Genomic DNA, 57270 nt, shown 5'->3' on the forward strand with positions numbered 1-57270 from the left:
AGCGATACCATCGAGACGCCCGAGCAAGTCGCCGGCACGCTCAGAAAAGCGCTCAAGTTTGTCGATGCCGACAAGCTCTATCCTTGCACCAACTGCGGCATGGCACCTCTGTCTCGTAGCGTAGCCAGAGGCAAGCTGCGCGCGCTGGGGGCAGGTGCCAAAATCGTTCGAGAAGAACTCGGCGCGGCCTAGCGCAAGCGAACTTGCCGAAACGTTGGCGACCTGATCACCAACGGGACTGCCAACGGATTCAACATGGTGCCCTCGCGCTTGCCGGACAACCGCGCCGATCTCGTCGGGATCCGCGGGCCGATCTTTCCAGGCGGAGGGTGCCGCAATCTGATGCGAGCAAGGGATGGTGTGCGACCGCTTCGGCTGTGCTCGCCCAGAGCTTTGTTGAGAGGCTGGATATGGGGATGATGGACCACCGCTTCGACATCGTGGACAAAGCCGCATTTCGCAACGGCATGTCTCGCCTCGGCTCGGCGGTCAACGTCGTCACCGCCATGTCTGGCGGTAAGCGCTACGGTTTCACCGCCTCGTCGGTTTGCAGTGTCAGCGACAGCCCGGCAACGCTACTCTTCTGCATCAATCGCGCGAGCTCGTGTTTCCACGCCTTTGAGAACGCGCGCCATTTCTGCGTCAACACGTTGATGCCGGGCCAGGAGGATATCTCCAACGTCTTTGGCGGAAAGAATCCGTGGGAGGACCGATTTGAGCTTGGCGAATGGCGGGACGGCCTCACCGGCGTCCCGGTCCTGGCCAACGCCTCGGTCAGCTTCGAATGCGAGCTCTCCAATGCCGTGGACGAGGCAACCCATCGCGTCCTGTTCGGTCGCGTCATCGACATTCGCGAGCACGACGAACAGGCGACGCTGCTCTACTGCATGCGTCGCTATCTCAACGGCTAACCATCAAGGCGGCTCACGCTCAAGGAAGGCGAAGGGTTGGCCTGCTGCCGGCTCTGTGGACAGGCGGTACCCGCCCTTCACCCTCACCGACCGCGTCAGCCTTGTTCTCGACGGGCGCAATAGCCTCGAGGAGCGGATTGCCAAACACCTTGCAAGCATAGGGGTCCGCGTCATCGGCGGTCCGGCCGAGCGATTTCGATTGGAGGCGAACGGCTTGAGCCTGTGCTGCGCTGCTGGACGGCTTTGCTTCGAAGCGGTCTATCCCGCACTCGGATCACGCATCCATTCTGAGCTTGCGACAGGCTTAGGAGCCGATGTCACCAAAGAAGGCTGCATCAAGGTGGATAGCCGCCACGACGATCCGAAACGACCTTGCTCTGGTCCGTCAGAAACTTCGCTAGGTATGTCGCCGCCACTCGATTTCCTGATCCGACACCCCTGCCAACGCTGATGACGCTATCAGTCAGCATCGAACCAAGGAGCCCCGGTCTTAGGCACTACATTTTGGCGACCGACGCGGGTCAATGCGATACGACGGCGAAAGCGAGTGCCATCGCTGCAATAAGACCGCCATAAGCGAGCCAGATCGGGTATCGGCTCAAAAGCCAGATCCTGTATAAATTCCAGTGTGAGATGACGCTTGTCATTGTGATCTCCGAAGTCCTGTTAGCGGGGAATTTTCAGTATTCCCGAACTGTCGGCTCGAAGTCAGAGTTAGGCGGATTCTCGGCTGACGACGCAGTCCGCAAGGTCCGCCGAGCGGCTCCCGACCATGGTTGCCAGCCGCGATGCGAAGCCGGTTGGTGCAGAACCAGTCTCAAAGGCTTTCGACCATGCGACCGGCAAATGTCAGATGGTCCGCGCCGATCGAAGTGATCCTGATATGGCACCGCCCACCGTCGTCGGTCTCCAGCATCAGATCGCCTTGAAGGTCGGCAAGAGCCAATATGTTGGGGTCGCAGATGAGCTTGCCAGATCTCTCTTTCGACATGTCACAGACCAGCTCCGCACGCTGTCCTGTCTTCGTGATTAGACGAGCCATGGCTCAAAATCCTTCTGCGCGAGGCTGAAAGCCGCATGGGCATCGGAATGATGAGCTGCCAACTCCGGCAGGTCCCTAGACGGCCCGCGCGGGCGTCGAGACTCCAATATGGCTACTGAAACCACGATCGACAGAGCGTGGTAAAATAAAAATCAGCAAGGTGTCTGAAAAAACAAAATAATAATTCACGATATCAGCGCTTTAAAACGATTCTTGATAAGAAAAAATTCTATGAGAACAATTCTCGGCGCGAATTTTAAAATGAATCTTACTTTATGGCTTGTTTCAGGCTGAATTTGTCCCATATCCACATCACGAGCCCACGGCAATGAAATCGCTGATTGCGAGCGACGGGCTGCTGCCTGGAGCGCCTTACCGTGTCGTCAGAAATCTCTGACGCTTCAGGGGCGCACCTTAGGAAGGAAGCCGTCGTGACCAGTCGCACCACGCAGATCTCCGTCCATTTTTCGTCTCCGTTTCTGCTGCCCGGTTTCGAGGCACCTCTGCCCGCCGGGGAGTGCCCGGTCGACTACGACGAGGAATCAATCGAGAGCGCTTTCAGGCTCGCCTGGCGACGTGTCGGCGGCTTTGTCCATTCGCGGGCTATCGGAGCGGCCGGGTCTTTGCATCAGATGGTTCCGGTCGAGCCGGCTCAGCTCGCAGCGGCCCTTGAAAACCACCAGCAGCTGCCTTGACCGCCAGGACTTGAGAGCCGCGGGCAGGAGCCCGGTCGCTCTCGCAGAGGCAAAGCCGCTACCGGCGCTGCCTTTGACGACATCCATACCTTGCCGGCCCCGCCGCAGCACCGTTCGACAATCCGGTCGAACTGTCGAAGCCCGGCGACTTTGGAGTTCGCCATGGCTCTCGAATTGGTTCGCTTGCAGGCCGTTCCGAAACCCTGGGGCTCACGTGATCTCCAGCCCTGGAGCGGGGTCGATCATCATGGCGCCGCCATCGGCGAAATCTGGTTGCAGCGCCTCGATCCTGCTCTTGATCCCGCCTTGCTATTCAAGCTGCTGTTCACGAGCGAAGCTCTCTCGATCCAGGTGCATCCCGATGACGACGCTGCCCACGCCATGGGGCTTGCACGCGGCAAGACCGAAGCCTGGTACGTGCTCGCCGCCGAGCCCGGCGCCACGGTGGCAGTCGGCCTGAAGTCGTCACTCTCACAGGCACAGCTGCGAGCCGCAATCGAGGACGGTTCAATCTGTCAACGCATGTCCTGGCGAACCGCCGCGGCGGGTGATGTGATCTTCGTGCCGGCAGGGACTATACACGCGATCGGCCCGGGCCTCGTGCTCGCCGAGATCCAGCAGCGCAGCGACACGACCTTCCGCCTGTTCGATTACGGTCGCGAACGCGAGCTTCATATCGAGCCCGGTGTTGCTGTCGCCCATGCCGGACCGGCCGCAGGACAGGCGCCGACGCGGCGTTTGAGCGATGCCAGGACGCTGCTCCTGGCGACCGCGTTCTTCAGCTTCGAGCGCTTCGAGCTTGCGCCGGAGTCGCTATGGAAACTCCGCGCGCAGGCCGAGACTTGGCTGCTGGTAATCGCTGGAGAGGGCCGGATCGGGCCGTGGCGCGCGCAAATGGGCGAAGGCTGGTTCGTGCAGGCTGAGACCACGCATCTCGCCGCCGGGCGAACGGGCCTGACTTGCCTCGTCGCCTATGATGCCGCCTTGCCCAGCCATGACCTTCTTCGGCCGATTGCAGTCCGAAATACGACCACCCCAGCCCACAGCACGAGTCACCGGCCGCTGCTGCCCGCCGCCGGGGCGAATACGCAGAGTCCAACCACAGAGGCACGAGCATGACCGCACTTCACCGGATCGCCTTCATCGGCAACTCGCTGCCACGCCGCTGCGGCATCGCGACCTTCACCACCGATCTACAGCAGGCGGTGGCCGCATCGGCCCCCGATCTGGTGACGTCGATCGTAGCGATGAACGATAGCGACGGTTACGACTATCCGAGTTCCGTCGGGTTCCAGATCCGCGATGACCGAATGGAGGACTATGCGCGCGCTGCCGACTTCCTGAACGAGAGCCGGTTCGACGTCGTCTCGCTGCAGCACGAATTCGGCATCTTCGGCGGCGAGGCGGGCGCGCATGTCGCCGGATTGCTGTCACGCCTGACGATGCCGGTCGTCACCACGCTTCATACCGTCCTGTCGAAGCCGAGCCAGGCGCAGCGCGGCGTCATGGAGCGCATCGTCGACGCCTCGTCCCGCGTCGTCGTCATGGCGGAGAAAGGGCGCGACATGCTGCGCACCATCTATCGGCTTCCCGCCGACAAGATCGAGGTGATCGCGCATGGCATCCCGGATTTTGCTTTCGTCGAACCGGACGAGGCCAAGGCCAGGCTCGGCTTCGCCGGCCGCTCGGTGATCCTGACCTTCGGGTTGCTCTCGCCCAACAAGGGCATCGAGGTGATGATCGATGCGATGCCGTCGATCCTGAGACGGCGGCCCGACGCCATCTATGTCGTCCTGGGGGCCACCCACCCCCATCTCGTCCGCGAGCAGGGCGAAGCCTACCGCACCGGCCTGCAGAAGCGCGTCCACGAGCTCGGCATCGAGGATCATGTCGTCTTCCTCGACCAGTTCGTCGATCGCGAGACGCTGCTCGGCTTCATCGCGATGTGCGACGTCTACGTGACGCCTTATCTCAACGAGGCGCAGATGACGTCGGGCACTCTGGCCTACAGCTTCGGGCTCGGAAAAGCGGTCGTCTCGACGCCGTATTGGCATGCCCAGGAACTGCTCGCCGATGGCCGAGGCGTGCTGGTGCCGTTCAGCGACGTCGTCGCGACCGGAAACGAGATCGCAGGATTGCTGACCGACACGACCAGGCGACAGGCCATGCGCCGGCGCGCCTATGCCTGCAGCCGCTCCATGACCTGGGAGCAGACCGCAAAGCGCTATCTCGCCACATTCGAGTCGGCGCGGCGTACCCGTTTGCTGAACGTGATTGCCGGGACAGCGCAGATAAGACCACCCCTTCAGCCATCCGCACCACCGGAGCTGCGGACGGACCATCTCCATTGCATGTGCGACGACACTGGCCTCTTCCAGCACGCCGTCCACTCTGTGCCGGACCGCGCGCATGGCTACTGCGTCGACGACAATGCCCGGGCGCTGCTTCTGTCCTGCCTTCTCGGCAGCGCCGGCGAGCAGCACCTGTCCGAGCCTCTGGCAGCGCGGTTCGCCTCTTTCGTCCAGCATGCCTGGAATCCGCAGGCGCGGCGCTTCCGCAACTTCATGAGCTTCGATCGACGCTGGCTCGAGGAGGTCGGCTCGGAGGACAGCCATGGCCGGACGCTCTGGGCTCTCGGCGAATGCGCCCGCAGCGACACCAGCCCGTCACGGCGGCGCTGGGCCGCCGCGCTGTTCGCCGAGGCCCTGCCCACGGTCGAGAGCTTCAGCTCGCCCCGTGCCTGGGGGTTCGCCTTGCTCGGCCTGGACGCCTACTGCACCGCGGTCGCGGCGCCGTCGTCCACCGTCCAGCTGCGCTCCCTGCTGGCGGACCGTCTGTTCGCCCTGCTGTCGACGGTCGAGACGCCGGACTGGGTCTGGTTCGAGGAAGGTCTCTCCTATGACAATGCCCGATTGCCGCAGGCTTTGATCGCCACCGGGCGTTCGATGCAGGTCCCCGCCTATGTCGAGGCCGGCCTGCGCTCGCTGCGCTGGCTGGTCGGGGTGCAGAGCACGCCTGCAGGGCTTTTCCGGCCGGTGGGCTCGGAGAGCTTCGGCGACAGGCTCAGCCCGCCGAAGGCGTTCGACCAGCAGCCCCTGGAGGCCACGGCGACCATCTCGGCCTGCCTTGCCGCCTGGCGCGCCGATGGCGACACGCAATGGCGGGCGGAGGCGATGCGCGCTTTCGCCTGGTTCATGGGAGACAATGATCTGTCGACCCCGCTGGTCGATCTGGAAACCGGCGCCTGCCGCGACGGCCTGCACCGTGACCGGCCCAATGAGAACCGCGGCGGCGAATCCGTGGTATCCTACCTCCTCAGCCTCGCCGAAATTCGCCAGCTCTCCCGCATGACCGGGGACCGCCCGAAACTGGCGCCGCTTCGGGTCCTGCACGCCTGAGCCTTTGGCGATCCGCCCAAACTGAATTGAGGCCGCTTTGCCGCTAGCCACCTTCCTGAACCGGCAGGCCTTGCATCTGCACCCTGATCCCGCCCGGGTCGTGGTGCGCCGCTTCGGACCTTCGCCCGATCCACGCGACATGAACCCCAGGGACAAACTCCGGGCGAACCACATCGTCGCGCGCGTGATGGGAATTGGCCAAGCAGCGGCGGCCAGCCAACTCGCCGAGGTGTTGGAGAACTTCAACGGCCGGCACCGGAACCTGCTGGAACGCTTCGAGGCACGCGCCGACGAAATGGAGGAGGTATTCACGGCGCACGGCGAATTTACCAAGACGCAACGCCAACTGATCGGATCCTATTTCCTGCACGAGTATTCGTTCGAGGCCGCGGCGCTCTTCAACCCGAGCATCGTCTCGCACCCCGACCAGTCCGGCGCTCCGCCTGGTGGACGTCGCTTCATTCTAAGCGTGCGCGCCGTCGGCGAAGGGCATATCTCATCCCTGACCTTCCGCTCCGGCACAATCGCTGCCGACGGCTGTTTGAGCGTCGATCCGACCTCGCGCCTCGCGACGATTGCTACCTTCCGCAACCGCATGGTCCGTCTCGATGGCGACGACGTCGAAGTGGTCTTCAACTCAGACGGCGACATCAGCGAGCGGGTAATCTTCCCCATCACGGCGTCGCAGTCGAACGGGATCGAGGATGCCCGCTTCGTCGAATTCGACGAGGACGGGCGAACCTTGTTCCGCGCGACCTACACGGCCTATGATGGCAGGGGGATACGCTCCGAGCTGATCGAGACCACCGACTTCCTGTCGTTCCGGATGTCGCCGCTGCGAGGCAGTGCGGCGGTGAACAAGGGTATGGCGCTGTTCCCTCGCAGGATCGACGGCCGCTACGCCATGATTGCGCGGCAGGACAACGAGAACCTCTATCTCGTCTATTCGGACGACTTGATGAACTGGGACGGCGGAGTCGCTATCCTGAAACCGCAATACCCCTGGGAGTTCATTCAGATCGGGACCTGCGGCTCGCCGATCGAGCTCGACGAGGGCTGGCTGCTGTTCACCCATGGCGTAGGACCGGTGCGACGCTATGCGATCGGCGCCGTTCTCCTCGATAAGCGTGACCCGTCGAAAGTGCTTGCGCGATCACGCGAGCCCCTGGTCCGGCCGGAACCGTCCGAGCGCGAGGGCTACGTCCCCAACGTCGTCTACACCTGCGGAGCGATGCGCCATCGGGACCAGATCGTCCTGCCTTACGCGGTCTCCGATACCTACTGCAACTTTGCGACGATCAGGATCGAGGCACTGCTGCAGGCCCTGAGCCCAATCACCGCGGATGAGACGCACGATTTGCGGCAGGACGCCCCTCCCTGAAAGGAACATAAAAATGACCCAGCATGAAGCAGTGACCCAACGCTCGATCGAGCCGGGAGACGTGGTCCGGCTTTCCTTCGGCTTCGCTGATCGATCCGGTGCCGGCGAGTATGAGGTTGTTCGGATCATGCCGACGCGCGCGAACGGCGAGCGCGAGTACCGTGTTCGCGGAGCCGACGGCCATGAACGGGCTATCGGGCATGATCAAATCGTTTCGGACAGCTTCGGGGCCGTGCTCAGCCCCGTCGGGCGACGAGCGCTACAGTATTGATTTCATTCCGCAAGCCGACACCCTCCGGAGAAGGCAGATGGTCAAAAACTCGAAATCCCGCGCGGCTGCAGAGGCCGCGTTCCTGAGGACACAAACCCAATCCTTGTCGCGCAATCGCGTAGTTTCTGAAACGGAGAGCATCAACCATGCGCGCGACGCCAACACGGCCCGCTTGAAAGCGCTGCGACTGCAGAAGGAAGCGGCCGAGCGTGCCGCTGCAGAGTCAGCGTCGCCTATGATCAAGCGCAATCGGATTGTTTGACTGGCGCTACGTCGATTTGGGAGCACGCGACCAAAAGACCATGGACTGGCTAAAGTCTGCACCTTGAGCCTGTGGGATCGCGGCATCGACCGACGGAGTTCGCTTGGACATCGACGTCACACAAAATCCGAATGGAACGGACTGGTTTCTGACCGATCTGCTCGGTCGTGACATGGGCTATGTCGAGGACAGCGGGGCGGGCCAGTTTACGGTCTATCCGGCAGGTCACGCACTACAAACGATGGAGAACATGCGGCGGGGCCCCTTCAACTCCCTCGATGACGCGCTGGCCGAGATCGAACGCTTTACGCGGGGGACCTGCCGGCGACTGTGTGCAGATGAAAGATCTGGTGGGAGTGACTGAGCAAGGCCAATCGGCCCGGCCTCGGCGCGGATCAAACCGACTTCGCGCCAGCCCCCCTGACGCGTCGCTTGAGCGGCGTGCCATCCGGAAGGTCGATCAACGTTGCTTTTCGCGAAGCCTTGACCTGATCGGAGATCGGAAGCCCCGAAAGCGCTTCATCAATATGGCGCCCTGCCACCGATCGCGCCTTCCGCTGTTGCCGCTTCCTGACGATGTTGCTCGGCGCGTCTACGGGGAGCGACAGCTCCATGTCATGGTCTACGTGCGAGCCGTCCGCGGCCTCGGACTGATTGGCAGGCAGTGTCGGTGGAATGGTCCTGGAACTGATCATGACGAGCCAACCATTGCCCGAGTCGTTTTGTTCCGACCTGCGGCAATAGGCCCAGAGTCGGGCTCGTTCCGGGATAAGCGACGGGCCTTTCGAGTTCCTACCGCCGGCTCTCCTGCATCGAGCCGGCATGGGGGGACGCAGCAATGACCGCACCCTGGTGGCCGAGCGGCGTGATCTACCAGATCTATCCGCGCTCGTTCCAGGACAGCAACGGCGATGGGATCGGCGACCTCCCGGGTATCACGCGGCGGCTGGGCTATCTCGCCGAGCTCGGCGTCGATGCGATCTGGGTTTCGCCGATCTATCCCTCGCCGATGGCCGATTTCGGCTACGATGTTTCCGACTATTGCGACGTCGATCTGCGCTTCGGCACCCGCACCGATTTCGACGACTTGCTCGCGCAGGCCCATGCGCGTGGGCTCAAGGTCCTGCTCGATTTCGTGCCGAACCATACTTCCGACCAGCATCCCTGGTTTGTCGAAAGCCGCTCCTCGCGCTGCAATCCGAAACGGGATTGGTATCTCTGGCGCGATCCGGCCCCCGGAGGCGGACCGCCCAACAATTGGATCAGCGATTTCGGCGGATCGGCCTGGGAATGGGACGAGGCCAGCGGCCAGTACTACTACCATGCGTTCCTGAAGCAGCAGCCGGACCTGAACTGGCGCAACCCGGGCGCGCAGGCGGCAATGCACGACATCATGCGCTTCTGGCTCGACCGCGGCGTCGATGGCTTCCGTATCGACGTGCTCTGGCACCTGATCAAGGCGGCCGATTTCCCGGACAATCCGCCGAACCCGGCCTACACATCAGCGCTCGGCGAGATGGATCGCCTGCTCCAGCTGCATTCGACCGACCAGCCCGAGGTCCATGACATCGCAGCCGGCCTGCGTGCCTGTGCGGATGAGTATCAGCGCGTGGGACAGGGCGAACGCCTGCTGATCGGGGAAATCTATCTGCCGGTCGAGCGGTTGATGCGCTATTACGGCGAGGGTCGACCCGGTGTGCATCTGCCCGGCAATTTCCAGTTGATCGCGGCGCCCTGGCAGGCACGGGCGCTGGCCGCGCTCATCGCCGCCTACGAGGCGGCTCTGCCGCCCGGCGGGTGGCCGAACTGGGTGCTCGGCAATCATGACCGCCCGCGCGTCGCGACCAGGCTTGGGGAAAGCCAGGCGCGGGTGGCGGCGATGTTGCTACTGACCCTGCGCGGCACGCCTACCCTCTATTACGGCGACGAACTCGGCCTGAGCGATGTGCCGATCCCGGCCGATCGGGTCCAGGATCCGCGCGAGCTGCGCCAGTACGGCAAGGGCCTGGGGCGCGATCCGGTCCGCACGCCGATGCCTTGGGACGACAGCGCGCATGCCGGCTTCAGCACCGCGCCCCCCTGGCTGCCGCTCAACGCCGACTGGCCAGCCCGGAACGTGGAGCGCCAATCGGCCGAGCCTGGCTCGATGCTGGCGCTGCATCGCCGATTGCTCGCAGCCCGGCGCACCCATCCTGCACTGACCATCGGTGATTTCGCGCTGCTCGATGCCGAGGGCGACATACTCGCCTACGAGCGTCGGCATGGTGCAGAGCGGCTGATCGTGACGCTCAATCTCGGGGCGCGGCCGCAACGCCTGGAGTTGCCGGACTGGGCGCATGGTTGCCGCTCCCTTCTGTCCACGCTTGCTGATCTGACGCCTGTGCGGAACGGCGCTTTGCTCCTGCGGCCGAACGAAGGCGTGATCCTGACGCTCGTCGACTGATCAGAGGTAGGAACGAACGGATGCGTATCGCTATGCTGGCGCCGATCTCCTGGCGCACGCCGCCGCGCCATTATGGCCCCTGGGAGCTGGTGACGAGCCTGCTGACCGAGGCGTTGGTGGCACGCGGCGTCGACGTCACCCTCTTCGCCACACAGGATAGCCGCACGGCCGGCACCTTGGCCGGCATCTGCCCGGCGCCATATTCCGAGGACCCGGCGATCGACGCCAAGGTCTGGGAGCTGCTGCACGTCGCGCATGTTTTCGAGCGCGCCGGCGAGTTCGACCTGATCCACAACCAGGCCGATTTCGTGCCGCTCGCCTTCTCGCGCCTGGTCGAGACACCCGTGGTGACGACGATCCACGGCTTCTCCTCGGAGCGCATCCTGCCGACCTTCAAGGCCTATGAGGACCGGGTCCATTATGTCGCGATCAGCGCCGCCGACCGGCATCGCGATCTACGCTATGCTGCGACGATCCATCACGGCATCCAGATCGAGGAATTCCCGTTCGATCCGGTCGGGAGCGACGACCTGCTCTTCTTCGGCCGCATCCACCCCGACAAGGGCGCGGCCGAAGCGATCGCCGCCGCGCGCGCAGCCGGGCGGCGGCTGGTCATGGCCGGCATCGTCCAGGACCGCGGTTACCACGAAGCGCAGGTCGCCCCCGCGCTCGAAAGCGAGAGCGTGGTCTATCTCGGGCCAGTTGGCGGCGCCGCTCGCACGCATGCGCTCGGCTCGGCCAAGGCGCTGCTGCACCTGATCAACTTTGAGGAACCGTTCGGCTTGTCGGTCATCGAGGCGTTGGCCTGCGGCACGCCCGTTATCGCCTTCCGCCGCGGCTCGATGCCTGAACTGATCGAACACGGCGTGACCGGCTTCCTGGTCGATAGCATTGAGGAAGCAGTGGCTGCGATTGGCCGTCTTCCCGAGATCGAGCGCGCCGCCTGCCGGGCAGCTGTCGCAGCGCGCTTCACCGTAGACCACATGGCCGATCGCTATCTCGAACTGTATCGCTCCATCCTGGGATGAACCACATGCGCTCCCGGCTGACGGAAGCGCACGGGTCCCGAGGGGTGGCCGCGAAGAAACAACGTGCGCTTTCCCCAGCCCTGGCCTAGGCTGCAACCCTGCTTCGACATGACTTGCCTGGGTCCCTCCCCAAGGTAGCCGCAGCAGCAGCTAGCCGGCCGCGCTGCACCGAGCACTTGCTCGCTTCTCCTGAGTGACATCCGCGCCTGCAATCTCGCATGCGTATTTCGATAGGCGACTGCCTGCGAGACGCCCAGCTCCGGCCGGTACGACCCGAGAGATCGCGACCCGCAATCTCCGAACGAGGACGAGAACGGCATGTCAAAAGGCGAACGACGTGGGAACCGCGAGGCCAAGAAGCCAAAGCAGGACAAGCCGAAGCTTGCAGCTCCCGCCCCCAATAGTCTTGCCGCTGCGGTCGTGAAGGCCGCAGTCTCGAAGAGGAATTAGCGCTCTGAGCTCTTGGGCGGCAGTCCCTTGGGACCGAGTTCATGCGAGCGTCAGCCAACCACAGGACAGTGATGATCCGTTTCAGGACGATCGAGCCGAAGCCGGCTGCAAACACTAATAAGCCGACAATCGCCCCGACAGCCGCACCTTCCCCATCCACGCCAGCTGTTGGTGCCGCAAAGGCCACGCCGCAGCGGCCAGAAGACCGCGAGAAGCCTGTCGGCCGGCCGCCAAGGGCGAATCCCAAGTCAGACTAGAAGTCGGAAGCCGTCAAGCGATGGTAGCTCTTGCGCTTGCGGGAATAGGCTGCCCCGGCGGCCTCCCGGATGGTAGCGAGATGCCCATCGTACGCCCGCAGCATCGACGCTTCGCCCGGGCCCGCCGAAGAGTCGATGCTGCGCAACGCTGCGAGCTCGACCTCGAATGCGATCTCCAGGGCAGAATCAGAGCCCCAGAAGCATACGCAGTCCCGCGCGGTGTCATATCGTCGGATTGGATTGGGGAATTGGAGGCTCATCGGATCATCCTCGAGGATTGGCCAGTTCAGGCGTATCGTGGGTCCGCTGGGGCAGTTGTCGCGCGACGCTGAGAAGGTGCGTCGCGCAGCAAGGCGCAGGTTGGGGTGCCCCGCAACGCGCGACCGAAAGATCTCAGCTTCTTGTAATGCCGAGGGCTATCGCACAGGCCTTGGCCACATCGGAATCAGGCGAGGAGCTGCCCGGCATCGTCGCCCCCCCTCCTTTTGCGATGAAATCACCCTGTTGCCAGGAGCTGATTTTCTTGAACTCGGCGAGCTGCTCGGTCGCATTGGCCTGCTGCTGGAACTTCGCCACGCAGATCGGCGAGAGAGCTGCCACAAGGGCCGTGCTCGAACGCGTCCTGGCCTCTCGCTCCGCCGTGCTCTGTGTCACCCAGCCGCCCCAGGTAAAACCGATGATCGCAAGGGCAATAGCGCCGCCGACGGCGCCCCAGGCGGCCGGCTTTAGTTCTGCTGGAATTTTCATGATGTCGGACTTTCCGAACCGGAAGAAAATCTTCTGTAAAATATCATATCACGTTTTGCGTGCGGTAGATCATCATTCAATTCGATTTGCTTTCGTTGCTTTAAGAGATATCTGAGATTCAGAAGGCGCAGATCTCAAAAAGCGTAAATCCTATCTTTTCTTCGTTGTTCGCCGTCGGGCCGGCGCTTGGTATCTTAGGCTCGTCGCGGGGCAGGGGGCCGATCAGATCGAGTTGCCGGGCCGCGCCATGGATGGACAACTCGCCAGCTCCATTCGCATAGGACAGAAGTAAATTGCGCTGGCGAGCGAATGCGTGAGACCGACGGCCCCTACGGTGCTACAGATTGAGTCTCTGTTGCTTTGACCCGCATCGGGCGATGGAGGAGCCGGGGGTGGTGGCGTTGCCATCTTCGGCTCGTCTCTCTGGCTCCATGTCGTTGGTCGGGGCGTTCAGCCGCCGGCCGGTGAAGCATAGTCACAGCGAGTGTGCTCAAGCCGCCCGAATGCCCAGTTCAGTCGGTGCGGCTTTGTCTTCGCCGGCAGGCTTGATGGAACGATCAGCGAATTGGTCCTGCGCTAATCGCGTGACAGTACCGCAGCCGAAGTTGCTATCGCCATCTCATTTGGACTGAATATTCTTGCTTGGTTCAATCGAACCCAAACGAGAAGATATAGCAGCTGCATTGAAAAGCGCCCTAAATAGGCCTCTTGCCAGCCTGAGAGCGGGGCACCTCCATCAAACGCAAAGAGCCGGTGTTCCCGTCGAGCGGTGCTTCACTGAAAATTCGCGGAAGTCGACGTCCGCCACAGCGGCCAACGCCAACTCCGGCTCACTGCCCATCGCCAAAATGAACTGCCCTAAACCGGACGCTCCGAACGTCAGGAAAGGGCCACCTTCGGCTGTCGCGTAGGCGGGCGTGATATTGGCTCACAGCGTCTTCTTCCCGCTTGCGTCGAGCAGCTTGAGGAAGGCCGTCAGGTCCTTGATCTCCTGCTCGTTCTTGATGCCGACGAACACCATCTTGGTTCGACGCCGGAGCAACTTGCGCGGGATCGCGAGAAGGTGCGGTTCCACAATGACAGGATCAAGCGAATCGAGGGAGGGTATGCAAAGCGCGAGTGACTTCGTCCCCACTTAAAGTGGGCGTCCGCGGCGCTCGTCGTGTCCTGTCGCGCGCTCCACCTTGCAGTTGTGTAGCCCAATTAAACGTCGCACGCTTCACAACGCTTAATCGAGCTACACAACGCCCTGCACGACGTTCAATCGGGCTACATCGCGCGCGCAATTGGGAGCCAAATCGACTGGACTCATTGGAAAATTTGGCGTGGCAGCGCCAATAATCGGGCTGCGCCCCAGCCTTGTCGCCGGGCAAGCCGCGCCTATGCAACGGTTTCCCGGTTCAGCCTGGCCGCCTTCCCGGCCGCGGCTACGCCCCGGTGCTTTTCGCCCGTACGAAACGAGGCTCGACCGCGGCAATGTAGGCGTCCCGCGACGGCCCCAGATGCTGGCGGCAGAGCGCGACCAATTGGTCCCGATCTCCGGCCTTGATTGCTTCGATCATGCCGAAATGCTCGTCGCGCGCGCGTGACAGATGCTCCGCGCTCGCGGCGGTGATCGAACGGGCGCCATGGACCTTCTGCGCCATCGTCTGGATCAGCTCGACGAGATGAGGATTGCCGCAGGCGGCGAACAGCGCCTCGTGGAAGGCCATGTTGGCGCGGAAGGCAGCGCGTGCGTCGCCAGACGCTACGGCGGCACTGTGGGCGCCCTGAATCTCCTCGAGCCGCAAAAGCAGCTCGTCCGGTGCGGACAGTGAAATCTGTTCGGCCGCGAGCGTCTCCAGTGCCTCGCGCACCAGGTAGATCTGCCGCACCTCGACCGGATCGAGCAATTTCACGAAGGCGCCGCGGTTCGGAACCCGCTCGACGAGGCCGACGCGCTCCAGCTCGGCCAAAGCCTCGCGCACGACGTGCCGCTTCACCGCGAGCCGTTCGGCAAGCTCCTCCTCGATCAGGCGCTCGCGCGGCATGAGCCAGCCGAGAACGATTTCCTCCTCGAGCATCGCGGCAACGCCACGAACGCGCTCGGCAGTCTGGGCTTTCAGGGCGACTACGGTCATGCCAGTTTATAACTCTTCGGCATAATTGTTGACAATCCTGTTGCCAGATATTCTGCTGGCGCCATGAGCACGTCCGATAGCGATCCCCGATCGAAGCCCGCTCCACGCGGCATGCGCCGCAATCTCGCAACCTATGGCGACCCCGGCTTCTCTCTGTTTCTGCGCAAGGCCTTCATCAAGGCTGCGGGCTTCTCCGATGATGCGCTGGACCGCCCGATTGTCGGAATCACCAACACCTTCAGCGACTTCAATCCCTGCCATGGCAACGTGCCGCGGCTGATCGAGGCGGTGAAGCGCGGCGTCATGCTGGCGGGCGGCTTGCCGATGGAGTTCCCGACGATCTCCATCCACGAATCCTTCGCCAACCCGACCTCGATGTTCCTGCGCAACCTCATGGCCATCGATACCGAGGAAATGATCCGGGCACAGCCCTGCGACTCCGTCGTGCTGATCGGCGGCTGCGACAAGACAGTGCCGGCCCAGCTGATGGGCGCCGTCAGCGCCGACATTCCGGCGATCCAGTTGATCACCGGCCCGATGCTCGTCGGCCACCACAAGGGCGAGGTGCTCGGCGCCTGCACCGATTGCCGCCGCCTCTGGGGCCAGCACCGGGCGGGCCAGATCGACGAGGCCGAGATCGAAGTGCTGAGCGGCCGCCTCGCGCCCACCCAGGGCACGTGCATGGTGATGGGCACAGCGAGCACCATGGGCTGCCTGGTCGAGGCGCTCGGCATTGCCCTGCCCGGCTCGGGCACCATCCCCGCCACCCATGCCGACCGCATCCGCGCCGCCGAAGCGAGCGGGCGCGAGGCGGTCAGGCTCGCCAGCGGTGGCCCGAAGCCTAGCGATATCCTGACCGAAACCGCCTTCAGGAATGCGCTGACCGTGCTTCAGGCGATCGGCGGCTCGACCAACGGGCTCGTTCACCTGGCCGCGATCGCGCGTCGTGCGGGGCTTTCGATCGACCTCGATGAGTTCGACGCGATCGGCCGCAAGGTTCCCGTGCTGATCGACCTCAAGCCTTCCGGCGACCACTACATGGAGCACTTCCATTGGGCCGGCGGCGTACCGAAGCTGATGAAGGAGCTCGGCGACCATCTCGATCGGTCGGCCCCGACGATCGACGGACGCACCATCGGCGAAGTCGCCGACGCAGCGGAGGACGTGCCGAACCAGAGCATCATCCGCACCGCCGCGAGTCCGGTTAAGCCGACCGGTGGCATGGCCGTGCTCCGCGGCAACCTCGCTCCTGGTGGCGCGGTCATCAAGCACTCGGCCGCCTCTCCTGCCCTGCTGAAGCATACCGGGCGCGCTGTCGTCTTCGCTTCGGTCGAGGACATGGTCCGGCGGATGGACGATCCCGACCTCGACGTGAAGGCGGACGACGTGCTCGTTCTGACCAATGCCGGCCCCAAGGGGGCGCCCGGCATGCCGGAAGCGGGCTATATTCCGATCCCCAAGAAGCTGGCGCAGACCGGCGTCAAGGACATGGTCCGGATCTCGGATGCGCGCATGAGCGGCACCGCCTTCGGCACGATCGTCCTGCATATCACGCCGGAATCGGCCGTCGGCGGCCCGCTCGGGCTCGTCCGCGATGGGGACATGATCCGCCTCGACGTCGAGGCGCGCGAGATCGCGCTCCTGGTCGAGGATGCCGAGCTCGAGCGGCGCAAGGCCGAATGGCAGCCGCCGGCGCATCTCTCCGAGGCCACGCGTGGCTATCGCCACCTCTATCTGACGACCGTCCTGCAGGCCGACGAGGGCTGCGATTTCGATTTCTGCTGATCGGCCGCCCCGGCCCAAAAGTTCCCGACGAGGCTGGAGCCAACCAGTCCGCGTGACCCTTCCGGAGGATACCCCATGCTCGACCGTCGCCACCTGATCGGCGCGCTCGCCGGCCTTTCGCTGGCTCTTCCTGCTACGGCTTTCGCGCAGGCCTATCCGCAGAAGCCGATCACACTGATCGTGCCCTATGCGCCTGGAGGCGCCACCGACATCATCGGCCGCGTCGTTGCAGAGGAGCTGTCGAACAGCCTCGGCCAGCGTGTCGTCGTGGAAAACCGGGCCGGTGCCGGCGGCAATGTCGGGGCACAGGCCGCCGCGCGTGCCACGCCCGATGGCTACACCCTGATGCTCGGTGCGCTGACCAGCCACTCGATCAACATGAGTTTTCAGGCCAAGCCGGGTTTTGATCTGAAGAAGGATTTCGTACCCGTCGGGCTCGCCGGCAATGTCGGGCTCGCTTTGGTCGTCCATCCTTCGGTACAGGCCAAGACCGTGCCCGAACTGGTCGCACTCATCAAAGCCAATCCGTCCGACTTCTCCTACGCCTCTTCGGGCCAGGGTTCGCCCCAGCATCTTTCGGGCGAACTCTTCAACTTGAAGGCAGGTACCAAGATGCCGGTCGTGCCTTATCGCGGCTCGGGGCCCGCGATGACCGACATGGTCGGCGGCCAGGTCAAGATCATGTTCGATACCATCCCTGCCGTCCTCCAGCATGTGAAGGCAGGCTCCCTGCGCGCCATTGCGACGACCGGCCGGAAGACCTCGCCCTTCATGCCGGAAACGCCGACCGCGATCTCGCAGGGGCTGGACGGTTTCGAGGTCTCGTCCTGGTTCGGCCTGCTCGCCCCGACAGGCACGCCGCAACCGGTTCTGGACAAGTTGAACGCCGAGTTGAACAAGGCGCTGCAGAGCACGAAGGTGAAGGAAGCGCTCGCGCTGCAGGGCGTCGACCCGAAGCCGAGCACGCCGGGCGAGGCGTCGAAGCTGATCGAAAGCGAGATCACGAAATGGGCCGATCTCATCAAGGCAAGCGGCATCAAGCCCGAGTGACGAGCGCGGGGCGCAACTGATGAGTGATGTAGTCAAACGCCTCGCCATCGTCGGCGCCGGCATGATCGGCGCCAGCTGGGCAGCTCTCGCCAGCGCCCATGGGATCAGCGTCTCCGCCTACGATCCAAATCGCGAGGCCGAGGCGCGCTTCCTGGGCTATGTCGAGCGGGCGCGGGCGCAATTGGCGGAACTCGGATTGACGGGCTCCGGCGCCGTCGGCTTCTCGGACGATCTTGCGACTTCGCTTGAGGGCGCTGGTTTCGTTCAGGAAAACGGTCCGGAGAGCGAGACCGTCAAGCGTAGGCTACTCGCCCAGATCGATGGCCTGCTTCCGTCCGAGGTCGTCATCGCGAGTTCGACCTCGGCTCTGGTCCGCAGCTCCATCGTTGCCGATTGCGCGCAGCCTGAGCGGATCATCGTGGCGCACCCGTTCAATCCGCCGCATCTCGTGCCGCTGGTCGAGATCGTCGGGGCCGATCCCGGGATCGTCGCCCGCGCGGCAGCCTTCTATCGCGGGCTCGGCCGGCGCCCGGTCGTCCTCAATCGCGAAATGCCCGGCCATATCGCCAACCGTCTCGCCTCTGCGCTTTATCGCGAGGCGGTGTATCTGGTCGAGCAGGGCGTCGCCAGCGTCGCCGATATCGATGCCGCCCTCTGCAACGGTCCGGGCCTGCGCTGGGCCCTGATGGGACCGCACATGACCTATCATCTCGGCGGCGGCGAAGGCGGCATCGCCGGCTACCTCGCCCATCTCGGGCCGAGCCAGGTGCGGCGCTGGCAGTCGCTCGGTAGTCCATCGCTCGACGCCGATGTCCAGGCAAAGATCGTCGCAGGCGTGGCGGAGGAAGCGGGTGGCCGCTCTATCGCCGAGCTCGAGGCGCGCCGCGACGAGGGCCTGCTCGCCCTGTTGAAGGCGCGCACGCTGGTCAGCGACTGACGGGCCACTCCATCGTAGGCACTGGTTGCGGAGCGCCACCGAGGCACACCGTCTCTGGCTCGGTGTCTTTCCGGAGAACCTGCGCGCCCGACTCGCCTATGAATCCGCAGGTTTCATCTCCGAAGGCGTGGCGCGCGGCGCGGCCTTCTTCGGCGGTGTCCAGCGCGACGAAATGATCATGGCCATACTGAGAGCCGACGGCGCGAAGGCTTCCGGCCGGTCGAGGCCGATCGCGGCCACGACGCTTTGATCGGAGCTGGCCGACAAGAGGTCCAGCGATGCGCCGCTAAGGCGCGCATAATCCTGCTGCGCGACAAATTCCGCCTGCCAGCCGGTATCTGCCGTCGCCCTGCTCTAAATCTGCAGATGTTGCAGGATCGAAGGCCTCGGCGTAACGGCGGCGCTCTCTTGCCATTCGTCAGCAGTGATGTCCTAATCCTCGCGAACGCCCGGCCGCCATTGCCGGGCGGCAGGCGGGTACGAGGCCGCAAAGAGCCTCTTCCGCATTCCATTGGGGAGGATCAGAATGCTTAAATCCGGTTGGCTCGGCGCGATCGCGCTCGCCGCCATCGTCCAGTTGGTGCCCGCAGCGCCGGTACAGGCACAGGCCTGGCCGCAGAAGCCGGTGACCTTCATCGTGCCCTTCCCTGCCGGGGGCGGCACCGACGCCTTCGCCCGGCCGCTGGCGGCGCAGCTCGAGCAGCAGCTCGGCCAGCGTATCCTGATCGACAATCGCGGCGGTGCCGGCGGCACGGTCGGCGCCTCGGCGGCGTCCAAGGCGGCCGGTGATGGCTACACCTTCTTCATCGGCGCGGCCCATCACGCCATCGCGCCGGCGCTCTATCCCAAGCTCGACTACAACATCCAGACCGACTTCATCCCGATCGGGGTCATCGCGCAGCCGCCGCAGGTCGTGGTCGTCCACCCCGGCAAGGTCGAGGCCAAGACGCTGGCCGAGCTGATCGAATACGGCCGGAAGAATCCGGACAAGCTCAACTACGGCTCGGCCGGCAACGGCACGACCCATCACCTCGCCGGTGAGCTGTTCAAGCTGATGTCCAAGGCCAATTTCACCCATGTGCCCTATCGCGGCGCCGGCCCGTTGATGCAGGACCTGGTCGCCGGCCAGGTCGATCTCGCCTTTGACGGGCTCGGCTCCTCGGCGGCGCAAATCTCCGGCGGCAAGCTCAGGGCGCTGGCCGTCGCCGCGCCGAAGCGCACCGCCGCCTTCCCGGACGTGCCGACCGCCGCTGAAGCCGGCTTGCCCGGCTATGAGGTTTCGACCTGGTACGCGATGTGGGCGCCGAAGAACACGCCGCCGGAGGTCGTCGAGAAGATGACGGCCGAGGTGAAGAAGGCGCTCGCGACGCCAATGGTCAGCGAAGCCTGGAAGAGGAACGGCTCGGACACCCCGGACCTCTACGGCGCGGCGTTCGGTGCCTTCGTCAAGTCCGAGGTCGAGCGCTGGGGCAAGGTCGTCGCCGACGCCAACGTCAAGCCCGACTGAGGCTTTCAATCCAAGGCCAAGCCTATATCTCGCCCGCATCGTCGATCACGGCGCGGGCGATTTTCATGCTGAAGCCGGCGCGCGCGAGTACGGCAAGCTGCTTCTGGCGATCCGGCTCCGAGCCGGGGCGGCTCCAGGGGCCCAGCCGCTTGCGCCTTGCGGCGATCCGCGCCGCCGCAAGCTCGTCCTCCTCGCTATCAGGCAAGGCCGCCGCGACGATCTCGCGCGAGACGCCTTTGGCTGCCAGACCGGCCGAAACGGCGCGGGCCGAACGCCCCTTGCGCCGCAAGCTCGCGGCCCGCGCTTCGGCAAAGCGCTGGTCGTCGACGAGGCCGGCCCTGACGCAGGCTGCAACCGCATCCGCGACCATGCTGGCAAACTCGCTAGGTTCGCCGCCATGATGGCGGCAGCTGCGCTCGACCTTGCGCTCGAGAACCCGCTGAAGCTGGCTCGACGAGGCCGCATAGCGATGGAGATAGTGCATCGCCGCCCGCTGCAGATAGGTCGGGGTGATCAGCCTAGGCACCCGGCCCTGCCCCGCGCTTCGTGCCCGGCTTGCGCCGGTGTCCGTCTCAGTCATCGCCGGGCTTGCCGGCCCGCAGGCTCTTGTCGCGGCTGCGCTTCGCTTTGGAAGCCAGCCGACGCTGTTGCGAACCATAGGTCGCCTTGGTCGGCCGGCGGGTCTTTTGGCGCTCGGCTGCCTCACGCAGAATCGCGAGCAGGCGTTCGAGCGCGTCCTGGCGGTTGCGTTGCTGGTCACGAAAGCGCTGCGCTACGACGATGATTGTGCCGTCCTGCGTCATCCGCTTTCCGGCGACGCGCGGCAGCTTCTCACGCAGATGGTCAGGCAGATTGGCCGCTGCCGCGTTGAAGCGCAGCTGGACCGCCGACGAGACCTTGTTGACGTTCTGCCCGCCCGGCCCCGAGGCGCGCACGAAGCTTTCCTCGATCAGGCTCTCGTCGATCGCAATGGACGGGGTCACTTGAATCATGGGAGGACGGTAGCGCACCCCAAGGAGAATTGCAGCGTTGAAGCCCGATCGCGACATCGCCCGCCTGATCGAGATCATGGCGGCCCTGCGCACGCCTGGAACCGGCTGCCCCTGGGATCTGGAGCAGGATTTCGCCTCCATCGCCCCCTATACGGTCGAGGAGGCCTATGAGGTCGCCGACGCCATCGTCAGGGGCGATCTCGTCGACCTCAAGGACGAACTCGGCGACCTCCTGCTGCAGGTGGTCTTCCATGCACGGATGGCCGAGGAGGTCGGCGCTTTCGCCTTTCCCGACGTGGTCGAGGCAATCACCAGCAAGCTCATTCGCCGCCATCCGCATGTCTTCGGCGATGCGCGCGATCTCTCGCCGGCCGAGGTCAAGGCGCTGTGGGGCCAGATCAAGGCGCAGGAGCGGGCCGACAAGGCGGCGGCGCATCTGGCGGCGGGTCTTCCGACCAAGCCTGACGCGGAGGGTGTACTCGCCGGGGTGCCGACCGCCCTGCCCGCCCTCACGCGCGCCTGGAAGCTCCAGGCCAGGGCCTCGACCGTCGGCTTCGACTGGAAGAATGCCCGGCTGGTGCTCGACAAGATCCGCGAGGAGACCAGGGAGATCGAAGAAGCGCTTGATGGCGGCGACCAGGGGGCCATCGCCGAGGAAATCGGCGACCTGCTCTTCGTGGTCGCCAATCTCGCCCGCCATGTCGATGCCGATCCCGAGGCATGCCTCGCCGCGGCCAGCGCCAAGTTCGAGCGCCGCTTCGCCGGGATCGAGGCGAGGCTCGCCGATGAGGGACGCAAAGCTTCCGAAGCATCACTCGACGAACTCGAGGCGCTCTGGCAGCGGGTCAAGCAGGCCGAGCGCACCGGCCGCAACTGAGCCGTTCCGGCGTTATTCTCGGGACAACGAAAAACGCCGGACCTTTCGGTCCGGCGTCGATGGTCGAAAGCTGGCGACCGATCAGGGCTTCGGCGCAGGAGCCGCGCCAGGCGCGGGCATTGCGCCGATACCCGGAGCCGCAGGCGCGCCGGGCGTACCCGGAGCTGCGCTTGCGCCGCTGCCGCCGAGGCGCTTGCGCAGCTCGTCCTGGCGCTTGGCGAGCTCGTCCTGGAGTTGCTTCTGCTGGTCCTCGAGCACCTTCGGGTCGATCGGCGCACCGTCGAAGCCCTTGGCGAAGTCGGTCAGCGGGATCGAGAACGAAACCTCGCGGGCGCCCTGGTTCTGGACGCTGATGTTCAGGTTCGTGCCCTTCCTCATCTGGTTGATGAAGTCGTCCTTGATCTGCGCCTCGGCGAAGCAGCCGTTCGGGAAGCAGATCGCGAAGCGGCCGGGGGTCGGCTGGGCGGTGTCGACGCCGAAGCGGATGCCGGGCTGCAGCAGCAGGCCGAGCGGCATCAGGAAGCGCACGATCTTGTTCGGGTCGCCCTTGACGTCATAAACGGCGACGGCGAGCACCGGCTGGCCCTGATCCGAGACGAAGTCGCGGGTGGTGTAGCAGATTTCCTTGTTGGCGGCCGGATCCTTGCCGCAGACCTTGGTCCATGTCGTCTGCGAGGGCTCCGGCTTGACCTGAACGACCGTCGGGCCGGTCTGCGCACCTTGGCCCTGCGCCGGAGCCGGCTGCTGAGCCGGAGCCGCGGGCTTGGCGGCAGGACGCTGCGCCTGGGCCATGGCGGAGAAGGGGGCGAGCGCGACGGCCGCGCCCAGGACGAACGCGAGGCCGCGGATCGTGCTCTTCGCGGTGGCGCCCTTGTGCAGGGGCAGGCAAGACGAAGCGGACATCTGAAGTTCCTCGAACATGCAAACTGGCTAAGCGGCACTAGGAAGGCCGCGCGCAATACCGAAAGCTCAACCGGCATGGTGCCGGAGCCGGGGGCGGCATGAGCACATCAGGCGCGATTAAGGCGTTTGAATGACGCCCCGGCTTGCGTTTAGCGAGTTCTTCCACCGGTTTCCAGCCCGAAAGAGCCGACGCAACGTAAGTTTGCACCCCGGTGTTTTGCCTCTCATCTCAGGCTTGGGCCGCATGGTATGGTCCGATAGGGAATCAGGGCCTTTCATGCTTCGGAATCTTGTCGCATCCGCACGTCGGCGTTGCGTTCTCGGGCTCGTGCTCGGAGCGGCGGCGGGGCTTGGCCTGCTCGCGGGCGCGCCGCGCGCGGCCGCGCAGACGAGCGACCACGCCATCGCCATGCATGGCGAGCCGGCCCTGCCGAAGGGATTCACGCATCTGCCCTATGCCGACCCGGCAGCGCCGAAGGGCGGGCGAATCATTTTCGGCCAGCAAGGCACCTTCGACAGCCTGAACCCGCTGGTCGTGCTCGGCGTCGCACCGGATGCCGTGCCGCGTTATGTCCAGCAGAGCCTGCTGTTCCGTTCGGCGGACGAGCCTTTCACCGCCTATGGCCTGCTCGCCAGCCGGGTCGAGCTCAACCCGGAACGGACCCGCGTGATCTTCGAGATCGACCCCCGCGCCCGTTTCTCGGACGGGCAGCCGGTGACCTCCGCGGACGTGATCTTTACCTATGAGATGCTGAAGACCAAGGGCAAGCCGTTCCACCGCTCCAGCCTTGCCCGCGTCACCAAAGCCGAGGCGCCCTCGCCCAATGTGGTGGTGTTCGAACTCGGCGACGGCTCTAACCGCGAACTGCCGCTGGTGATCGGCGCCATGCCGATCTTCGCCAAGCACGCCACCGATGCGGAAAAGTTCGGCGACACCAGCTTCAAGCCGGCGCTCGGCTCGGGCCCCTACCGGGTCGAGGAGGTCAAGCCGGGCGAGATGCTGGTGCTGAAGCGCCGTAGCGACTTCTGGGCGGAGGATCATCCGCTGACCCGCGGGCTCTTCAACGCCGACGAGATCCGATACGATTTCTATCGTGACTCCAACGCCTTGTTCGAAGCTTTCAAAGCAGGGCTTTATGACGTCCGCGTCGAATCCGACCCGACGCGCTGGATGACCGGCTATGACGTGCCGGCGGTGCGCGACGGCCGGATCGTGCGCGATACGCTGCGTTTCCAGACGCCGAAGGGCATGACCGGTTTCGTCTTCAACACGCGCCGGCCGATCTTCGCCGACATCAGGGTGCGCGAGGCATTGGCGATGCTCTTCGACTTCGAATGGGCCAATCGCAACCTGTTCTACGGCGTCTATCGGCGCGCCGGCAGCTTCTTCGCCGATTCCGAGCTTTCGGCGCTCGGCGTGCCTGCAAATGAGCGGGAGAAGGCGCTGCTCGCCGCCTTCCCCGGCGCGGTGCGCGACGACATCCTGGCCGGAACCTGGGCGCCCTCCGCGACCGACGGCTCCGGGCGCGACCGCGACCAGGCCAGGCGTGCGCTCGATCTGCTAGAGGCGGCAGGCTACGAATTGCGCGACGGCCAGTTGCGCAAGCGCGGCGACGGCACGCCCTTCGGTTTCGAGATCACCGTGACCAGTCGGCCGCAGGAGCGGCTTGCGCTGAACTACGCCGCCTCGCTCTCCCGGCTCGGCATCGCCGTCTCGGTCCGCCTGATCGACGATGTCCAGTACTGGCGCCGCCTCTCCGCCTTCGATTTCGACATGATCCAGTGGACCTGGGCGGCCTCGGCCTCGCCCGGCAACGAGCAGGTCGGGCGCTGGCAATCGACCAATGCCGACCGCAAGGGCGCGCTGAACTATGCGGGCGTGCGTTCGCCCGCGGTCGATGCGACTCTGAAGGCGCTTCTGGCAGCCGAATCGCGCGAGGATTTCACCGCCTCGGTCCGCACGCTCGACCGCCTGCTGCTCTCCGGCTTCTATGCCGTGCCGCTCTATTATCTCCCCGAGACCTGGATGGCGCGCTCGCGCGATGTCCTGCTGCCGCAGCGGCGGCCGGCCTATTTCTTCTCCAACGAGGTCCTGGCTCGGGCGCCCTCGGCGCCAGCGCCGGCGAATTGAGACCGGCGCATGCGGCCCGAGCAGGACGAGATTTCCATCGCTGCGCTGGTCGAAGGGCTGGATTTCGACGGCCTGCTCAAGGCCCTCGCCGCCAAGCGCGGCCGTGAACCGGCCTTCCGCGACCCGCCGGGCCGACGCGACTGGAGCGGCGCCGCCCCCGGGGCCTTTGGCTTTGCGGAGCTGGACCGCCGGGTAGACCGGCTGGCGGGACTGCTGACGCTGGCGCGGCCCCAGCCCGGAGCGCGCGTCGCGATCCTGGCCCCCCTCGGGCCGGAAGCGCTGATCTCGATCCTGGCCTGCCTGCGCGCCGGCCTGTCACCGCTGCCGCTGCCGCCCCATGCCGGGGAGAGCGAGCTGCTCGGCATGATCGAGCGCTCCGGCGCGGTGATGGCGATCGGTGTCGCCCGCATCGGCAACCTCCGGCCGCTCCTGCTGCTGCGCGATGTCGCTGCGCGGGCCTTCGGCATGCGCTTCATTGGCGGATTCGGAAGCGATGTGCCCGATGGCGTCGCCGCGCTCGACCAGCTTCTCGGCCACGGTGCCTCGCAACCAGCCGTGCCAACAGTGGCACGCTCGGCGATCAGCGTCGTCGACGGCAGGAGCTTCGCCGGCCCGTTTGCGATCGGCGAGAAGGAGGTTCTCGCCAAGGCGCTGGAAATCTCCCGCGTACTGAAGCCCCTCGCCTCCTCGCGCGTCATTACCACATTGGTGGGTGCCGACCTCCCCGCGCTGGCGACCGGTCCCGGAATCGCCCTGCTGACCGGTGTTGAGTTGCTACCGCTCGGCCTCTTCGTCCTGGACGATCTGCGCGCCTGCCTGGAAGGCGGGCGCATGGTGCATCTCGTGGTGCCCGCCACGATGGAGCCGGCGCTGGCGCGCTCGCGGCTCGGCGAACACAAGGCGCTTTCAAGTCTGGTCGTTGTGCGGCGCGCCGGCGAGGACGAAGGCCTGCCACGCCTCGACCGGCCGGATCTCGCCATCGTCGACGTGATCGCGCACGAGCCGGAGCGCCTCGAAATCAGGCGGCGGGCCAGCGACTGACGGCGAGCGCGGCGGGGGTGAGCCGCGTCGCCTTTCCGGGGCGCCGCGCAGCGGCGAGCCCGGAACCCATGAACACATCGCCATTCTGGAACGCACGGTGACCGCGCGCCCCTCATACAAGGGGTCAGCGGATATGGGTTCCGGGCTCTTCGCTATCGCGAAGCCCCGGAATGACGGAGAGGTTCAAGCCTGACCTACGCCGCCTTCTTTCGCTCGGCGATACGCGCCAAGTCCGTGAGCAGCCGGCGCGTGCCCTTGAGCCGCTGCTCTGCGTCTTCAAAATCGTCGATGAAGACGACGCGCATGTCCGGGCGCACCTTGGCGAGCGTGCCCTGCTTGGCGACGTAGCCGACGAGCCCTTCTGGGTTGGCGAACTCGTTGTCGCGGAAGGCGACGATGATACCCTTCGGCCCGGCCTCGACCTTCTCGACATTGGCGCGCTTGCACAAAGCCTTGATCGCGACGATCTCGAGCAGCTGCTTCACCTCCTCCGGCAGTGGACCGAAGCGGTCGACCAGCTCGGCGCCGAAGGACTGCAATTCGGCATCGTCGTCCATGGTCGAGAGGCGCTTGTAGAGTGTCAGCCTCAGCGTCAGGTCGCTGATATAGTGCTCGGGGATCATCACCGGCGCGCCGATCTGGATCGACGGCGACCAGTGCGCATCGCTCTCGATCTCGACCCCGGCCTTGAGCGCAGCGACAGCCTCCTCCAGCATCTGCTGGTAGAGCTCGTAGCCGACCTCCTTGATATGGCCGGACTGCTCGTCGCCGAGCAGGTTGCCAGCGCCGCGGATGTCGAGGTCGTGGCTGGCGAGCTGGAAGCCGGCGCCCAGCGTATCGAGCGATTGCAGCACCTTCAGACGTCGATCGGCCTGGTCAGTGAGCTTGCGGTTGGCCGGCACGGTGAACAGCGCATAGGCGCGGATCTTCGAGCGGCCGACGCGGCCACGCAGCTGATAGAGCTGGGCGAGGCCGAACATGTCGGCACGGTGCACGATCAGCGTGTTGGCGGTCGGGATATCGAGCCCGGATTCGACGATCGTGGTCGAGAGCAGGATGTCGTACTGGCCCTCGTAGAAGGCCGTCATCACGTCTTCCAGCGTGCCCGCCGCCATCTGGCCATTGGCGATGCCGACCTTGCACTCCGGCACCTGCTTGTCGAGGAAGTCTTTGACCTCGGCGATGTCCTCGATGCGGGGCACGACGTAGAAGGAGCGGCCGCCGCGATAGCGCTCGCGCAGCAGCGCCTCGCGCACGATCAGCGGATCGAAGGGCGTGACGAAGGTGCGCACCGCGAGCCGGTCGACCGGCGGCGTCGCGATGATCGAGAGCTCGCGCACACCGGTCATGGCGAGCTGCAGCGTGCGCGGGATCGGCGTAGCGGTCAGCGTCAGCATGTGGACCTCGGCGCGCATCTCCTTCAGTCGCTCCTTATGGGCGACGCCGAAATGCTGCTCCTCGTCGACGATGACGAGCCCGAGATCCTTGAAGTCGATGCCCTTGCCGAGCAGCGCATGCGTGCCGACGGCTATGTCCATGGTGCCGTCGCTGATGCCCTGTTTCACCGCCTTGAGGTCGGGCGCCGAGACGAAGCGCGAGGCCTGGCCGACCTTGATCGGAAGCCCGGCGAAACGCTCGGCGAAATTGCGATAGTGCTGGCGGGCGAGCAGCGTCGTCGGCACCACCACCGCGACCTGCTTGCCGGCGAGCGCCGCCGTGAAGGCGGCGCGCAACGCGACCTCGGTCTTGCCGAAGCCGACATCGCCGCAGACCAGCCGGTCCATCGGCCGCCCGGCCGCGAGGTCGTCGAGCACCGCGTCGATGGTGTTCTGCTGGTCCTCGGTTTCCTCGTAAGGGAAGCGGGCGCAGAACTCGTCATAGAGCCCGTCCTGCGGGACAAGGCGCGGCGCCTCCTTGAGCGCGCGCGCCGCGGCGATCTGGATCAGCTTGCCCGCCATCTCGCGGATGCGCTGCTTCAGCTTGGCCTTGCGGGCCTGCCAGCCGCCACCGCCCAGCCGGTCGAGCACGACCTCGGTGTCCTCCGAGCCGTAGCGCGAGAGCAGCTCGATGTTCTCCGCCGGCAGGAACAGCTTGGCGTCGCCGGCATAGTGGATTTCGAGGCAGTCATGCGGCGCCCCGGCCGCCGTGATCGTCTGCAGGCCGACGAAGCGGCCGATGCCGTGGTCGACATGGACGACGATGTCGCCAGGTGTGAGCGACGAGAGCTCGTTGATGAAGTCCTGCGGGCGGCGGGCCTTGCGGCGCGGCCGCACCAGCCGGTCGCCGAGAATGTCCTGCTCACCGATGACCGCGAGCTTGCCGGCCTCGAACCCGGTCTCCAAGCCCCAGACCGCCAGCGCCGTCGTGCCGGGCTTGAGATCGAAGGCCGCGCGCAGCGAGCCTGTCATCTGCACGGTCTTGAGGCCGTGGTCGGCGAGGACATGGGCGAGGCGCTCGCGCGAGCCCTCCGACCAGGCGGCCAGGATGACGCGACGGCCTTCGGCCTCCAGCGCCTTCACATGCGCGACGGCCGCGTCGAAGACGCTGCCGGTATTGTCGGCGCGCTCGGCCGCGAAGCTGCGGCCCTGCTTGCCGCCGAGATCGACGATGAGCTTGCCCTCGCTCTCGGGAAGCTGGAATGGCGTCAGCGAGGCGACGCCGGCCTCGCCAAGGATTGCGCGCCAGTCGGATGGCGAGAGATAGAGCGCCTCCGGCAACAGCGGCTTGTACGGGATAGAGCCCGGCGAAGGCTGGTCGAGCGCGCTCTTGCGGGCGTCGTAATAATCCTTGATCAGGCTGATGCGCTCACCGACCGCGTCGTCGGCGTGATGGTCGAGCACGATCGGGACATCGGGCAGATAGGTAAAGAGCGTGTCGAGCTTCTCGGCCAGCAGCGGCAGCCAGTGCTCGAGGCCGGCCGGGCGCCTGCCCTCGCTCACCGCCTCGTAGAGCGTGTCGTCGCGCCCCGGCGTACCGAACGTCGCGATATAGGACTGGCGGAAGCGACGGATCGAGTCGCTCGTCATCTGCGCCTCGGACATCGGCACGAGGTCGAGCCCGCGCAATTGCCCGGTGGTGCGCTGCGTCTCCGGATCGAAGGTGCGGATCGATTCCAGCGTGTCGCCGAAGAAGTCTAGCCGGATCGGCGCCGGCATGCCCGGGGGATAGAGGTCGACGATGCCGCCGCGTACCGCGAACTCGCCGGTCTCGCGCACGGTCGAGGTCCGCAGGTAGCCGTTCACGTCGAGCCAGCGCGCCAGCTCCTCGGTGTCGACCATGTTGCCCGGTGCAGCCGAGAAGCTCTCGGAAGCGACCTTGCCGAAGGCCGGCACGCGCTGGAGCGCCGCGTTGACCGTGGTCAGCAGAAGGCGCGGCCGATCGCCCGACTTGGTCTTGGCGAGCCGCGAAAGCGTCGTCATCCGGTGCGCGACGATGGACGGCGCCGGCGAGACGCGGTCATAAGGCTGGCAGTCCCAGGCCGGGAAGCTCATCACCTCGAGATCGGGCGCGACGAACTGCAGCGCGTTCTCGATCACCTGAAGGCGCTGGCCGTCACGGGCGACGAAGACGAGCATCGCCGGCCCTTCGGCCTTCTTGGCGCGGTTGCGCGTCAGGTCGGCGAGCACGACCGCGTCGAAGCCGTCGGGCACGCCGGCGAGCGTCGGCTTGTCGCCACGGCGCAGCGCATCGAGGATGCGCTCGAGCTGCGGCTTGGCGATCTGGGCGGGCGGGGGGATGCTCATCGGGACATTTATCTCAGGGCGTCATTCTCGGGCTTGCCCCGAGAATCTCATAACCAGTGGGCGCTGGTTTGCCAGATGGTCGGGTCAAGCCCGACCATGGCGACAGCTCACACATGAATCGGCTTGGTGTGGTTGTGGAACTGCTTCAGCCGGCGGAACAGCGCGCTGTCATAGTTCTCCGGCACCTCCGCTTCTCCGGTGATCCAGCTCAGCAGATCACGGTCGAGCACTTCGATCAGGCGCTCGAACTCGTCGAGCTCGGCCTCGCTCAGCCCGCCGATCTCGGCATCGGCGAAGCGGCCCATGATCAAATCGGTCTCGCGCATGCCACGATGCCAGGCACGGAACAGGATCTTGCGCCGGCGCGGGTCGAGATCGGCGCTGCTGCGGGTCGAGCCACTCATCGTTTTCCCTCGGCGAATGCGGAGCGGACCAGCCCGTCGCCGAGCCAGCCTTCGCGGGCTATATAGCGAGGGAACCCGACGAAGTCAGCGGCGCATGCGCCGCGGTCCTCGCACTCCTGACATGCTGTGAGCGGCCCCTTTGCGTCCCTCTATCCTCGATCCGCTGTTCGCGCCCGCCACCACGCTCTCCGGCGTCGGACCGAAACTCGGCAAGCTGCTCGACAAGTTCCTGGGTGACGAGACCCACGACGCCCGCGTCATCGACCTGCTTTTCCATCTGCCGAGCGGCGCCGTCGACCGCCGTCCGAGCGAGAGCATCGCGGAGGCGCCGATCGGCGAGATCGCGACCTTCGCGGCGCGGGTGAGCGAGCACCGCCCGCCGCCGCCGGCCAAGCCGAAGGCGCCCTACCGCATCGTCGTCGAGGACGAGACCGGCGACGTGACCCTGGTCTTCTTCCACGCCGATGTCCGACACCTGCTCCAGACGCTGCCGGTCGGCGCCTACCGACTGATCTCGGGGAAGCTCGAGCTCTGGGACGGCATGCGCCAGATGGTGCATCCGGACCGGGTGCTCGATCCCAAGCTCGCTGCCACCCTGCCCTCGATCGAGCCGGTCTATCGCCTGACCGAGGGCGTCGGCGGGCGCATCATGGCACGGATCGTCGCCGGAGCGGCCGAGCGCTGCCCCGAGCTGCCGGAATGGCAGGATGAGGGCTTTCTGGCCAAGGCCGGCTTTCCCGCCTTCCAAGCTGCGATTCAGGCCTTGCACCACCCGCCTGATATGCGGGCTGTCGAGGGCGACACGATCGCGCGCCGGCGTGTCGGCTATGACGAATTGCTGGCGAGCCAGATCGCGCTCGCCCTCGTCCGGCGCCAGCAGAAGAAGGCGGCCGGCCGCGTCACGGCGGGCGACGGTGCGCTCCGCCGGGCGATTGAGGCCGCCCTGCCCTTCAAGCTCACCGACGGCCAGCAAAAGGCCATCGCCGACATTCATGACGACATGGAGAAGCCCGAGCGCATGCTGCGCCTGCTGCAGGGCGATGTCGGCTCCGGCAAGACCGTGGTCGCGCTGATGGCGATGGCCGCGGCCGCCGAGGCAAAGCGGCAATCGGTGCTGATGGCGCCGACCGAAATCCTCGCCCGCCAGCATGCCGAGCGCCTGGCGCCGCTCGCCGAGAAGGCCGGGCTGAAGCTCGCTCTGCTGACCGGCCGCGAAAAGGGAGCGGGGCGGCGCCAGGTCCTGGCCGGGCTCGCCAGCGGCGAGATCGACATCGTCGTCGGCACTCATGCGCTGTTCCAGGAGGGCGTCGACTTCCATGACCTCGCCCTCGCCGTGGTCGACGAGCAGCACCGTTTCGGCGTGCACCAGCGCCTGCTGCTCGGCGCCAAGGGCGAAGCGGTCGACGTGCTCGTGATGACGGCGACGCCGATCCCGCGCACGCTCGCCCTGACCTGGTTCGGCGACATGGATGTCTCGATCCTGTCGGAGAAGCCGGCCGGCCGGAAGCCGATCGCCACCAAGGCGATCTCCTCGGAGCGCTATGACGAGGTCGTCGGGGCTGTCGGCCGCGCTATCGAGACCGGAGCGCAGGTTTACTGGGTCTGCCCGTTGGTCCAGGAATCCGACACGCTCGACGTAGCCGCGGCACAGCAGCGCTTCGAGGCCCTGCAGGAAGAGTTCGGCGCCAAGGTCGGCCTGCTGCACGGCCAGATGCCGGGCCGCGACAAGGATGCGGCGATGGCGGCCTTCGTCGCGGGCGAAACGCGCCTGCTGGTCTCGACGACCGTGATCGAGGTCGGCGTCGACGTGCCCAACGCCTCGGTCATGGTGATCGAGCATGCCGAGCGCTTCGGCCTCGCCCAGCTCCATCAGCTCCGCGGCCGGATCGGGCGCGGCTCGGCCGCCTCGACCTGCCTCCTGCTCTACAAGGGCCCGCTCGGGCCGGTCGCCGAGGCGAGGCTGACGATCATGCGCGAGACCGAAGACGGTTTCCGCATCGCCGAGGAGGACCTTCGCCTGCGTGGCGAAGGCGAGGTTCTCGGCACCAAGCAGTCCGGCTCGCCGGACTGGCGCATCGCCCGACCGGAGGTCGATGGCGACCTGCTCGCGGCAGCCCGCGACGATGCCCGGCTGCTGATCGAGCGCGACCCCAATCTGGAGACGCCGCGCGGCCAGGCGATCAGGACGCTGCTCTATCTGTTCGAGCGCGACGTCGCGATCAGGCTGCTCCGCGCGGGCTGAGACGGCGCTCAGCCTTATGCGGCCGGCGAGCTTTCGCCAGCTTTGGGCGGCAGGCGGGCGATGACCTTGAGCTCGAAATCGAAGCCGGCGAGCCAGGTCACGCCGACAGCCGTCCAGGCCGGATAAGGTGGCTCGCCGATCTCCTCGGCCCGGACGGCCAGAACCGTGTCGAACTGCGTCTGCGGGTCGGTGTGGAAGGAGGTGACGTCGATCACGTCGTCGAAGCTCGCGCCCGCCGCCGCAAGCACGGCCCGCAGATTGGCGAAGGCGCGCCTGACCTGGTCCTCGAACACAGGCTCGGGGGACCCATCCTCGCGGCTGCCAACTTGTCCCGAGACGAAGAGCAGGTCGCCATGCCGGATGGCGGCCGAATACTGATGGACATCATAGAGGGCGTGGCGGTCGGCGGGGAAAATCGCGTCACGTTTCTGCATGGCATCGCCTCGAGGAAGTTCGAATCAGAGGTTGGATTGAGACCCAGCCGTATTGTGCTTGGTGGGCCGGCTGGATGAACGCTTAGAGCCGCGCGAGCTCGGCCTCGGTGAAGTCGGCCGCGACCGAGATCTCCTTCTGGCTGTCGAGCTCTTCGATCCGGCCGCTGAGCGCCTTCCGGATGCCGGCATAGGCGTCGGCGCCGAGCACGAGCCGCCTGGGGAGCGGTCCTTTCTGGTCGGCGAGCCTGATCATCGCCTCGGTCACCCGTTCGGGATCACCCTTGACTACCCAGGAGCCGCGAACCGCCGCGCGGGTCTGCCCGACGGGCGTCTCCTCGTAGGCTGCAAGCGGTTCGGCGTGGGCGAGATTGCCGCCGAACTCCGTGCGCGTCGGACCGGGCTCGACCAGGGTGAGCTCGATGCCGAAAGATACCACCTCGAGCGCCACGGTCTCGACGAAGCCCTCGATGCCCCATTTGGTCGCGTGATAGAGACCGAGGCCGGGATAAACGATCTGCCCGCCCTCACTCGAGAGCTGCTGAATCCGGCCGCCACCTTGTTTGCGCAGATGCGGCAGAGCCGCCTGGATCAGCGTGATCGAGCCCATGAGATTGGTCGCGACGATGTCGCGGACCTGCTGGTCGTTCACCTCTTCGGCCGCGCCGACGAGACCATAACCGGCATTGCTGACGACGATGTCGATACGGCCGCGCTCTTCGAAGGCGCGGTCAACTGCAGCGCGCACCGAAGCCTGATCCCTGAGGTCGAGCGCGACGATGCTTAGTCGCTGCGGATAGCGTTCGCACAGGTCTCGAAGCGTGTCAGCGCTGCGGCTGGTTCCGACGACGTTATCGCCGCGCGCCAGCGCCTTGCGCGCCAAGAGCCGGCCGAGCCCGGACGAAACGCCGGTTATGAGCCAGGTTTTCTGCATGTCCCACATCTCCTGATTTGACACCGGCATGAGATAGAGGCGAAGCATTGCGCGGATTAGCCGTTGAAATCGGCACAGGTTGATGCAGAATTTCCAGCAATGGCTCGGCCTTCGCTCAACGACCTCACGGCTTTCGTGGCCGTCGCCACCCGGCGCAGCTTCCGCCATGCGGCCGATGAGCTCGGGATGGCGCCGTCCACGCTGAGCCATGCGATGCGTGCCCTTGAGGAGCGCATGGGCGTGCGCCTGCTCAACCGCACGACGCGCAGCGTCTCACCGACCGAGGCGGGCTTCGAACTGCTCGGCCGACTTCAGCCGGCCCTCGCCAGCCTGGACGATGCCCTTGACAGCATCGCGGCGTTCCGCGGCAGCGTGACCGGGAACGTCCGGATCAATGTGCCGCGGCTGGTGGCCACGCTTCTGGTGCGCGAAGTGCTGCCCGTGATGGCCGAGCGCTTTCCGGGCGTGGTCGTCGACATCGTCGTCGAAGGGCGGCTGGTCGACATCGTATCGGCCGGCTTCGATGCCGGCGTGCGCCTCGCCGGATCGATCCACAAGGACATGGTCGCCGTGCCGCTTGGCGCCACGATCAGCTTCATCTGCGTTGCGTCACCGGCCTATCTCGAACGCTTCGGCGAGCCGGGCAGCCCTGAGGAACTGGAGAGCCACCGCTGCATCGGCCACCGGATGCCCAGCGGCAAGCTCTATCGCTGGGAGTTCGAACGGGCCGGACAGGAGCTGACGATCGAAGTTGGCGGACCGGTCATCCTCGACGATGAGGAACTGATGGTGGACGCCGCGATCAACGATCTCGGCATCGCCTATGTTGCCAGCCCGGCCGCCGAGACGGCCTTGGCCGCGGGACGCCTGCGACGGATACTCACCGCCTGGACGCCGGCTCCGGAAGCGGTGGCGGTCTATTTTCCCGGGCATCGCGCCGTGCCGCCGGCGCTGCGGGCCTTTCTCGATGTCGTCAAGACGCTGCAAAAATAGCCGGCAGCAATCCCGATCAAGCACGCATATCGCGGCCTCGTCATGGTGCCGACGCTTCGTGAGAACCCTATGGACCCGATCAAGAAAGCGCTCTGGTGCATCGAAAGCCGCTTCGCCGCGCCGCTCTCGCTCGACGAGATCGCCGAGGTCAGCGGTGTCTCTCGCTTCCATCTGGTGCGCGCCTTCGGCGTGGCGACCGGCCGCCCGGTGATGCGCTATGTGCGCGAACGGCGGTTGACCGAGGCGGCGCGTCAGCTCGCCAATGGCGCGCCCGACATCCTCTCGGTCGCGCTCGACTGGGGCTATGGCTCTCACGAGGCTTTCACCCGCGCTTTCCGCGAGCAGTTCGGCCTCACGCCGGAAGAGCTGCGGGCCCGGCGCGATCTGTCGTCGCTCACCCTCGTGGAGCCGCTTCCCATGAACGCCATGTCTTCCAGCCCGCTGGCCGAGCCGCGCCTCGTCACCGGAAAACCGTTGCTGATCGCCGGATTCGGCGGCCATTTCTCGGTCGAGAATACCGCCGGCATTCCGCTGCTCTGGCAGAAGATGATCCCGCATTTCGGGCATATCCCCGGCCAAATCGGGCATGTCGCCTTTGGCGTGAGCCATAACTGCGACGAGCACGGAGCCTTCGACTACATCGCCGGTGTCGAAGTCTCGAGCTTCAGTGAATTGCCGGAGGAGTTCGCGCGGTTGCGCGTGCCCGAGCAGAACTATGCACTCTTCGAGTACGACGGACACATCACCGGAATCAAAAAAGCGTTCGAATTCATCTGGCGCGACTGGCTGCCGCGATCGGGGCGCGAGCCGGCCCTGGGGCCGACCCTGGAACGGATGGACGAGCGCTTCGACGGGAAGACCGGCAACGGCGTCGTCGAGATCTGGCTCGCCCTCAAGGGCTGATCCGGCCCCCATCGCCGTTGGCGCCGTTGCGTCCCGGGGCATCGCCAGGCTGGATCATCCCGGCGGACATGATCAGCTTGGCGCCCTCCTCGACCGAGATCGCGACCTCGACCACCTCCCTCCTGGGCAGATAGAAGAAGAAGCCGGTGGTCGGGTTCGGCGTGCAGGGCAGGAAGACGCCGATCTGCTCGTCGCCGTCAGGCAGCTTGCCGGCGATCTCGGGCGCCGCCTCCTGCGCGATGAACACGATCGACCACATGCCGGGCTGCGGAAACTGCACCATGCCAACCTTGCGGAACGAGGTACCGGACTGGGAGAAGATCGTCTCGAAGACCTGCTTCACGCCCTTGTAGAGCCCGCGCACCACCGGCATCCGGTTGAGCAGCGCCTCACTGGCGCCGATCAGCGTGCGCCCCACGAGATTGGCGGCGAAGAAGCCGAGCAGCGTCAGCCCGACCAGGGCGAAGACCACGCCGAAGCCGGGCACCGGAAAGCGCAGATAGGTGTCCGGCCAGAACTGCGCCGGAACCAGCGGCTTCACCCAGCCATCGACCAGATTGACGAACCACCATGTCACCGACGCGGTGATGGCGAGAGGCGCCGCCAGCACAAGCCCGGTCAGGAAATAGCGCCGCAGTCGGGTGCCGAAGCTCGGCCGCAACAGGTCGGGATGGACGACGAGATGCGGATCGGGCGGGCGGTCTGCGACCATCGACTATCCTGGGCTTCTGTCGGATCCAAGCTCTGCGGGGGGCTGCAACCCTGCACCGCAATATGCGACGATAGCCGAGCAGCCGCTTCTGGCTAGTCCCTGATTCCTAGGTATCGACAGGCGCGCGTGTCCGAGCCTTCCAGAATGCCGAGCCCCTGGCGCCGCCACCTTTACTTCGCCGCAGGCTGGTTGCTGACCGCCATCGGCGTGATCGGGCTCGTGCTGCCGCTGATGCCGGGCACCATTTTCCTGATCGCCGCGGCCTGGTGCTTCTCGCGCTCGTCGCCGCGCTTCGAGGCTTGGCTGATCGGCCATCCCAAGCTCGGACCGCAGGTCGTGGCCTGGCGGCGGACCGGTTCTATCGCGCGGCGGACCAAGTACATCGCCTGCGGCTCGATGGTCCTGAGCTTCGCGCTGGTCGCGGCGAGCGACGCGCCGCCCGTCGCCTTGTGGGTGACCGGTGCCTGTCTGATCGCGGCGGGCACCTATGTCGCCAGCCGGCCGGAGCCGGCGGGCGATTGATTCAGGCGCGGTTGGAGCATGGGCCCCGAAAAGTGGAGTGCGGCTTTCGAGGGAGCCGATGCAGAATCAAAGGGCTAGACCATCGGACCGAGTATCGTATTCGGTCCGATGGTCTGGCGCTCACTCGACCGTGACCGACTTCGCCAGATTGCGCGGCTGGTCGACGTCCTTACCCATGAAGACGGCCGTCTGATAGGCGATCATCTGGATCGGCACGGCGTAGACGATCGGCGCGAAGAGCGGGTCCATCTCCGGCATGATGATCGTCGCCTCCGGCACGATGCCGCATTCGGCGGCGCCCTTGGCGTCGGTGATCAGAATGATTCGGCCACCGCGCGCCGCGACTTCCTGCATGTTGGAAGCCGTCTTCTCGAAGAGCGCATCGTGCGGCGCGATGACGATGACCGGCATCTCCTCATCGATCAGCGCGATCGGGCCGTGCTTGAGCTCGCCCGCCGGATAGCCTTCGGCGTGGATGTAGCTGATTTCCTTGAGCTTCAGCGCACCTTCCAGCGCCAGAGGGAAGGCTGTGCCGCGGCCGAGATAGAGCACGTCGCGGGCCCGCGACAGCTTGCGGGAGAGCTTCTCGATCTCCGGCTCCAGAGTGAGCGCCTCTGCCATCAGTCCCGGCAGCGCGATCATTTCCTGGACGTATTTCGCTTCCTGCTCGGCAGTGAGCGTGCCGCGCGCCCTTGCCGCCGCGAGGGCGAGGCCGGCGAGCGCCGTCAGCTGGCAAGTGAAGGCCTTGGTCGAGGCGACGCCGATCTCGGGGCCGGCCAGCGTCGGCGCCACGACATCGCTCTCGCGGGCGATGGTCGAGGTCGGCACGTTGACGACGGAGAGCACGTGCTGGCCCTCCTGCCTTGCGTAGCGCAGGCAGGCGAGCGTGTCGGCGGTCTCGCCGGACTGCGAGACGAAGAGCGAGAGCCCGTTCGCCGGCAGCGGCGCCTCGCGGTAGCGGAACTCGGAGGCGACATCGATCTCGACTGGCAGGCGCGCCAGCCGTTCGAACCAGTACTTGGCGGTGAGGCCGGCGTAATAGGCGGTGCCGCAAGCCGAAATCGAGAGGCGCGACAGGCTCTTCCAGTCGAAGGGCGGCTCGAAGGGCAACCGCGCCTGACCGTTGGCCATGTCGATATAGTGGGTCAGCGTGTGGCCGACCACCTCCGGCTGCTCGTAGATCTCCTTGGCCATGAAATGGTGGTGATTGCCCTTCTCGACCAGGAAGGCGCCGGCGGCGACACGCTGGGCGCGGCGCTCCACCTGGGTACCTGAGGCGTCGAAGAAGGTGGCGCCCCTGCGGTTCAGCACCACCCAGTCGCCCTCGTCGAGATAGGCGATCAGATTGGTGAAGGGCGCCAGTGCCAAGGCATCGGAGCCGAGATACATCTCGCCATCGCCGATCCCAACAGCCAGCGGCGAGCCCTTGCGCGCGCCGATCAGCAGATCCTCTTGCCCCTCGAACAGGAACGCGAGCGCGAACGCCCCGCGCAGGCGCGGCAGGCAGGCGCCGACCGCCGCGACCGGGTCCTTGCCGCGGTCGAGTTCGCGGGTGACGAGATGGGCGACGACTTCGGTGTCGGTCTCGGTTTCGAAGACATGGCCACCGGCCTGGAGCTCTGCCTTGAGCTCTCGGAAGTTCTCGATAATGCCGTTGTGAACGACCGCGAGCTTGTCGGTGGCGTGCGGATGGGCGTTGGTCTCGTTCGGCCTGCCATGCGTAGCCCAACGGGTGTGACCGATGCCGATCAACCCGTCGAGCGGCTCGCTCGAGAGCCTGACCTCGAGATTCTTGAGCTTGCCTTCGGCGCGGCGACGGCTGAGCCTGCCACCTTCGAGCGTGGCAACCCCGGCGGAATCATAGCCGCGATATTCGAGCCGCCGCAGCGCCTCGACGACCTGGCCGGCGACTGCCTGCTTGCCGAGAATGCCCACGATCCCGCACATGCGATGCCTCTTAACGTCGTTGTCGGTGCGAACCGCCATAAAGCGCGGCGTCGCGAATGCGAAATCACGTTGGGTGTCCAACTGTGAACGAAAGCGAGGCGACGGCGCCGCGCCACGTCCGGACATCGGCGTCGCCGACCCCCAGCGCCCGGCCCGGACGAGGCCGGTCGCGTCTCGTCAGCCCCTTCTAGCGCCTCACGCGCTAAAGGCCAGCTTTTCGCGCCTTTGCAGCGGCACGGAACGCCGCTGCCCAGCCCTGGCGCTCGATCTGCCTGCCGCGCGCGACTGCGAGAGAATCTGGCGGAACATCGCGGGTGATCACCGAGCCGGAACCGACATAGGCGCCGGCGCCAATCGTCACGGGCGCGACCAGCGCCGAGTTCGAACCGACGAACGCGCCCTCGCCGATCACCGTCTTCGACTTGAAGAAGCCGTCGTAATTGCAGGTGATGGTACCAGCGCCGATATTGGCACCGGCACCGACCTCGGCGTCGCCGATATAGGTGAGATGGTTGACCTTGGCGCCCGCCCCGATCGTCGCGGCCTTGATCTCGACGAAGTTGCCGACCTTCGTCCCCTCGGCGAGATCGGCGCCCGGCCGCAGCCGGGCATAGGGCCCGATCGTCGCGTTCGCGCCAATGCTGGCGCCTTCCAGATGCGAGAAGGCGTGGATCACCGCGCCATCGGCGATGCTGACGCCTGGACCGAAGACGACGTTGGGCTCGATCAGCACATCGCGGCCGATGTGCGTGTCATGGCTGAAGAACACGGTTTCGGGCGCGACCAGGGTTGCGCCGGCCGCCATCGCCTCGAGGCGCCGGCGCTTCTGGAAATCCGCCTCCGCGCCGGCGAGCTGCGCCCGGTCGTTGACGCCCTGCACTTCGGCCTCCGGCGCGATAAGCGCGACCGTCATCAGCCCCTGCCTGCGTCCGACTTCGACGGCATCCGTCAGATAGTATTCGTTCTGGGCGTTGGCGCTGCCGATCGCTTCGAGGATGGCGAGGGCGTGCTTGCCGTCGAGCGCCATCAGGCCGGCATTGCAGAGGCGAATGGCGCGGGTCGCTTCGTCGGCATCCTTGTGCTCGACGATCGCCTCGAGCTGGCCGTCACGGGTGACGAAGCGGCCATAGCCGGCGGGATCGCGTGCCTCGAAGCCGAGCGCCGCGACGCCTGCCCCCTGTCGCAGCGCCTGCCTCAGGCCGGCGTAGGTCTCAGAACGGACCAGGGGCGTATCGGCGAAGGCGACGAGCACATCGTCATGGCCTTCGGCGAGGCTCTCGCGCGCAGCCAGGACGGCATGAGCAGTGCCCTTGCGTTCCACCTGCACTGCGATCCGGGCATGGGGAGCGAGCCTGGCCACCTCGGCGGCGACGTCCGGTCGGTCGGGACCGATCACCACCACGAGCGAATCCGCTCCAGCGGCCGAGACTGCCGCCAGGGCGTGCCCGAGCAGCGACCGCCCCGCCATTTCGTGAAGCACCTTCGGCCGGGCGGATTTCATCCGCGTCCCCTCGCCGGCCGCGAGGATGATGGCGAGGCAGGTTCGGGCGGACTGCATTTCCGTCATGATCTTCGAGTCTCATGCTGTCGGTGCGAAAATCGGTCAGCGCGGCTACATCCGAAGCAAGCCATCGATCCGGCGCAGGCGGGTGCTGCGCCGGGAGTGGATAGCCGATCCCATGCGGATTTGGCAAAGTCGGCTGCGAAGGCGAAAGCGAAGTTGCCGCAAAGCCTTGGCAGGGAGGGGGCGAGCGATCCTGGGGGATGACCTTGCGAAGGCACGCAAGGTGCTTTTTTTCACCTTACAAAGTGGCGTCCGCTTTCCAGCCCGCCGTAAAATGCTCTAGAAGCGCAAAGCGGCCGCTCCGCTGACGGCGCAAGTTGGAACTGATGTCGAAATCCTTGAATCGTCGTCGATTTTTAAGCGCAGCCGCGACCGGCCTCGTCGCCCAGCGCCTGATGTCCGGGGCGCCGGCCCAGGCCCAGTCGAGCTGGGCCGGGCTCGTGCAATCCGTCATCGCTGAAGGCCAGCGCTTCGAAGCCTCGCTCGTCGTCGAAGCGGCTCGGATGCTGTCGCGCCGGCCGATGGTTCCGCTGACCGCGACGGATCTGCCGGAGGGCTACGCCACCTTGCCCTACGACCAGTATGTCGGCATCCGGGCACAACCGGGCGGGCTGATCTGGGCAGGCGAGAATCGCGGCTTCACGATCGAGCCGACACATCGCGGCTATGTCTTTTCGGCGCCGGTCAGCCTGTTCACGATCGAAGACGACATGGTTCGACGCGTCGCCTTCGACCGCGGCAAGTTCGACTATGGCCGCGTCAATCCGCCTCCGGCCGGCGTCGATCTGCAATTCTCTGGGTTTCGGGTCGCAACCGGGCTCGAGCGGCCTTTTGAAGTCGCCATTTTCCAGGGCGCGACCTTCTTCCGCTCGCTGGCGCGCGGCCAGAATTTCGGCGCGCTCGCCCGGGCGCTGATCCTGCGCCCCGGCGAAACGCGCGGCGAGGAGATTCCGTTCTTCCGGGCCTACTGGATCGAGAGGCCAAGTCCAGCTTCGGGCGTGCTGATCATCCATGGCTTGCTCGATTCGGAGAGCGTGACGGGAGCGGTGCGCATGACCTTGCGCCCCGGTGACCTCACCTTCATCGACGTCGAGATGACACTGTTCGCCCGCGCCAATCTCGACCATGTCGGCTTCGGCTGCACGATGGGCACCTTCTTCGCCGGGCCGCAAAGCCGGCGCACCTTCGACGATGTGCGGCCTTCGATCCACGAACTATCCGGCGTCCAGATGCAGTCCGGGACCGGCGAGTGGATCTACCGGCCGCTGAGCAACCCGACCAATCTGCAGGTCTCCTCCTTCCAGGATTCCAACCCGCGTGGTTTCGGCCTGGTGCAGCGCGAGCGCGATCCAAACGCCTTCATCGACGACGACCAGCGGTTCGAGCTGCGGCCGAGCGTCTGGATGGAGCCGCTCGGCGAGTGGGGGCAAGGCTCGGTTCAGCTGATCGAGATCCCAACCGAGTCGGAGCAGAACGACAACATCATCGCCTATTGGCGGCCGCGCCAGCCGATCGCTGCCGGCAGCGAGACGACCGTGGCCTATCGTCAGGCCTGGTGTTGGCAGCCGCCAGATCGGCCGGCGTTGGCGGTCGCCACCCGCAGCCGGCAGGGCCGCGGCTCGCAAGGCCGCCGGCGCCGCTTCATCGTCGATTTCACCGGCGAGCGGCTAAACGATGCGGGCCTCATCGCAGCGACACGCGCCGTCGTGACCGCAACTCCCGGAGCGGTCCATAATCTGCGCGTCTGGCCTTTCCCGGAGCGGCGGACTATGCGCGTCGCCTTCGAGGTCGACCCCGGCAACGAGAATCTTTCGGAACTGCGCCTCGTGCTTGATGCAGGCGGCCAGGCGGTATCCGAGACTTGGCTGAATCGATGGACGTGGTGAGCATGCAGGAGGCCGTTGTGGACGAGATCGTCCGCAAGCCCGAACCCGAGACTGCGACCTGGCCGGCGCCCTTCGAGGCGACGCCGCCGGATAACCGGCTCGACATGCCCGTGCAGTCCTTCCGCCGCTGGAAGGGCTCGGAGCGGCGCGCTCCGGCCGCGCCTTCGGCCTGGCGCACGCCCTGGCTGGCGCGCCTCTTCGTCTTCGGCGGCGCCTGGGCACTCACGGCCTACGGCGCCTGGGAAATGTACAATGTCGTGTCGGTCAGCCGCACGACCTTCCTGCAGTATGTGCTGCTCCTGCTGTTCACGGTGAACTTCTCCTGGATCGCGCTCGCCTTCACCAGCGCCATCCTCGGCTTCGTCACGCTGCTGTTCGGACTGTTGAAGAGCCCGCGTGCGGAGACTCTGAGCCAGAAGACCGTGGTGGTGATGCCGATCTACAACGAATCGACGGCGCGGACCTTCGCGGCACTGGCCGCGATCCGCGAATCCGTCGAGGCGACCGGGCTCGGCGAGCATTTCGACTATTTCATCGTCTCGGACACGACCAATCCCGACATCTGGGTCGCGGAGGAGCGTGCCTTCCTGGCCCTGCGCCAGCGGCTAGGGCCGGAAGCGCGGATCTATTATCGCCACCGGCCGAAGAACCATCACCGCAAGGCCGGCAATATCGCGGACTTCGTCACCCGCTGGGGCGGGCATTACGCCCATATGGTCGTGCTCGACGCCGACAGCCTGATGACCGGCACCTGCATCGTGCGCCTCGCCGCGGCGATGGAGGCCGACCCCGATGCCGGCATCATCCAGTCGCTGCCGCTGATCATCAACCGCAACACCTTCTTCGCGCGACTGCAGCAGTTCGCCGCCCGCGTCTACGGGCCGGTGATCGCGACCGGGCTCGCCGTCTGGTCAGGCCGCGACGGCAACTACTGGGGCCATAACGCGATCATCCGGACGAAGGCCTTCGCCGATCACTGCGGTCTGCCCGATCTCAAGGGCAAGCCGCCCTTCGGCGGCCACGTCCTCAGCCATGACTTCGTCGAGGCGGCACTGATCCGCCGCGCCGGCTGGTCGGTCTACATGCTGCCCGACCTGACGGGCTCCTATGAGGAGAGCCCGCCCTCGCTGATCGACATCGCGACGCGCGACCGGCGCTGGTGCCAGGGCAATCTCCAGCATTCGCGCATCATCGGCGCCAAGGGACTGCTGCTGGCGACACGGCAGCATTTCGCCACCGGCATGATGGCCTATCTCGCCTCGCCCTTCTGGCTTATGCAGCTGGTGGTCGGCATCCTGATCGTGCTCCAGGTCAATTACGCGCGCCCGGAATACTTCACGCACGAGTTCACGCTCTTCCCGGTCTGGCCGCGCTTCGACCCCGAGCGCGCCTTGAACCTGTTCGCCCTGACCATGGCGATCCTGCTGGCACCGAAGCTGTTCGGCCTGCTGCTGACGCTGTTCGACGGCAAGCTGCGGCGCGCCTGCGGCGGCGGCATCCGCCTGACCCTTTCGGCCCTGCTCGAGGTCCTGTTCTCGGCGATCTTCGCGCCGATCATGATGGTGATCCAGTCCGGCTCGGTCTTCCAGATCCTGCTCGGGCGCGACACCGGCTGGAATCCGCAGCGCCGCGACGACGGCTCGATCCCATTCAAGGACATCGTCCGGCGGCACCGCACGCACACCATGCTCGGCCTGATCGCCGGCCTATCGGCCTTCATGATCGCGACCTCGCTTTTCGCCTGGATGTCGCCGACGATCGTCGGTCTCGTGCTGGCCATCCCGCTGTCCTGGGCTTCGGGCCAGCTTGCGCTCGGCCTTTGGCTGAAACGGCACAATCTGTTGGTCACGCCCGAGGAAGGCGCTCCGCCGCCGATCGCGACGCGTGCGAACGCGCTCCAGGCCGAATTCGCCAAGGCCGGCTTTGACGACGCGGACGGCCTGCTGGCACTGCACGCCGACCAGGTCCTCCGTTCGGCCCATGAGAGCATGCTGCCGCAGGTCCAGCCGCGGCGGCGCGGCGAGATCGAGCCCGAGCGCGCCGTGGCCCAGGCCAAGCTGATCGACGCCGAGACCGTCTCCGACGCGATGATCTGGCTGAAGCCGAAGGAGCGTATGGTCGTGCTGCACGACCGGGCGCTGCTCGGCCTGCTAGCCAATCTGCCTGAGGGCCCGGCCCATGCCGGCGCCGAGGCGCCGGCTCGGTAACGAGAGGGTTCGTTCCTCAGCCCTGCTCGAAGACGATCGCGCAGCCGCGCGCGCTGGCAGCCGGAACGATGATCCGGCGCTCTGAGCGGCGGTGCTCGATGCCCTGGCGCGCCAGCCTCTCTTCGACCGCGGCCAGCTCCGGCACCGTAACGGCGAAACCGGCAAAATGCGGCGTTTCCGCCGCGGATTCGACAGTGCCGAATGCCAACTCGGCAGCTCTGGGCGTAAGCACCTCGATGCGGCCGCGCGGCAGATCGAAACGCAGGCCGCCATCTGCCGTCGCAATCGCCGCCGCACCGGAAAAGCCCGAGAGAAAGTCGCGCTGCGCCAGCGGCTCGGCGGCGACCATGAAGGTCGCGGCGAGCCCGCTCGCGCCATTCTCGTGCTGCTGGAAGGCCGGGTTCCAGAAGTTCTGCGGCTCATGCTGTTGGCAGACGAAGAAGCCGCATTGGCGCGCAGCCGGATTCTCGGTGAAGGCCAGGCTGAAGGCGACGCGAACTTCCGTGCCGTCGGGCCTCTTTGCCTGCCGCTCGAAGAAGAAGGGCTCGAAATCGCCGATCTCCGCCTGCCTGAAGGCTTCTGCATCGGCGCGAGAATCGCGGCTTTCGAGCACCAGCATCGACATCCCCTCGCCGCGCGCCAGGGCATCGCGGACGAACGCGCCGAAGGAGAACAGGCGCTGGCCGTGCGGAGGAATCGCCGAGCCGTCGCCGATGGTGATCAATTCGAGGAAGGCGCCCGGAAACTGGACGATGCGGTTCTCGGTTCCCCAGGGATGGCGGTTGCGCGCGCCGACCCGAAAGCCGAGGCGAGCATAGAAGTCGCCGGCAGCGTCGAGATCGGCCACGCCGATGACGAGATGGTCGAGCCCGCGCGAGGGCGATGGCTGGTTCATGGCGGGTAGGCCTCGCAAAGTCAGGATCGGCGATTCGCGCCATGATAGCGCATCGCTCGCACCAGGCGCGTCCGATCCTAGGCCTCGATGAAGTGCGGCACGAAGCGCGAGGTGTTCTTGGTGATCGGCGTTGCATCCTCCCGGATGCCGAGCCCGCAGGGCTGCGAGGCGACCAGCCAGGAGCCGAGCACCGGGTAGTTACCGTCGAAATTCGGCAGCATCGCCGTCGCCTGCAGCACGAAGCCCTCGGCTCCATAAGGACCGTCGTCGCTGTCGCGCACCTTGCCGCCTTCGACCAGCGTCACATTGGCGCCCTCGCGCGAATAGAGCGGCTTGCGGACATGGCTGGCGCCGAGCGCGGCGCTGCGAGGATCGCCCTCGAAGAAGGCCGGCAGCAGATTGGGGTGGCCGGGCGCCATCTCCCAGAGATAGGGTAGCAGCCCCTTGCTGGAGACCAACGCCTTCCAGGGCGGCTCGACGAAACGGCAGCGCGAGCCCGCGAGCGCCCCGGCGTATTGCTCGCGGAACAGCCATTCCCAAGGATAGAGCTTGAACAGCGTCTCGATCGGCAGGCTGGCACCATCGCAGAAGCGCCCATCGGCGAGGAGGCCGATCTCCTCGATGAAGGTGAAGCGCGCGTCGATCCCGGCCTGCGTGGCGCAATCCATCAGGTAGTCGACCGTGCCCTTGTCCTCGGCGCTGCCCTCGACGCAGGTGAAGTGCATGCGTTCGGGCGCCGGCGCGCGTAGCTGGCCGAAGGCCGTGACCAGCCGCTCATGCAGCGAGTTGAACTGGTCGCAGCCGCGCGAGAGCCTCCCCTGCGCCATCGCCTGTTCGAGCCAGTCCCACTGCACCACGGCGGCCTCGAACAGCGAGGTCGGCGTGTCGGCATTGTATTCGAGCAGCTTCGCCGGTCCCTTACCGTCATAGGCGAAGTCGAGCCGGCCATAGAGGTTCCGGTCGCCGCGCTGCCAGCTTTCGCGGATCAGCTGCCATTGCGCTTCCGGCACGGCGAGCCGGCGCATGATCTCCTCGTCGACTATGGCGCGCTCGACGAAGGCGAAGCAGAGCTCCTCGATCGCTGCGCTCGGCGCCTCGATATCGTCCTCGATCTGCCGCAGCGTGAAACCGTAGGCGACGCTCTCGTCCCAATAGATCTCGCCGTCGATCGTGTGGAAGGCGAAGCCGAGGCGTTCGACCTGGGCCTGCCAGTCCGGGCGTGGAGATAGGGAAAGCCGGCGCATCGTCAGGACGAGGAGTGGGAGGAATAGGAGCGCGAGCTCGAGCCGAAGCCGCCGCGCGAGGCGACGCTCGGCGTGCTCGCCATCCCAGTCGACGAGATGTTGCGCGCGACCATCGCCTGCCCCGAGGTGGTGGTGTAGGCGCGCGAACGGCTGCTGCTGCCACCATAGTAGCCGCCGCTGGACGATGAGGATGATGAAGAACTGCGTGCCGGCTGCTCGCATTCCGGGCGTCCGGAACCGGCCTGACGGGTACCGGGTGGGCAGGCAGAACTGGTCGGCGGCAGGAGCGGCTGGGCCGCGCCGCCGCCAGACATGAACTGCCGCGCCAGCATGATGCCGGCGAGCGCGGGAATGGCGACCTGCGCCCCGTTCCAGACCGCGCTCTGGCAGCCACCGCTGCCATATTCCTGCTCGCAGGCCGCCGTGCTCGTGAACTTCTTGGCCTCGCGCAGATGGTTGGCGGAAGCCTCGTTGAAGCGCTGCTCGCACTGGCTCGCGGTCAGCTGGTTGGCGGCACGGCACTCCGCGACGTTGTTGTATACAAGCGAATCGTGGGTTTCGCCGCCGGAGAGCGACCAGTAGCTTGCCACGAGCACGACACCCGCCGCGGCCAGACCGATCTGGGTCGAGCGCTTCATGCCGGCCTCCTCATTCGGTCATGCTGGCGGCAGCCAGGGTCCCGCTGACGATCGCGATCACGGCCAGCATCGCGGCAGAGGGGATCCGGTCCTCCTCGATCTTGCGCGAGAGCTCCGGGATCACGATGCGGGCAAATCCATAGGCGCCGAACTGGATCAGCATGGCGATGACCGCCCAGATCACCAGGTCGGGAATGCTGCTGGCCTGCTCGATCGCCTTTTCCAGCGGCACGGAAAAGCCGACGACGTTGCCGCCAAAGGCGATCGCGGCGGAAAGATTGCCGTTGCGGATCAGCGCGATCTCGTCATGGGCGGTGAGACGCAGATAGGCCACCGCAAACCCGGCGATCAGCGCAAAGCCGACACAGAAATAGAGCAGGAATGCCGGCAAACCGGCCATCGAGATCGTCATGCCGCCCCCCGCGAAGGCCTAAGCCGAGAGGGCTCACTATACGGCAGCGGCAGGGATGCGCCAGACTGTCGCAGGGCAGATGGAAACGGCATTGCGCGCCTCGCCTCCATGAAGAAATGCGAAGCGCGCCTTGTTGCGGTTTGGGCGAAAATCGCGCGTCCAAGGGCCGCTGCGCTCTTGGCCCTTATCCCGAGGAGCAGCCTTCATCAGGCTGCGTCTCAACGGATGGTTCAGGCAGTGCCGGAGCCTCGACTTGCATGCTTCGAGACGCCGCGATGCGGCTCGCCGGTATGAGGACGGAGAAACTCCGAACGGGCCGTCAGAACAGCCGGCTCTGCACCACCGCAGCTTCAATGAAGCTGGCGAAGAGCGGATGCGGCTCGAACGGCCGAGACTTCAGCTCGGGGTGGTACTGCACGCCGATGAACCAGGGATGGTCGGCGTATTCGACCGTCTCCGGCAACAGCCCGTCGGGCGAGACGCCGCTGAAGCGCAGGCCGCGCGCCTCGAGCTGCTGGCGGTAGCTCATATTGACCTCGTAGCGATGGCGATGGCGCTCCGAGATCTCGGTCGAGCCGTAGATCTTGGCGATCTTCGTGTCGGCCGAGAGATGCGAGGCGTAGGCGCCGAGCCGCATCGAACCGCCGAGATCGCCGCCGGCTGCGCGCTGCTCGATCTCGTTCCCACGCATCCATTCGGTCATCAGGCCGACGACGGGCTCGTCGGTCGGGCCGAACTCGGTCGAATTCGCGCCCTCGATGCCGGCCAGCGAACGGGCTGCTTCGATCACCGCCATCTGCATGCCGAAGCAGATGCCGAAATAGGGCACCTTGCGCTGCCTGGCGAAGGTCGCCGCCTTGATCTTGCCCTCGGCGCCGCGATGGCCGAAACCGCCGGGCACGAGGATGCCGTGGACATGCTCGAGGAAGGGGGTCGGGTCCTCCTTCTCGAAGACTTCCGACTCGATCCAGTCGAGATTGACCTTGACCCGGTTGGCGATGCCGCCATGGGTCAGCGCCTCGATCAGCGACTTATAGGCGTCCTTCATCCCCGTATACTTGCCGACGATGGCGATGGTGACCTCGCCTTCGGGGCTCTTCACGCGCTCGGAGATGCGCCGCCAGTTGCCGAGGTCGGGCTCGGCGCCAGCCTCGATACCGAATGCCGCCAGCACCTCATTGTCGAGGCCCTCGGCATGATAGGAGAGCGGCACGTCGTAGATCGAGGACACGTCGCGGGCCTCGATCACTGCCGTCTCGCGGACATTGCAGAACAGAGCGAGCTTGCGGCGCTCCTCGCGCGGAATCTCGCGATCGGTGCGGCAGAGCAGGATGTCGGGTTGGATGCCGATCGAGCGCAGCTCGGCGACCGAATGCTGGGTCGGCTTGGTCTTCAGCTCGCCCGCGGTCGGGATATAGGGCAGCAGCGTCAGATGCAGGAAGATGCACTGGCCGCGCGGCAATTGCTGGTTGGTCTGGCGGATGGCTTCCAGGAACGGCAGGCTCTCTATGTCGCCGACCGTGCCGCCGATCTCGACCAGCACGAAATCGTAGCCCTCGTTGCCGGAGAGCACGAATTCCTTGATGGCGTTGGTGACGTGCGGGATCACCTGGATCGTCGCGCCGAGATAGTCGCCCCGGCGCTCGCGCGTCAGGATGTCCATGTAGATGCGGCCGGTGGTGATGTTGTCGCCCTTGTTGCAGGGCCGGCCGGTGAAGCGCTCGTAATGACCGAGATCGAGATCGGTCTCGGCTCCGTCATCGGTGACGAAGACCTCGCCATGCTGATACGGGCTCATCGTGCCCGGATCGACATTGAGGTAGGGGTCGAGCTTGCGCAGGCGGACCGAATAGCCACGTGCCTGCAGAAGGGCTGCGAGAGCCGCCGACGCCAGGCCTTTGCCGAGCGAGGACACCACGCCGCCGGTGATGAAAACATACCGCGTCATGGGAGGTCACCTTTAACGCCAAGATTGCGATTCGCTAAGCGCGCCGACGAGGGTCGGACCTGCGCTGCGTGCTTGTCCACAAAAGAGAGATGCCGATCTTCCGGCGCTTCCCCCTCAAAAGAGAAGGGCCGGTTTCCCGGCCCCTGCCCTACTCCGATCACTGTCCCGGCGCTGCCGGGGTCGGCGGCTGCGAGCCGCCGGGATTCTGCATCTGCCGCAGCTGGTCGAGGACGCCGCCGGCATTGGGAGCCGAAGGCGCGCTCGGGGCGGCCGGAGCCGTGGCGCCCGGAGCCGGTGCGCCGTCGATGATCGAACGCTGGGTCCGGCCATGGGTCGCGAGCACGGCGAGCGTCAGCGAAGTGATGAAGAACAGGCCGGCCAGGATCGCCGTGGCGCGCGTAAGCGCGTTGGCCTGGCCACGGCCGGTCATGAAGCCGCCGACACCGCCGCCGCCACCAGACCCCATGCCGAGGCCGCCGCCCTCCGAGCGCTGGAGCAGGACGACGCCGACGAGCGCGATCACGATGATCAGGTGGATGACGATGAGAACGTTCTGCATGGCTCACGAAATGGGTATGGCGCGCCTGTTCGCCAAGATGGACGATCCGGCACGGATCCGCGTTTTCGGCGGTGCCCATAGCATGGGCATGCGCATTGCACCACCGGCGATTTCAGCAGATCTGGCTCAGCCGCAGGCGCGGGCGATCGCCAGGAAGTCCCCGGCCTTGAGACTGGCGCCGCCGACGAGCGCGCCGTCGACATCCGCGACGCTCATCAGCTCTGCGGCGTTGGACGGCTTCACCGAGCCGCCATAGAGCAGCCTGACGCCGGCAGCAGCGGCTTTGCCGAGGATGCGGCCGAGATCGGCGCGGATCGCGGCATGCATCTCGGCGACATCGGCGGTCGTCGGCGTCAGACCGGTGCCGATCGCCCAGACCGGCTCGTAGGCGACGACCAGCGTCGCGCCCGTCGAGCCTTCCGGGACAGAACCGCGCAGCTGCTTCTTCACAACGGCGAGTGCCTTGCCGGCCTCGCGTTCGTCCTTCGTCTCGCCTACGCAGACGATCGGCACCAGCAGCGCGGCCTGCGCCGCCTCCGCCTTCGCCTTCACGGTCGCGTCCCGCTCGCCATGCAGGGTGCGGCGCTCGGAATGGCCGACGATGGCAAACTGCGCGCCGGCATCGGCCAGCATCGCGGCCGAGACCTCGCCGGTGAAGGCACCGCTTTCGCGCAGGCTGCAATCCTGGCCTCCGGTGGCGATGCGCGAGCCGATCAGCGCAGCCGACATCGCATAGAGCAGCGTCGCGGGCGGGCAGATGGCGAGGTCGACCTTCGTCCGCAGGGCGCCGTCATGGCCCCGCGCGATCTCTGCGGCGATGCTGAGATCCGCCTTGAGGCCATTCATCTTCCAGTTGCCCGCCACCAGCGGCTTGATGCTTGCCGTCACGCCCATTCTCCAATTTGCCTGCAAGGGCACTAGCAATGCCGGGAACGGTTCGCAATCGGCTGCGAGCTGCGGCGATTGCCGAGCCGGGCCTCTGTTCCTATAAGCGGCGCGCAAGTGCGCGATCGCCGACAGGACAGGAAGATACCAACATGATGATGCAGGGCATCCGCAAGGCGGGGCAAAGCCTGGTCGGCAAGCTCCTGATTGCCTTGATGTTCGGGTTCCTGATCTTTTCTTTCGCGATCTGGGGCATCGGCGACATCTTCCAGGGCTATGGCCGCAACGCCGTGGCGGTGATCGGCAAGAAAGAGATCACCATCGAGCAGATGCGCACGGCCTATCAGAACGAGGTCCAGCTGCTGACTCGCCAGCAGCGCCGTCAGATCACGCCCGAGATGGCTCGCGCGATCGGCCTCGACCAGCGCGTCCTGTCGCGCCTGGTCACCGAGGCGACGCTCGACCAGGTCGGCGACAGGATGGGTCTCGCCGTCTCCGACGACACCGTGCGCGACACGATCTTCAACGACCCGAACATGAAGAACGCCGCGGGCGCCTTCGACCGCAACCGCTTCAACGAGCTGCTGCGGGCGATGGGCCTGACCGAGCAGGCCTTCGTTCGCGAGCAGCGTGCCGCGACGATGCGCCAGGAGCTCGCCGAGATGGTGATCGGTGGCATCTCCGCGCCCGTCGCTCTTCAGGAGCTCGGCCACAGGCTTCGCAACGAGCGGCGTGACGTCGCCTATGCCGTGATTCCCGAGAGGGCGGCCGGCGAGATCGCTGCGCCTGCCGAAGAGGTGCTCAAGCGCTATTTCGATGAGCGCAAGACCGCCTTCCGGGCACCGGAGTTCCGCAGCGCCAATGTTCTGGCCCTGACCGCTGACACCCTCGCCGATCCGACCAAGGTCTCCGAGGCGGATGCCAAGGCCCATTACGAGACGATCAAGACCCAACGCTACGGCTCGCCGGAGCGCCGCACGATCCAGCAGATCGTCTTCCCGACTGTCGAAGAGGCGCAGGCCGCCAAGGCCAAGATCGACGCCGGCGAGACCTTCGAGGCGATCGCCGCGGCCCGCAACATCGCCGAAGCCGACCTCGCTCTCGGCACTTTCGCTCGCGAGGGTCTGTTCGACCCGGCGGTGCGCGATGCCGCCTTCGCCCTCGCCCAGGCCGCGGTCAGCGCGCCTGTCCAGGGCGGCTTTGGCCCGGTGCTGCTGCGTGTCACCGAGATCGAGCCGGCGCGCCTCAAGAGCTTCGAGGAAGTCGCCGACGAGGTCCGCAAGGAGGTCGCGACGAGCAAGGCTGCGGCCCAGATGACCGAGCTGCACGACAAGATCGAGGACCAGCGCGCCTCTGCCCGGCCGCTCACCGAGATCGCCAAGGAGTTCGGGATGACCATCCGGCCGCTCGGCCCGATCGATTCCGGCTTGCGCAAGCCCGACGGCACGCAGGACACCCAGCTCCCCGGCGGCAGCGCGACGCTGACCGCGATCTTCGGCTCGGACATCGGCGTCGACAACGAGGCGATCCGCCTGCCTAACAATGGCGGCTATGTCTGGTTCGAGGTCACCAAGATCGATCCGCCGCGCGATCGCAGCTTCGACGAGGTCAAGGCCGAGGTTGTGCGCCAGTGGCGTGCCGACGAGGTCTCCGCCAAGCTCGCAGCCAAGGCGCGCGAACTGATCCAGCGCCTCGACGCAGGGGAAGCCTTCGCGACGGTGGTGACTGCCGCCGGGCTCAAGCCCGAGGAGGCGAACGGGCTCGGCCGCCAGGACCAGAACGATACCCTGCCCCAGAACGTCGTTTCGCTGATCTTCGGCACCCCCGTCGGCAAGAGCGCTTCGGCCTCGGTCGAAGGCGCAGGACGTGTCCTGTTCCAGGTGAAGGCGGCGACGGTGCCGCCCTATATGCGGACGACCGAAGAGGCCGAGAATTTCGTGCGCCTGTTCACCTCGAGCATGAGCGACGACGTGCTGACGCAATATGTCGGCAAGCTGCAGAAGGACCTCGGCGTCTCGCTGAACCAGGCCGCCTTCCGCAACGCGACCGGCGGCACGCAGAACTGAGAGCTCGCAGCATGGCGCCGGCCTTCGACCTCGAACGTTTCACCGCCGGCTATGATGCAGGCCAGCCCCAGCTGGTCACGCTGAGCTTGGTCGGCGACTGCGAAACGCCTGTCGCGGCCTTCATGAAGCTGCGCCATGCCGGCAAGGGCCCGGCCTTCCTGCTCGAATCGGTCGAGGGCGGCGCGGTTCGTGGGCGCTATTCGATGATCGGGCTGGAGCCCGATCTCATCTGGCGCTGCCATCATGGGCAGAGCGCGCTCTGCCGGCCGGCCCTGGGGGACAGCTTCCTGCCGGACGCGCGCCCGGCCTTCGAGAGCCTGCGCTCGCTGCTCGCCGAAAGCGCGGTTCCCGACCAGGACGGTTTGCCGCCCATGGCCGCCGGTGTGTTCGGCTATCTCGGCTACGACATGGTGCGCCTGATGGAGCGCCTGGCCGACCCGAAGGAGACCGGCGTCGGCGTTCCCGATGCGATCCTGATGCGGCCGACGCTGATGGTGGTGTTCGACGCGGTGCGCGACGAGATCACCGTCGTGACGCCGGTGCGGAATCAGCCGGGCGTGTCGGCGTCCATCGCCCATGAACAGGCGCAGGATCGGCTCGAGGCCGTGGTCGCCGCGCTGGAATCCCCACTGCCCGCCGAAGCCGCGATCGACATCGCCGGGCTCTCCCATCCCGAGCCTGTCTCGAACACCAGCGAGGCCGAGTACGAGGCGATGGTCCTGAAGGCGCAGGAGTACATCCGCGCCGGCGACATCTTTCAGGTCGTGCTGTCGCAGCGCTTCGAGGCGCCGTTCGAGCTGCCGCCCTTCGCACTCTACCGGGCTCTGCGCCGGATTAATCCGGCGCCGTTCCTGTGTTATCTCGACTTCGAGGACTTCCAGATCGTCTGTTCGAGCCCGGAGATCCTGGTCCGGATGCGGGACGGCAACGTCACCATCCGCCCGATCGCGGGGACACGACCGCGCGGTGCGACGCCCGCCGCCGACGCTGCCCTGGCGGATGATCTGCTGGCCGATCCCAAGGAACGCGCCGAGCATCTGATGCTGCTCGATCTCGGCCGCAACGATGTCGGCCGCGTCGCCGAGATCGGCAGCGTCAGGGTCACGGATTCGTTCTTCATCGAGCGTTACAGCCAGGTGATGCACATCGTCTCGAACGTCGAGGGCCGCCTCGCCGCAGAGCATGATGCGCTCTCGGCTCTGGTCGCCGGCTTCCCGGCCGGCACCGTTTCGGGCGCGCCGAAGGTCCGGGCCATGGAGATCATCGACGAGCTGGAGAAGGACCGGCGCGGCGCCTATGGCGGCTGCATCGGCTATTTCGGCGCCAATGGCGAGATGGACACCTGCATCGTGCTGCGCACCGCCGTGGTCCAGAACCGGCGCATGCAGGTTCAGGCCGGCGCCGGCATCGTCTACGATTCCAACCCGGCTTCCGAACAGACCGAGTGCGTCAACAAGGCCAAGGCGCTGTTCAAGGCCGCAGAGGAAGCCGTGCGCTTCGCCGCTCGGGCGAAGCGCGGACAGTAGGACCCGGCCGATCCTCCGATCAGATTCCGACCGAGCTCATCCACTTGTGCAGCGCCGTCTTCTGGACGTTGCAGTCCGCGCCGGCCCTGCCCCCGAAATCCCCGAACAGGTCGCCGCAGCATGAGGTCGCCTTGACGCAGACATGGGGAATGACGTGCTCCTTGCGCACGTCATACTCGCGCATCAGCCAGCGGATCAGAGCCGCCGATGTCCGCGCCTGCGCCGGCGTGATCTTGTCACCGAGCGCTGCGACATGCTCGATCCCGATGGATCGCGCGTTCATTGCCGAACTGCCGGCATGCCAGGCTCGCTCGCTGTCGTTGATCATCTGAACGAGCGCGCCGTCGAGACCGATGATGTAATGCGCCGAAGTCCGTGGGCTGCCATGCTTGAAATGGCTGATCGTGCCTTCGATGTTCCGCGAAGTCGTGTAGTGCACGACGATATGATCGATATCGACATTGTTCCGGCTCGACATATGCGATGTCGGTTCCCAGCGGTTGACCACCGGCTTTTCCATCTCCTCGTAGGAATCATCGCCGCAAGCCTCGCAGACGATGTTTGAAGTGTCTTGCTCGCTCGTCGCGGCGGCCAGCAGGCGCTCCGCCTTTCCAAGCAGGTTGATCACCTTCTGCGAGTACTTCTCATCGGCGGCCCATATCGGTCCGACAAACCCGATGAACTCCTCTGCACTACCGGCCCTTTTGCGCCACCCGTCATACGGCTTGCGATCGAGGAAAGCCCAGTACCCCTTGATGAACTTTTCGAAGGTTTCAAACTTGCAATAAATATCCACGCCGTCATGGGCATTGTAAGAAATCTTGCTCGCATATTTCTTGATTTCATCGCGGTACTTCATACCGGCGAAATTATTATGCTTATCTGCGAGATCTGATTTTCCCCAACCCGATTCCACAATCCAGCTCGCAAGCGAGACTGCCTTGAGATCAGGAAATTCGATATCCGTATTCTTGTATACAGAGATCAATTTCGACATCTTTTTCGACGGATTCACGGACGACCTCCCCCGATCATCGCTTTTCGACCCTGTATTATTCGACTATGACCAAGCGGAAAGCAAGACTTTCTATGTAATTCGCGCAGCTATTACGTGCACCCTCCTTTGACGAACAGCCCCGCCACGGACCGCCGGGATCTAAAACAGGAGGCCATGAAGACGCGCATCCGGGCATGCGGTTCTCTCACTTGCGCGGGGTAATTTCGCGCGGGCATAGTGGCGCCGGTCGCAGTGGTCGGTCCCTGCCCGGGGCGCTCTGGACGGCCCGATATCAGCCATTGTCGGCTCTGCCGTCCGCCACGGAGATCTGAATCCGGCGAGGCAGGGCCCGGCAACCGATGGAGAGAACACTATGCGTTTGCGCGCAACCATGATCGGTAGCGGTCTTGCTCTGGCGCTTCTGGCCGGCACAGCCGCATTCGCGCAGCAGGCCCAGCAGAAGGTGACGGTCGCGGTAACCGCCATCGTCGAGCATCCGGCGCTCGATGCCGCGCGCGATGGCGTCAAGAAGGCGCTGGAGGAGGCCGGCTACAAGGACGGCGCCAACCTGACCTTCCGCTATGAATCGGCTCAAGGGTCGCCGGCGACGGCGGCGCAGATCGCCCAGAAATTCGCCGGTGAAAGCCCGAACGTCATCGTCGCGATCGCGACCCCCTCCGCCCAGGCGATGGTGACGGCGACGCAGACGATTCCGGTGGTCTTCACCGCCGTGACCGACCCGGTCGCGGCCCAGATCGTCAAGGACCGCAAGGCGCCCGGCGGCAACGTCACCGGCATCTCCGACTTCTCGCCGCTCGAAGCCCAGTTCGACCTGATCAAGGAGCTGGTGCCCACCGCCAAGAAGATCGGCGTCGTCTTCAATCCCGGCGAAGCCAACAGCGTCGCGCTGCTCAACGCAGTCAAGGCGCTGGCGCCGGCCCGCAGCCTCCAGATCGTCGAGGCTTCTGCCGGCCGCACCGCCGATGTCTCCGCCGCCGCCCAGAGCCTCGTCGGCAAGGTCGACGCGATCTACCTGCCGACCGACAACACCATCATCTCGGCGCTCGGCACTGTCCTCGCCGTCGGCGTCGACAACAAGCTGCCGGTCTTCACCGGCGACACCGAGTCGGTCCAGAAGGGTTCGGTCGCCTCGATCGGCTTCGACTATTTCCAGGTCGGCGTGGAAACCGGAGCGGTGGTCGTGCGCGTCCTCAAGGGCGAGAAGCCCGGCGCCATTCCGGTTGCCAACGCCAGCGGCAGCAACCTCGTGATCAACGCCAAGGCCGCCGCCGCCATGGGCGTGACCGTTCCGCCGGCCGTGCTGGCGCGCGCCAAGCAGGTCATCAACTGACGTGAAGCGGCGGCGCAACCGCCGCCGCCTCCA

The 57270-nt window shown here is 65.9% G+C and carries 51 protein-coding genes (1 of these 51 cut by a window edge); 27 read left to right on the forward strand and 24 right to left on the reverse strand.

Annotated features, from left to right (window positions below; genetic code table 11):
* Positions 1–192: the 3' portion of a methionine synthase gene (locus DK26_RS05595; protein ID WP_066469224.1), read on the forward strand. The gene continues 840 nt to the left of window position 1, outside the view; only the last 192 of its 1032 coding nucleotides appear in the window; its start codon lies beyond the left edge, outside the window; it ends in the stop codon at positions 190–192.
* 224 nt (positions 193–416) lie between these two features.
* Positions 417–911, forward strand: coding sequence for a flavin reductase (locus tag DK26_RS05600; RefSeq protein WP_184231666.1), 495 nt, complete (start codon positions 417–419; stop codon positions 909–911).
* Between the two features lie 817 nt (positions 912–1728).
* Here DK26_RS05600 and DK26_RS05605 read toward each other — a convergent pair.
* On the reverse strand, positions 1729–1953 hold the full coding sequence (locus tag DK26_RS05605; RefSeq protein WP_066469229.1) for a hypothetical protein: 225 nt from the start codon (positions 1951–1953) through the stop codon (positions 1729–1731).
* Positions 1954–2384: 431 nt separating this feature from the next.
* Here DK26_RS05605 and DK26_RS05610 point away from each other — a divergent pair, with 431 nt between their 5' ends.
* The 7 genes from DK26_RS05610 to DK26_RS28430 all read left to right on the forward strand — a co-directional run bounded on the left by DK26_RS05610 (position 2385) and on the right by DK26_RS28430 (position 8324).
* The gene (locus DK26_RS05610; protein ID WP_066469230.1) at positions 2385–2648 is read left to right on the forward strand and encodes a hypothetical protein; all 264 of its coding nucleotides are present in this window, start codon (positions 2385–2387) and stop codon (positions 2646–2648) included.
* Positions 2649–2810: 162 nt separating this feature from the next.
* Positions 2811–3767: a class I mannose-6-phosphate isomerase gene (locus tag DK26_RS05615; RefSeq protein ID WP_083533057.1), complete on the forward strand. Its 957-nt coding sequence runs from the start codon at positions 2811–2813 to the stop codon at positions 3765–3767.
* Positions 3764–6046, forward strand: coding sequence for a glycosyltransferase family 4 protein (locus tag DK26_RS05620; protein WP_066469232.1), 2283 nt, complete (start codon positions 3764–3766; stop codon positions 6044–6046). Before DK26_RS05615 ends, DK26_RS05620 begins: the two co-directional genes overlap by 4 nt.
* Before the next feature lie 37 nt (positions 6047–6083).
* Positions 6084–7427 carry a glycoside hydrolase family 130 protein gene (locus DK26_RS05625; protein WP_066469233.1) on the forward strand — a complete coding sequence of 448 codons (1344 nt, stop codon included), beginning with the start codon at positions 6084–6086 and terminating at the stop codon, positions 7425–7427.
* 13 nt (positions 7428–7440) lie between these two features.
* Positions 7441–7698 carry a hypothetical protein gene (locus DK26_RS05630; RefSeq protein WP_066469235.1) on the forward strand — a complete coding sequence of 86 codons (258 nt, stop codon included), beginning with the start codon at positions 7441–7443 and terminating at the stop codon, positions 7696–7698.
* Positions 7699–7735: 37 nt separating this feature from the next.
* Positions 7736–7960 carry a hypothetical protein gene (locus tag DK26_RS28425; RefSeq protein WP_083532984.1) on the forward strand — a complete coding sequence of 75 codons (225 nt, stop codon included), beginning with the start codon at positions 7736–7738 and terminating at the stop codon, positions 7958–7960.
* Positions 7961–8063: 103 nt separating this feature from the next.
* Entirely contained in the window at positions 8064–8324 is a 261-nt protein-coding gene (locus DK26_RS28430) for a hypothetical protein (RefSeq protein ID WP_083532985.1), read from the forward strand.
* Positions 8325–8355: 31 nt separating this feature from the next.
* Here the strand turns inward: DK26_RS28430 and DK26_RS05635 are convergent, their stop codons facing one another.
* Positions 8356–8655 (reverse strand): hypothetical protein, encoded by a 300-nt coding sequence (locus tag DK26_RS05635; protein WP_066469236.1) that lies wholly within the window; start codon positions 8653–8655, stop codon positions 8356–8358.
* 143 nt (positions 8656–8798) lie between these two features.
* Here DK26_RS05635 and DK26_RS05640 point away from each other — a divergent pair, with 143 nt between their 5' ends.
* Together DK26_RS05640 and DK26_RS05645 are read left to right on the forward strand one after the other, a co-directional pair.
* Complete coding sequence (locus tag DK26_RS05640; protein ID WP_066469237.1) at positions 8799–10403, forward strand: alpha-amylase family glycosyl hydrolase; 1605 nt, start codon at positions 8799–8801, stop codon at positions 10401–10403.
* A gap of 20 nt (positions 10404–10423) precedes the next feature.
* Positions 10424–11431, forward strand: coding sequence for a glycosyltransferase family 4 protein (locus tag DK26_RS05645; protein WP_066469238.1), 1008 nt, complete (start codon positions 10424–10426; stop codon positions 11429–11431).
* A gap of 703 nt (positions 11432–12134) precedes the next feature.
* Here the strand turns inward: DK26_RS05645 and DK26_RS05650 are convergent.
* The 3 genes from DK26_RS05650 to DK26_RS05660 all read right to left on the reverse strand — a co-directional run bounded on the left by DK26_RS05650 (position 12135) and on the right by DK26_RS05660 (position 15005).
* Positions 12135–12398, reverse strand: coding sequence for a DUF1488 domain-containing protein (locus DK26_RS05650; RefSeq protein WP_066469240.1), 264 nt, complete (start codon positions 12396–12398; stop codon positions 12135–12137).
* A 133-nt stretch (positions 12399–12531) separates the two neighbouring features.
* Positions 12532–12885 (reverse strand): hypothetical protein, encoded by a 354-nt coding sequence (locus tag DK26_RS05655; RefSeq protein ID WP_066469242.1) that lies wholly within the window; start codon positions 12883–12885, stop codon positions 12532–12534.
* Between the two features lie 1427 nt (positions 12886–14312).
* Positions 14313–15005, reverse strand: a complete 693-nt coding sequence (locus DK26_RS05660; RefSeq protein ID WP_066469243.1) for a GntR family transcriptional regulator — start codon at positions 15003–15005, stop codon at positions 14313–14315.
* Between the two features lie 63 nt (positions 15006–15068).
* Here DK26_RS05660 and DK26_RS05665 point away from each other — a divergent pair, with 63 nt between their 5' ends.
* The 3 genes from DK26_RS05665 (at position 15069) to DK26_RS05675 (ending at position 18777) form a co-directional block, all read left to right on the forward strand.
* Positions 15069–16790: an IlvD/Edd family dehydratase gene (locus DK26_RS05665; RefSeq protein WP_066469245.1), complete on the forward strand. Its 1722-nt coding sequence runs from the start codon at positions 15069–15071 to the stop codon at positions 16788–16790.
* Between the two features lie 75 nt (positions 16791–16865).
* Positions 16866–17840, forward strand: a complete 975-nt coding sequence (locus DK26_RS05670) for a tripartite tricarboxylate transporter substrate binding protein (RefSeq protein WP_066469247.1) — start codon at positions 16866–16868, stop codon at positions 17838–17840.
* A gap of 19 nt (positions 17841–17859) precedes the next feature.
* Positions 17860–18777 (forward strand): 3-hydroxyacyl-CoA dehydrogenase NAD-binding domain-containing protein, encoded by a 918-nt coding sequence (locus DK26_RS05675; RefSeq protein WP_066469248.1) that lies wholly within the window; start codon positions 17860–17862, stop codon positions 18775–18777.
* A gap of 96 nt (positions 18778–18873) precedes the next feature.
* Here the strand turns inward: DK26_RS05675 and DK26_RS29315 are convergent, their stop codons facing one another.
* Complete coding sequence (locus tag DK26_RS29315; RefSeq protein ID WP_198162286.1) at positions 18874–19017, reverse strand: hypothetical protein; 144 nt, start codon at positions 19015–19017, stop codon at positions 18874–18876.
* A gap of 286 nt (positions 19018–19303) precedes the next feature.
* Between DK26_RS29315 and DK26_RS05685 the strand changes: the two genes are divergently transcribed.
* Positions 19304–20284, forward strand: a complete 981-nt coding sequence (locus DK26_RS05685; protein WP_066469255.1) for a tripartite tricarboxylate transporter substrate binding protein — start codon at positions 19304–19306, stop codon at positions 20282–20284.
* A gap of 22 nt (positions 20285–20306) precedes the next feature.
* Here the strand turns inward: DK26_RS05685 and DK26_RS05690 are convergent, their stop codons facing one another.
* Both DK26_RS05690 and arfB read right to left on the reverse strand, forming a co-directional pair.
* Positions 20307–20864 carry a regulatory protein RecX gene (locus DK26_RS05690; protein WP_066469257.1) on the reverse strand — a complete coding sequence of 186 codons (558 nt, stop codon included), beginning with the start codon at positions 20862–20864 and terminating at the stop codon, positions 20307–20309.
* On the reverse strand, positions 20857–21276 hold the full coding sequence (gene arfB / locus DK26_RS05695; RefSeq protein WP_066469260.1) for an alternative ribosome rescue aminoacyl-tRNA hydrolase ArfB: 420 nt from the start codon (positions 21274–21276) through the stop codon (positions 20857–20859). Before arfB ends, DK26_RS05690 begins: the two co-directional genes overlap by 8 nt.
* A 37-nt stretch (positions 21277–21313) precedes the next feature.
* Between arfB and mazG the strand changes: the two genes are divergently transcribed.
* Positions 21314–22153 carry a nucleoside triphosphate pyrophosphohydrolase gene (gene mazG / locus DK26_RS05700; protein WP_066469261.1) on the forward strand — a complete coding sequence of 280 codons (840 nt, stop codon included), beginning with the start codon at positions 21314–21316 and terminating at the stop codon, positions 22151–22153.
* A gap of 81 nt (positions 22154–22234) precedes the next feature.
* On the opposite strand, the gene DK26_RS05705 is transcribed toward mazG, so the two are convergent.
* Entirely contained in the window at positions 22235–23056 is an 822-nt protein-coding gene (locus DK26_RS05705) for an invasion associated locus B family protein (protein WP_083532986.1), read from the reverse strand.
* A 277-nt stretch (positions 23057–23333) separates the two neighbouring features.
* Here DK26_RS05705 and DK26_RS05710 point away from each other — a divergent pair, with 277 nt between their 5' ends.
* Positions 23334–25187: an extracellular solute-binding protein gene (locus DK26_RS05710; protein ID WP_083532987.1), complete on the forward strand. Its 1854-nt coding sequence runs from the start codon at positions 23334–23336 to the stop codon at positions 25185–25187.
* A 9-nt stretch (positions 25188–25196) separates the two neighbouring features.
* Positions 25197–26228, forward strand: coding sequence for an AMP-binding protein (locus DK26_RS05715; RefSeq protein ID WP_066469267.1), 1032 nt, complete (start codon positions 25197–25199; stop codon positions 26226–26228).
* A gap of 194 nt (positions 26229–26422) precedes the next feature.
* Here the strand turns inward: DK26_RS05715 and mfd are convergent, their stop codons facing one another.
* Together mfd and DK26_RS05725 are read right to left on the reverse strand one after the other, a co-directional pair.
* Positions 26423–29971, reverse strand: coding sequence for a transcription-repair coupling factor (mfd, locus tag DK26_RS05720; RefSeq protein ID WP_066469269.1), 3549 nt, complete (start codon positions 29969–29971; stop codon positions 26423–26425).
* A gap of 107 nt (positions 29972–30078) precedes the next feature.
* A complete protein-coding gene (locus tag DK26_RS05725; protein WP_066469271.1) occupies positions 30079–30375 on the reverse strand; it encodes a succinate dehydrogenase assembly factor 2 in 297 nt (98 codons plus the stop codon).
* Between the two features lie 139 nt (positions 30376–30514).
* Here DK26_RS05725 and recG point away from each other — a divergent pair, with 139 nt between their 5' ends.
* A complete protein-coding gene (gene recG / locus DK26_RS05730; protein ID WP_066469274.1) occupies positions 30515–32617 on the forward strand; it encodes an ATP-dependent DNA helicase RecG in 2103 nt (700 codons plus the stop codon).
* 14 nt (positions 32618–32631) lie between these two features.
* On the opposite strand, the gene DK26_RS05735 is transcribed toward recG, so the two are convergent.
* Both DK26_RS05735 and DK26_RS05740 read right to left on the reverse strand, forming a co-directional pair.
* On the reverse strand, positions 32632–33051 hold the full coding sequence (locus DK26_RS05735; protein WP_066469275.1) for a RidA family protein: 420 nt from the start codon (positions 33049–33051) through the stop codon (positions 32632–32634).
* 82 nt (positions 33052–33133) lie between these two features.
* Positions 33134–33982 carry an SDR family oxidoreductase gene (locus tag DK26_RS05740; protein WP_066469277.1) on the reverse strand — a complete coding sequence of 283 codons (849 nt, stop codon included), beginning with the start codon at positions 33980–33982 and terminating at the stop codon, positions 33134–33136.
* 99 nt (positions 33983–34081) lie between these two features.
* On the opposite strand from DK26_RS05740, the gene DK26_RS05745 reads away from it, so the two are divergent.
* Both DK26_RS05745 and DK26_RS05750 read left to right on the forward strand, forming a co-directional pair.
* Entirely contained in the window at positions 34082–34975 is an 894-nt protein-coding gene (locus tag DK26_RS05745) for a LysR family transcriptional regulator (RefSeq protein WP_066469279.1), read from the forward strand.
* A 69-nt stretch (positions 34976–35044) separates the two neighbouring features.
* Positions 35045–35878, forward strand: a complete 834-nt coding sequence (locus tag DK26_RS05750; RefSeq protein WP_066469280.1) for an AraC family transcriptional regulator — start codon at positions 35045–35047, stop codon at positions 35876–35878.
* Here DK26_RS05750 and DK26_RS05755 read toward each other — a convergent pair.
* On the reverse strand, positions 35868–36590 hold the full coding sequence (locus DK26_RS05755) for a DUF502 domain-containing protein (RefSeq protein ID WP_066469281.1): 723 nt from the start codon (positions 36588–36590) through the stop codon (positions 35868–35870). The two genes, DK26_RS05750 and DK26_RS05755, sit on opposite strands and share 11 nt — an antisense overlap.
* 144 nt (positions 36591–36734) lie before the next feature.
* Here DK26_RS05755 and DK26_RS05760 point away from each other — a divergent pair, with 144 nt between their 5' ends.
* Complete coding sequence (locus tag DK26_RS05760; protein WP_066469282.1) at positions 36735–37112, forward strand: YbaN family protein; 378 nt, start codon at positions 36735–36737, stop codon at positions 37110–37112.
* Positions 37113–37232: 120 nt separating this feature from the next.
* Here the strand turns inward: DK26_RS05760 and glmS are convergent, their stop codons facing one another.
* Both glmS and glmU read right to left on the reverse strand, forming a co-directional pair.
* The gene (glmS, locus tag DK26_RS05765; protein WP_066469284.1) at positions 37233–39059 is read right to left on the reverse strand and encodes a glutamine--fructose-6-phosphate transaminase (isomerizing); all 1827 of its coding nucleotides are present in this window, start codon (positions 39057–39059) and stop codon (positions 37233–37235) included.
* A 202-nt stretch (positions 39060–39261) separates the two neighbouring features.
* The gene (glmU, locus tag DK26_RS05770) at positions 39262–40617 is read right to left on the reverse strand and encodes a bifunctional UDP-N-acetylglucosamine diphosphorylase/glucosamine-1-phosphate N-acetyltransferase GlmU (protein ID WP_157089563.1); all 1356 of its coding nucleotides are present in this window, start codon (positions 40615–40617) and stop codon (positions 39262–39264) included.
* 332 nt (positions 40618–40949) lie between these two features.
* Between glmU and DK26_RS05775 the strand changes: the two genes are divergently transcribed.
* Both DK26_RS05775 and mdoH read left to right on the forward strand, forming a co-directional pair.
* Positions 40950–42509 carry a glucan biosynthesis protein gene (locus DK26_RS05775; RefSeq protein WP_083532988.1) on the forward strand — a complete coding sequence of 520 codons (1560 nt, stop codon included), beginning with the start codon at positions 40950–40952 and terminating at the stop codon, positions 42507–42509.
* On the forward strand, positions 42497–44716 hold the full coding sequence (mdoH, locus tag DK26_RS05780) for a glucans biosynthesis glucosyltransferase MdoH (RefSeq protein WP_083532989.1): 2220 nt from the start codon (positions 42497–42499) through the stop codon (positions 44714–44716). Before DK26_RS05775 ends, mdoH begins: the two co-directional genes overlap by 13 nt.
* A 16-nt stretch (positions 44717–44732) precedes the next feature.
* Here mdoH and DK26_RS05785 read toward each other — a convergent pair whose 3' ends face one another.
* The 7 genes from DK26_RS05785 to tpiA form a co-directional block, all read right to left on the reverse strand.
* Entirely contained in the window at positions 44733–45611 is an 879-nt protein-coding gene (locus tag DK26_RS05785) for a VOC family protein (protein WP_066469288.1), read from the reverse strand.
* A gap of 77 nt (positions 45612–45688) precedes the next feature.
* Positions 45689–46855: a glutathionylspermidine synthase family protein gene (locus DK26_RS05790; protein ID WP_066469289.1), complete on the reverse strand. Its 1167-nt coding sequence runs from the start codon at positions 46853–46855 to the stop codon at positions 45689–45691.
* 2 nt (positions 46856–46857) lie between these two features.
* Positions 46858–47493 (reverse strand): DUF1190 domain-containing protein, encoded by a 636-nt coding sequence (locus DK26_RS05795; RefSeq protein ID WP_066469290.1) that lies wholly within the window; start codon positions 47491–47493, stop codon positions 46858–46860.
* A 10-nt stretch (positions 47494–47503) separates the two neighbouring features.
* Positions 47504–47905 (reverse strand): DUF350 domain-containing protein, encoded by a 402-nt coding sequence (locus DK26_RS05800; protein ID WP_066469292.1) that lies wholly within the window; start codon positions 47903–47905, stop codon positions 47504–47506.
* A gap of 319 nt (positions 47906–48224) precedes the next feature.
* The gene (locus DK26_RS05805; protein WP_066469294.1) at positions 48225–49853 is read right to left on the reverse strand and encodes a CTP synthase; all 1629 of its coding nucleotides are present in this window, start codon (positions 49851–49853) and stop codon (positions 48225–48227) included.
* Positions 49854–50010: 157 nt separating this feature from the next.
* On the reverse strand, positions 50011–50412 hold the full coding sequence (gene secG / locus DK26_RS05810) for a preprotein translocase subunit SecG (protein ID WP_066469296.1): 402 nt from the start codon (positions 50410–50412) through the stop codon (positions 50011–50013).
* 126 nt (positions 50413–50538) lie between these two features.
* Complete coding sequence (gene tpiA / locus DK26_RS05815) at positions 50539–51300, reverse strand: triose-phosphate isomerase (protein ID WP_066470159.1); 762 nt, start codon at positions 51298–51300, stop codon at positions 50539–50541.
* A 149-nt stretch (positions 51301–51449) separates the two neighbouring features.
* Here tpiA and DK26_RS05820 point away from each other — a divergent pair, with 149 nt between their 5' ends.
* Entirely contained in the window at positions 51450–53363 is a 1914-nt protein-coding gene (locus DK26_RS05820) for a SurA N-terminal domain-containing protein (protein WP_066469298.1), read from the forward strand.
* 11 nt (positions 53364–53374) lie between these two features.
* Complete coding sequence (trpE, locus tag DK26_RS05825; protein WP_066469303.1) at positions 53375–54889, forward strand: anthranilate synthase component I; 1515 nt, start codon at positions 53375–53377, stop codon at positions 54887–54889.
* A 19-nt stretch (positions 54890–54908) separates the two neighbouring features.
* Here trpE and DK26_RS05830 read toward each other — a convergent pair whose 3' ends face one another.
* On the reverse strand, positions 54909–55904 hold the full coding sequence (locus tag DK26_RS05830) for an N-acetylmuramoyl-L-alanine amidase (protein ID WP_157089530.1): 996 nt from the start codon (positions 55902–55904) through the stop codon (positions 54909–54911).
* Positions 55905–56259: 355 nt separating this feature from the next.
* On the opposite strand from DK26_RS05830, the gene DK26_RS05835 reads away from it, so the two are divergent.
* A complete protein-coding gene (locus DK26_RS05835) occupies positions 56260–57237 on the forward strand; it encodes an ABC transporter substrate-binding protein (RefSeq protein WP_066469307.1) in 978 nt (325 codons plus the stop codon).
* Positions 57238–57270: the final 33 nt, after the last annotated feature.

Source organism: Allobosea sp. WAO (assembly GCF_001509835.1).
GTDB lineage: Bacteria > Pseudomonadota > Alphaproteobacteria > Rhizobiales > Beijerinckiaceae > Allobosea.

Coding starts and splice junctions, on each gene's coding strand:
- DK26_RS05740 (WP_066469277.1), bottom strand. CDS start 33,982: ATGCAGAAAACCTGGCTCATAACCGGCGTTTCGTCCGGGCTCGGCCGG.
- glmS (WP_066469284.1), bottom strand. CDS start 39,059: ATGTGCGGGATCGTGGGCATTCTCGGCAAGCAGGCAGTCGCCGGCCAG.
- DK26_RS05790 (WP_066469289.1), bottom strand. CDS start 46,855: ATGCGCCGGCTTTCCCTATCTCCACGCCCGGACTGGCAGGCCCAGGTC.
- arfB (WP_066469260.1), bottom strand. CDS start 21,276: ATGATTCAAGTGACCCCGTCCATTGCGATCGACGAGAGCCTGATCGAG.
- DK26_RS05755 (WP_066469281.1), bottom strand. CDS start 36,590: ATGGTCGCAGACCGCCCGCCCGATCCGCATCTCGTCGTCCATCCCGAC.
- DK26_RS05835 (WP_066469307.1), top strand. CDS start 56,260: ATGCGTTTGCGCGCAACCATGATCGGTAGCGGTCTTGCTCTGGCGCTT.
- DK26_RS05785 (WP_066469288.1), bottom strand. CDS start 45,611: ATGAACCAGCCATCGCCCTCGCGCGGGCTCGACCATCTCGTCATCGGC.
- DK26_RS05665 (WP_066469245.1), top strand. CDS start 15,069: ATGAGCACGTCCGATAGCGATCCCCGATCGAAGCCCGCTCCACGCGGC.
- DK26_RS05605 (WP_066469229.1), bottom strand. CDS start 1,953: ATGGCTCGTCTAATCACGAAGACAGGACAGCGTGCGGAGCTGGTCTGT.
- DK26_RS05805 (WP_066469294.1), bottom strand. CDS start 49,853: ATGACGCGGTATGTTTTCATCACCGGCGGCGTGGTGTCCTCGCTCGGC.
- mdoH (WP_083532989.1), top strand. CDS start 42,497: ATGGACGTGGTGAGCATGCAGGAGGCCGTTGTGGACGAGATCGTCCGC.
- DK26_RS05710 (WP_083532987.1), top strand. CDS start 23,334: ATGCTTCGGAATCTTGTCGCATCCGCACGTCGGCGTTGCGTTCTCGGG.
- glmU (WP_157089563.1), bottom strand. CDS start 40,617: ATGCAGTCCGCCCGAACCTGCCTCGCCATCATCCTCGCGGCCGGCGAG.
- DK26_RS05655 (WP_066469242.1), bottom strand. CDS start 12,885: ATGAAAATTCCAGCAGAACTAAAGCCGGCCGCCTGGGGCGCCGTCGGC.
- DK26_RS05640 (WP_066469237.1), top strand. CDS start 8,799: ATGACCGCACCCTGGTGGCCGAGCGGCGTGATCTACCAGATCTATCCG.
- DK26_RS05745 (WP_066469279.1), top strand. CDS start 34,082: ATGGCTCGGCCTTCGCTCAACGACCTCACGGCTTTCGTGGCCGTCGCC.
- DK26_RS05715 (WP_066469267.1), top strand. CDS start 25,197: ATGCGGCCCGAGCAGGACGAGATTTCCATCGCTGCGCTGGTCGAAGGG.
- DK26_RS05685 (WP_066469255.1), top strand. CDS start 19,304: ATGCTTAAATCCGGTTGGCTCGGCGCGATCGCGCTCGCCGCCATCGTC.
- DK26_RS05795 (WP_066469290.1), bottom strand. CDS start 47,493: ATGAAGCGCTCGACCCAGATCGGTCTGGCCGCGGCGGGTGTCGTGCTC.
- mfd (WP_066469269.1), bottom strand. CDS start 29,971: ATGAGCATCCCCCCGCCCGCCCAGATCGCCAAGCCGCAGCTCGAGCGC.
- DK26_RS05615 (WP_083533057.1), top strand. CDS start 2,811: ATGGCTCTCGAATTGGTTCGCTTGCAGGCCGTTCCGAAACCCTGGGGC.
- DK26_RS05735 (WP_066469275.1), bottom strand. CDS start 33,051: ATGCAGAAACGTGACGCGATTTTCCCCGCCGACCGCCACGCCCTCTAT.
- DK26_RS05775 (WP_083532988.1), top strand. CDS start 40,950: ATGTCGAAATCCTTGAATCGTCGTCGATTTTTAAGCGCAGCCGCGACC.
- DK26_RS05690 (WP_066469257.1), bottom strand. CDS start 20,864: ATGACTGAGACGGACACCGGCGCAAGCCGGGCACGAAGCGCGGGGCAG.
- DK26_RS05750 (WP_066469280.1), top strand. CDS start 35,045: ATGGACCCGATCAAGAAAGCGCTCTGGTGCATCGAAAGCCGCTTCGCC.
- DK26_RS05645 (WP_066469238.1), top strand. CDS start 10,424: ATGCGTATCGCTATGCTGGCGCCGATCTCCTGGCGCACGCCGCCGCGC.
- DK26_RS05650 (WP_066469240.1), bottom strand. CDS start 12,398: ATGAGCCTCCAATTCCCCAATCCAATCCGACGATATGACACCGCGCGG.
- DK26_RS05675 (WP_066469248.1), top strand. CDS start 17,860: ATGAGTGATGTAGTCAAACGCCTCGCCATCGTCGGCGCCGGCATGATC.
- DK26_RS05635 (WP_066469236.1), bottom strand. CDS start 8,655: ATGATCAGTTCCAGGACCATTCCACCGACACTGCCTGCCAATCAGTCC.
- secG (WP_066469296.1), bottom strand. CDS start 50,412: ATGCAGAACGTTCTCATCGTCATCCACCTGATCATCGTGATCGCGCTC.
- DK26_RS05725 (WP_066469271.1), bottom strand. CDS start 30,375: ATGAGTGGCTCGACCCGCAGCAGCGCCGATCTCGACCCGCGCCGGCGC.
- DK26_RS28425 (WP_083532984.1), top strand. CDS start 7,736: ATGGTCAAAAACTCGAAATCCCGCGCGGCTGCAGAGGCCGCGTTCCTG.
- trpE (WP_066469303.1), top strand. CDS start 53,375: ATGGCGCCGGCCTTCGACCTCGAACGTTTCACCGCCGGCTATGATGCA.
- DK26_RS05705 (WP_083532986.1), bottom strand. CDS start 23,056: ATGTCCGCTTCGTCTTGCCTGCCCCTGCACAAGGGCGCCACCGCGAAG.
- DK26_RS05660 (WP_066469243.1), bottom strand. CDS start 15,005: ATGACCGTAGTCGCCCTGAAAGCCCAGACTGCCGAGCGCGTTCGTGGC.
- DK26_RS05820 (WP_066469298.1), top strand. CDS start 51,450: ATGATGATGCAGGGCATCCGCAAGGCGGGGCAAAGCCTGGTCGGCAAG.
- DK26_RS05670 (WP_066469247.1), top strand. CDS start 16,866: ATGCTCGACCGTCGCCACCTGATCGGCGCGCTCGCCGGCCTTTCGCTG.
- DK26_RS05600 (WP_184231666.1), top strand. CDS start 417: ATGATGGACCACCGCTTCGACATCGTGGACAAAGCCGCATTTCGCAAC.
- DK26_RS05760 (WP_066469282.1), top strand. CDS start 36,735: ATGCCGAGCCCCTGGCGCCGCCACCTTTACTTCGCCGCAGGCTGGTTG.
- DK26_RS05630 (WP_066469235.1), top strand. CDS start 7,441: ATGACCCAGCATGAAGCAGTGACCCAACGCTCGATCGAGCCGGGAGAC.
- DK26_RS05800 (WP_066469292.1), bottom strand. CDS start 47,905: ATGACGATCTCGATGGCCGGTTTGCCGGCATTCCTGCTCTATTTCTGT.
- DK26_RS05620 (WP_066469232.1), top strand. CDS start 3,764: ATGACCGCACTTCACCGGATCGCCTTCATCGGCAACTCGCTGCCACGC.